Origin of the sequence: Pseudomonas sp. NPDC087814 (assembly GCF_044742865.1) — a bacterium.
In the GTDB taxonomy this organism is placed as follows: domain Bacteria; phylum Pseudomonadota; class Gammaproteobacteria; order Pseudomonadales; family Pseudomonadaceae; genus Aquipseudomonas.
Genome location: NZ_JBIUVK010000041.1, coordinates 1 through 51,925, shown reverse-complemented (window position 1 = coordinate 51,925; position 51,925 = coordinate 1). Strand labels below are relative to the sequence as shown.

44 protein-coding genes are annotated in these 51,925 nt (G+C 62.2%); 29 read left to right on the top strand and 15 right to left on the bottom strand.

Going from position 1 to position 51,925, the window contains the following annotated elements; genetic code table 11:
• Positions 1-122 precede the first annotated feature (122 nt).
• The gene (locus ACIOMR_RS23745) at positions 123-959 is read right to left on the bottom strand and encodes a 23S rRNA (adenine(2030)-N(6))-methyltransferase RlmJ (RefSeq protein WP_003209435.1); all 837 of its coding nucleotides are present in this window, start codon (positions 957-959) and stop codon (positions 123-125) included.
• Positions 960-1,133: 174 nt separating this feature from the next.
• On the opposite strand from ACIOMR_RS23745, the gene ACIOMR_RS23740 reads away from it, so the two are divergent.
• Positions 1,134-2,411, top strand: a complete 1,278-nt coding sequence (locus tag ACIOMR_RS23740; protein ID WP_008439168.1) for an O-acetylhomoserine aminocarboxypropyltransferase/cysteine synthase family protein — start codon at positions 1,134-1,136, stop codon at positions 2,409-2,411.
• Here the strand turns inward: ACIOMR_RS23740 and ACIOMR_RS23735 are convergent.
• On the bottom strand, positions 2,397-3,110 hold the full coding sequence (locus tag ACIOMR_RS23735; protein ID WP_401196698.1) for a DUF4123 domain-containing protein: 714 nt from the start codon (positions 3,108-3,110) through the stop codon (positions 2,397-2,399). The genes ACIOMR_RS23740 and ACIOMR_RS23735 overlap by 15 nt on opposite strands.
• Positions 3,107-5,140, bottom strand: coding sequence for a type VI secretion system tip protein VgrG (locus ACIOMR_RS23730; protein WP_401196695.1), 2,034 nt, complete (start codon positions 5,138-5,140; stop codon positions 3,107-3,109). The genes ACIOMR_RS23735 and ACIOMR_RS23730 overlap by 4 nt, the downstream gene beginning before the upstream one ends.
• Before the next feature lie 188 nt (positions 5,141-5,328).
• Here ACIOMR_RS23730 and ACIOMR_RS23725 point away from each other — a divergent pair, with 188 nt between their 5' ends.
• A complete protein-coding gene (locus ACIOMR_RS23725; protein WP_177080409.1) occupies positions 5,329-5,823 on the top strand; it encodes a DUF2165 family protein in 495 nt (164 codons plus the stop codon).
• A gap of 268 nt (positions 5,824-6,091) precedes the next feature.
• Here ACIOMR_RS23725 and putP read toward each other — a convergent pair whose 3' ends face one another.
• Together putP and ACIOMR_RS23715 are read right to left on the bottom strand one after the other, a co-directional pair.
• Positions 6,092-7,576, bottom strand: coding sequence for a sodium/proline symporter PutP (putP, locus tag ACIOMR_RS23720; protein ID WP_003209422.1), 1,485 nt, complete (start codon positions 7,574-7,576; stop codon positions 6,092-6,094).
• 138 nt (positions 7,577-7,714) lie between these two features.
• Positions 7,715-8,005 carry a hypothetical protein gene (locus ACIOMR_RS23715; protein ID WP_401196691.1) on the bottom strand — a complete coding sequence of 97 codons (291 nt, stop codon included), beginning with the start codon at positions 8,003-8,005 and terminating at the stop codon, positions 7,715-7,717.
• A 29-nt stretch (positions 8,006-8,034) separates the two neighbouring features.
• On the opposite strand from ACIOMR_RS23715, the gene putA reads away from it, so the two are divergent.
• Together putA and ACIOMR_RS23705 are read left to right on the top strand one after the other, a co-directional pair.
• Positions 8,035-11,988: a trifunctional transcriptional regulator/proline dehydrogenase/L-glutamate gamma-semialdehyde dehydrogenase gene (gene putA, locus ACIOMR_RS23710; RefSeq protein WP_401196689.1), complete on the top strand. Its 3,954-nt coding sequence runs from the start codon at positions 8,035-8,037 to the stop codon at positions 11,986-11,988.
• Between the two features lie 229 nt (positions 11,989-12,217).
• On the top strand, positions 12,218-14,020 hold the full coding sequence (locus ACIOMR_RS23705; protein ID WP_401196686.1) for an acyl-CoA dehydrogenase: 1,803 nt from the start codon (positions 12,218-12,220) through the stop codon (positions 14,018-14,020).
• Here ACIOMR_RS23705 and ACIOMR_RS23700 read toward each other — a convergent pair.
• Both ACIOMR_RS23700 and ACIOMR_RS23695 read right to left on the bottom strand, forming a co-directional pair.
• Entirely contained in the window at positions 14,017-14,310 is a 294-nt protein-coding gene (locus tag ACIOMR_RS23700) for a cell division protein ZapA (RefSeq protein WP_003209415.1), read from the bottom strand. The two genes, ACIOMR_RS23705 and ACIOMR_RS23700, sit on opposite strands and share 4 nt — an antisense overlap.
• Positions 14,307-14,537 (bottom strand): hypothetical protein, encoded by a 231-nt coding sequence (locus ACIOMR_RS23695; protein ID WP_003209413.1) that lies wholly within the window; start codon positions 14,535-14,537, stop codon positions 14,307-14,309. Before ACIOMR_RS23695 ends, ACIOMR_RS23700 begins: the two co-directional genes overlap by 4 nt.
• Before the next feature lie 277 nt (positions 14,538-14,814).
• On the opposite strand from ACIOMR_RS23695, the gene ACIOMR_RS23690 reads away from it, so the two are divergent.
• From ACIOMR_RS23690 to selO, 4 genes are all read left to right on the top strand, one after another.
• Entirely contained in the window at positions 14,815-16,440 is a 1,626-nt protein-coding gene (locus ACIOMR_RS23690) for a methyl-accepting chemotaxis protein (RefSeq protein ID WP_177028666.1), read from the top strand.
• Positions 16,441-16,674: 234 nt separating this feature from the next.
• Positions 16,675-18,417 carry a potassium/proton antiporter gene (locus tag ACIOMR_RS23685; protein WP_003209410.1) on the top strand — a complete coding sequence of 581 codons (1,743 nt, stop codon included), beginning with the start codon at positions 16,675-16,677 and terminating at the stop codon, positions 18,415-18,417.
• Positions 18,418-18,487: 70 nt separating this feature from the next.
• Entirely contained in the window at positions 18,488-21,838 is a 3,351-nt protein-coding gene (gene mscK, locus ACIOMR_RS23680; protein ID WP_401196681.1) for a mechanosensitive channel MscK, read from the top strand.
• Between the two features lie 50 nt (positions 21,839-21,888).
• Complete coding sequence (gene selO / locus ACIOMR_RS23675; protein ID WP_134325621.1) at positions 21,889-23,352, top strand: protein adenylyltransferase SelO; 1,464 nt, start codon at positions 21,889-21,891, stop codon at positions 23,350-23,352.
• A gap of 6 nt (positions 23,353-23,358) precedes the next feature.
• Here selO and ACIOMR_RS23670 read toward each other — a convergent pair whose 3' ends face one another.
• On the bottom strand, positions 23,359-23,760 hold the full coding sequence (locus tag ACIOMR_RS23670) for a type II toxin-antitoxin system HigA family antitoxin (protein ID WP_008439186.1): 402 nt from the start codon (positions 23,758-23,760) through the stop codon (positions 23,359-23,361).
• Positions 23,757-24,053 (bottom strand): type II toxin-antitoxin system HigB family toxin, encoded by a 297-nt coding sequence (locus ACIOMR_RS23665; RefSeq protein WP_093202502.1) that lies wholly within the window; start codon positions 24,051-24,053, stop codon positions 23,757-23,759. The genes ACIOMR_RS23670 and ACIOMR_RS23665 overlap by 4 nt, the downstream gene beginning before the upstream one ends.
• 235 nt (positions 24,054-24,288) lie before the next feature.
• Here ACIOMR_RS23665 and trxC point away from each other — a divergent pair, with 235 nt between their 5' ends.
• Entirely contained in the window at positions 24,289-24,723 is a 435-nt protein-coding gene (trxC, locus tag ACIOMR_RS23660; protein ID WP_401196676.1) for a thioredoxin TrxC, read from the top strand.
• On the opposite strand, the gene ACIOMR_RS23655 is transcribed toward trxC, so the two are convergent.
• Positions 24,711-24,959: a DUF6124 family protein gene (locus tag ACIOMR_RS23655; protein WP_003209399.1), complete on the bottom strand. Its 249-nt coding sequence runs from the start codon at positions 24,957-24,959 to the stop codon at positions 24,711-24,713. The two genes, trxC and ACIOMR_RS23655, sit on opposite strands and share 13 nt — an antisense overlap.
• 441 nt (positions 24,960-25,400) lie before the next feature.
• Positions 25,401-26,171, bottom strand: coding sequence for a ParA family protein (locus ACIOMR_RS23650; protein ID WP_003209397.1), 771 nt, complete (start codon positions 26,169-26,171; stop codon positions 25,401-25,403).
• A gap of 348 nt (positions 26,172-26,519) precedes the next feature.
• Between ACIOMR_RS23650 and ACIOMR_RS23645 the strand changes: the two genes are divergently transcribed.
• The 19 genes from ACIOMR_RS23645 (at position 26,520) to ACIOMR_RS23555 (ending at position 42,806) form a co-directional block, all read left to right on the top strand.
• Entirely contained in the window at positions 26,520-27,242 is a 723-nt protein-coding gene (locus ACIOMR_RS23645) for a beta-ketoacyl synthase chain length factor (RefSeq protein WP_177049099.1), read from the top strand.
• Positions 27,218-28,030, top strand: coding sequence for a 1-acyl-sn-glycerol-3-phosphate acyltransferase (locus ACIOMR_RS23640; protein ID WP_008439194.1), 813 nt, complete (start codon positions 27,218-27,220; stop codon positions 28,028-28,030). Before ACIOMR_RS23645 ends, ACIOMR_RS23640 begins: the two co-directional genes overlap by 25 nt.
• On the top strand, positions 28,008-28,277 hold the full coding sequence (locus ACIOMR_RS23635) for a phosphopantetheine-binding protein (protein ID WP_008439197.1): 270 nt from the start codon (positions 28,008-28,010) through the stop codon (positions 28,275-28,277). Before ACIOMR_RS23640 ends, ACIOMR_RS23635 begins: the two co-directional genes overlap by 23 nt.
• Before the next feature lie 9 nt (positions 28,278-28,286).
• Positions 28,287-28,541, top strand: a complete 255-nt coding sequence (locus ACIOMR_RS23630; RefSeq protein WP_003209389.1) for an acyl carrier protein — start codon at positions 28,287-28,289, stop codon at positions 28,539-28,541.
• Entirely contained in the window at positions 28,538-29,083 is a 546-nt protein-coding gene (locus ACIOMR_RS23625) for a membrane protein (RefSeq protein ID WP_008439202.1), read from the top strand. The genes ACIOMR_RS23630 and ACIOMR_RS23625 overlap by 4 nt, the downstream gene beginning before the upstream one ends.
• The gene (locus ACIOMR_RS23620) at positions 29,080-30,750 is read left to right on the top strand and encodes an acyl-CoA synthetase family protein (RefSeq protein WP_301049692.1); all 1,671 of its coding nucleotides are present in this window, start codon (positions 29,080-29,082) and stop codon (positions 30,748-30,750) included. The genes ACIOMR_RS23625 and ACIOMR_RS23620 overlap by 4 nt, the downstream gene beginning before the upstream one ends.
• 167 nt (positions 30,751-30,917) lie before the next feature.
• The gene (locus ACIOMR_RS23615; RefSeq protein ID WP_401196669.1) at positions 30,918-31,652 is read left to right on the top strand and encodes a glycosyltransferase family 2 protein; all 735 of its coding nucleotides are present in this window, start codon (positions 30,918-30,920) and stop codon (positions 31,650-31,652) included.
• On the top strand, positions 31,649-32,584 hold the full coding sequence (locus ACIOMR_RS23610; protein ID WP_003209381.1) for a glycosyl transferase: 936 nt from the start codon (positions 31,649-31,651) through the stop codon (positions 32,582-32,584). The genes ACIOMR_RS23615 and ACIOMR_RS23610 overlap by 4 nt, the downstream gene beginning before the upstream one ends.
• Positions 32,568-34,109 (top strand): histidine ammonia-lyase, encoded by a 1,542-nt coding sequence (hutH, locus tag ACIOMR_RS23605; RefSeq protein WP_401196666.1) that lies wholly within the window; start codon positions 32,568-32,570, stop codon positions 34,107-34,109. Before ACIOMR_RS23610 ends, hutH begins: the two co-directional genes overlap by 17 nt.
• The gene (locus ACIOMR_RS23600; protein ID WP_102367948.1) at positions 34,102-34,527 is read left to right on the top strand and encodes a thioesterase family protein; all 426 of its coding nucleotides are present in this window, start codon (positions 34,102-34,104) and stop codon (positions 34,525-34,527) included. The genes hutH and ACIOMR_RS23600 overlap by 8 nt, the downstream gene beginning before the upstream one ends.
• On the top strand, positions 34,524-35,249 hold the full coding sequence (locus ACIOMR_RS23595) for an outer membrane lipoprotein carrier protein LolA (RefSeq protein WP_401196663.1): 726 nt from the start codon (positions 34,524-34,526) through the stop codon (positions 35,247-35,249). Before ACIOMR_RS23600 ends, ACIOMR_RS23595 begins: the two co-directional genes overlap by 4 nt.
• Positions 35,239-37,557: an MMPL family transporter gene (locus tag ACIOMR_RS23590; RefSeq protein WP_401196661.1), complete on the top strand. Its 2,319-nt coding sequence runs from the start codon at positions 35,239-35,241 to the stop codon at positions 37,555-37,557. The genes ACIOMR_RS23595 and ACIOMR_RS23590 overlap by 11 nt, the downstream gene beginning before the upstream one ends.
• Positions 37,554-38,288, top strand: a complete 735-nt coding sequence (locus ACIOMR_RS23585) for a class I SAM-dependent methyltransferase (RefSeq protein ID WP_003209370.1) — start codon at positions 37,554-37,556, stop codon at positions 38,286-38,288. Before ACIOMR_RS23590 ends, ACIOMR_RS23585 begins: the two co-directional genes overlap by 4 nt.
• A complete protein-coding gene (locus ACIOMR_RS23580; RefSeq protein WP_177069103.1) occupies positions 38,285-38,767 on the top strand; it encodes a hypothetical protein in 483 nt (160 codons plus the stop codon). Before ACIOMR_RS23585 ends, ACIOMR_RS23580 begins: the two co-directional genes overlap by 4 nt.
• Positions 38,764-39,930 carry a beta-ketoacyl-[acyl-carrier-protein] synthase family protein gene (locus ACIOMR_RS23575; protein WP_401196657.1) on the top strand — a complete coding sequence of 389 codons (1,167 nt, stop codon included), beginning with the start codon at positions 38,764-38,766 and terminating at the stop codon, positions 39,928-39,930. Before ACIOMR_RS23580 ends, ACIOMR_RS23575 begins: the two co-directional genes overlap by 4 nt.
• The gene (locus ACIOMR_RS23570; protein WP_177047534.1) at positions 39,927-40,388 is read left to right on the top strand and encodes a hotdog family protein; all 462 of its coding nucleotides are present in this window, start codon (positions 39,927-39,929) and stop codon (positions 40,386-40,388) included. The genes ACIOMR_RS23575 and ACIOMR_RS23570 overlap by 4 nt, the downstream gene beginning before the upstream one ends.
• Positions 40,385-41,113, top strand: a complete 729-nt coding sequence (fabG, locus tag ACIOMR_RS23565; RefSeq protein WP_087692521.1) for a 3-oxoacyl-ACP reductase FabG — start codon at positions 40,385-40,387, stop codon at positions 41,111-41,113. Before ACIOMR_RS23570 ends, fabG begins: the two co-directional genes overlap by 4 nt.
• Positions 41,113-42,339: a beta-ketoacyl-ACP synthase gene (locus tag ACIOMR_RS23560; RefSeq protein WP_008439241.1), complete on the top strand. Its 1,227-nt coding sequence runs from the start codon at positions 41,113-41,115 to the stop codon at positions 42,337-42,339. The genes fabG and ACIOMR_RS23560 overlap by 1 nt, the downstream gene beginning before the upstream one ends.
• Positions 42,340-42,365: 26 nt before the next feature.
• Positions 42,366-42,806 carry a hypothetical protein gene (locus ACIOMR_RS23555; RefSeq protein ID WP_003209360.1) on the top strand — a complete coding sequence of 147 codons (441 nt, stop codon included), beginning with the start codon at positions 42,366-42,368 and terminating at the stop codon, positions 42,804-42,806.
• Positions 42,807-42,967: 161 nt separating this feature from the next.
• Here the strand turns inward: ACIOMR_RS23555 and ACIOMR_RS23550 are convergent, their stop codons facing one another.
• Positions 42,968-43,861 (bottom strand): LysR family transcriptional regulator, encoded by an 894-nt coding sequence (locus ACIOMR_RS23550; protein ID WP_003209358.1) that lies wholly within the window; start codon positions 43,859-43,861, stop codon positions 42,968-42,970.
• Between the two features lie 181 nt (positions 43,862-44,042).
• Between ACIOMR_RS23550 and ACIOMR_RS23545 the strand changes: the two genes are divergently transcribed.
• Positions 44,043-45,260: an MFS transporter gene (locus ACIOMR_RS23545; protein ID WP_371132458.1), complete on the top strand. Its 1,218-nt coding sequence runs from the start codon at positions 44,043-44,045 to the stop codon at positions 45,258-45,260.
• A gap of 53 nt (positions 45,261-45,313) precedes the next feature.
• On the opposite strand, the gene hemE is transcribed toward ACIOMR_RS23545, so the two are convergent.
• The 3 genes from hemE to gltB all read right to left on the bottom strand — a co-directional run.
• Positions 45,314-46,381: a uroporphyrinogen decarboxylase gene (hemE, locus tag ACIOMR_RS23540; RefSeq protein WP_087692524.1), complete on the bottom strand. Its 1,068-nt coding sequence runs from the start codon at positions 46,379-46,381 to the stop codon at positions 45,314-45,316.
• Between the two features lie 242 nt (positions 46,382-46,623).
• Entirely contained in the window at positions 46,624-48,042 is a 1,419-nt protein-coding gene (locus tag ACIOMR_RS23535) for an FAD-dependent oxidoreductase (protein ID WP_003209353.1), read from the bottom strand.
• A gap of 32 nt (positions 48,043-48,074) precedes the next feature.
• Positions 48,075-51,925 (bottom strand): glutamate synthase large subunit (gltB, locus tag ACIOMR_RS23530; RefSeq protein ID WP_401196650.1); only part of this gene is annotated, 3,851 nt, incomplete at its 5' end.

Here is a 51,925-nt window from a genome sequence, read left to right as displayed (position 1 = left end):
TAAAAATGTGGGAGCGGGCTTGCTCGCGAAAGCGGAGTGTCAGTCACTGAATGTGTTTCTGATACACCGCATTCGCGAGCAAGCCCGCTCCCACATTGGGTCTTCAATACCTTGAGATTGGCTTACTCGGCGATAAGCCAATCCATCTGCCAGCCACCCTGGGTTTGCCCAAGCTGCTTGGACAACCACGGCAGCAGCTCACGCAACTCCTCCTCCAGCCCCCACGGCGGATTGGCAATCGCCAGACCCGAACCGGTCAGGGTGTTGGGCGTGTCCAGCGGATGCACCAGCAATTCCACCCGCAGCAACTTCGGCGCACCGGTACCGGCCAGGTCCTGGTAGAAGCGGCGCAGCATGCGCTGGTCCTTCACCGGGTACCAGATCGCAGCCACTGTCTGGCGCATCCGGCTCACGGCTTCCTTGAGGGACGCGGCGCAGCGCTGCATCTCGTCGAGCTTCTCGAACGGCGGGTCTATCAACATCAACGCACGCTTTTCCGGCACCGGCAGCAATGCCCGTGGCACGTGCCAACCTTCGCCAAGGTGGACTTTCACCCGACGATCACCCTTCATGTTGTCCTTGAGCAGCAGGCCGTCTTCCGGGTGCTTTTCGTTGAGCAGCACGCGGTCCTGAGGACGAGTCAGGCGTCGCGCCAGCTCCGGCGAACCCGGGTAGTAGCGCAATTCGCCATCCGGGTTCATCTCGTGCAGCACACGCATGTAATCGGCGGTCAGCGGCGGCAGGTCGGCCTGGCCCCACAGGCGGGCGATGCCTTCCAGGTATTCACCGGTACGGTTCGCCTGGTCGCCCTGCAGGTCGTACAGACCAATGCCGGCGTGGGTGTCGAGATAGGCAAACGGCTGCTCCTTGCGCGACATCAGGGCGATGAGGCGGGTCAAGGTCAGGTGTTTGAAGACATCGGCGTGGTTGCCGGCGTGATAGGCGTGACGATAATTCATGGTTGCTCCTGCGCAGGGGGCGAAGTTTACCTTTTACGCAGGCAAAGGTGCAGGGCTGCGCGTCAGGTGGCGCTTATGCCGCAAACACAGGGGCGCTGCCGAAAATAGTCTAATTGGCGGTGCGAAAGCGGATTTATTGTGGCGAGCAATTATCCATGGAGGTCATAACAACTCATGAAAGACGCCACCATCGCTTTGCACCATGGCTTCAAGTCGGACCCGACTACCAAGGCCGTCGCCGTGCCGATCTACCAGAACGTCGCTTTCGAATTCGATAACGCCCAGCACGGCGCCGACCTGTTCAACCTCGACGTGCCCGGCAATATCTACACGCGCATCATGAACCCCACCAACGACGTGCTGGAGCAACGCATCGCAGCACTCGAAGGCGGCATCGCGGCCCTGGCGGTGTCGGCCGGCAGCGCGGCGATCCACTACGCGATCCAGACCCTGACCCGTGCCGGTGACAACATCGTCACCACCCCGCAGCTGTACGGTGGCACCTACACCCTGTTCGCCCACTTGCTGCCGAGCTTCGGCGTTGACGTGCGCTTCGCCCGTGACGACTGCGCCGAAGCCATCGCCGAGCTGATCGATGACAACACCAAACTGGTGTACTGCGAGAGCATCGGCAACCCGGCAGGCAATATCATCGATATCGAAGCCCTGGCCAACGTCGCCCACGCCCGTGGCGTGCCGCTGATGGTGGACAACACCGTGGCCACGCCAATCCTGTGCAAGCCGATCCAGTTCGGCGCGGACATCGTCGTGCATTCGGTGACCAAATACGTGGGCGGCCACGGCAACTCGCTGGGTGGCGTGATCGTCGACAGCGGCACCTTTCCCTGGACCCAGTACCCGGAGAAATTCCCCGGACTCAACCAGCCGGAGCCGGCCTATCACGGTGTGGTCTACACCGAAAAATTCGGCCCGGCGGCGTTCATTGCCCGCGCCCGTACCGTGCCGCTGCGCAACACCGGCGCGGCCCTGGCGCCGATGAATGCATTCCTGCTGCTGCAAGGCCTGGAAACCCTGGCCCTGCGCATGGAGCGCCACACCGAAAACGCCTTGAAGATTGCCCACTTTCTGCAAGACCACGCACTGGTGGAGTGGGTCAGCTACGCCGGCCTGCCGGATCACCCCCACCATCACCTGGCGCAAAAATACATGCAGGGCAAACCGTCGGCGATTCTGTCCTTCGGCCTGAAGGGTGGTTATGAGGCGGGCGTGCGTTTCTACGATTCGCTGCAGATCTTCAAGCGCCTGGTGAACATCGGCGATGCCAAGTCCCTGGCCTGCCACCCGGCGTCCACCACCCATCGCCAGATGAATGAACAGGAGCAGGCGAAGGCCGGGGTGAAGCCGGAGATGATTCGCCTGTCGGTGGGCATCGAGGCCATTGAAGACCTGATCGAGGACCTGCAGCAGTCGCTGGCCTCAACCCAGCTCTGAGGCCAGCCAGGCGGCCAGCGCCTGATGGCTGACATCCGGCCGGCGCACGAAGTAGGCGACCTTGTGCTTCAAGGTCGCCGGCACAAAGGCGCTGTACAGGTCCGGGCGCTGTTCTTCCAGCCACTGCAACAGGTTGTCCACCTGCGTAACGCTCGTTTGCTCACCCAGGCGCTGGAGAACATGCGGCGGCACTTGCCACCATGGGCCGGGCTTTGCCGCTCCCGCTGCCGTAACCGCTACCTCATGCTGGCGACCATTGATCCAGTAGCGACTGAACACCGGGAGCAACTCCTTTGCCTGTGGCCCCAGCGCCTGCAACACAGGCAGGACATAAGCACCGTCCCAGAAGCGAAAGAACACCGCCGGCCCTTCCGGCAACAGTACCTTGGTCAGGCTGCGCAGATGCTCGACGACGGTGTGCAAGGAACAGGACGACACCGCCAGCCAACCCCAGTCGATACCTTCGCATTCGGCGGCCCATTTCAGAAAAGCGCTGTCCACGGCGACCACCGCGACGTAGGGCATGACCTCCTCCCACGCTGCATACTCGCTGCCCGCCCAGATGGGGCTAAGTGCACGCCCGTCGGTACGCCGCCACGCATCGAGCGGTTTGCAGTCGCTGGCATTGCCCATCACCGCAAACAACTGCTCGCCCGCCTGCAACGGCGCAGCCTCAAGCCACTGCCCGGGAGAAATCATGGCGCACCCGCGGGCAGTGATGTATTGCGATGCAGGGGCGTATTGCACACGCCATTCCTGCAGCGCTCGCACTCTTCGCAAAAGGGTGCGCTGCGCTTCAGGCTTAACACCTGGACGGCACTCAACGGTGCAGGTATTACCGCCAGCAACTTTTCCTGCAGCCCCGGCGTCAGCGGCGCTCCCGCCGGTGCCGGGGCGCCGCCAAGCTGGATTTGCGTGCTGCTGAAAATCCCGCCCGCCGAAACGTTGATCCACTGCCCACCGGCCTGGAGGGTCACGCTGGCACCCGCATCAATAACGACGTTTTGCCCGGCACCGATGTGAATGGTCAACCCGGCACGTACCTGCTGGGAGCCCGCGACCATCAGGTGATCGTCCTGCTTGAGTTCGGTCAGGCGGTTGCCGTGGGTGGTGCGCTGTTCTTCGCCCTGAAGCTCGTGACGATCAAGGCCTTTGACGATCACATCGCGCTGGTTGTCGACCTGCACGTGCTGGTCGTGCAGTACATGCTGGGTCCAGTTGCGCTGGGCGCGCAGGTAGATTTCCTCGGCACCCTTGCGGTCCTCGATGCGCAGCTCGTTGTAGCCACCGCCGCCGGGGCTGGTCTGGCTACGGAAGATGCTGCGGGTCTTGTCGGCTGGCAGGTCCAGCGGCACCGGCGTGGCGGCATTGGCCAGGCAACCGACCACCAGCGGCGTGTCGGCGTCGCCGTCGACGAAACCCACCAGCACCTCCATGCCCACCCGCGGGATCAACACCGAGCCGTAGTGCTCATGGGCCCAGCCACTGGCCACCCGCAGCCAGCAACTGGAATGTTCGTCGTGCTCCCCGGCGCGATCCCAGGCCATCTGCACCTTGACCCGGCCATACTCGTCACAATGGATCTCGCTGCCTGCCGGCCCTGTAACCACGGCGTTTTGATAGCCAGACACCGGCGGTCGCGATACCAGCAGCGGTGTTCGAAACGGCACCTCCCATGGCGTTACGACAAAGTGATTGCTGTAGCCCTGAGCCGATTCATCACCTGAGGCGTCGATGGTCGACTCCTCCAGCACCTGAGGCTGGCGCCCTGCATGCGTCACCTGGGTGACCAGCCACAAATCATTCCATTCCTGGCGAGGATGCCCTTCCATCCTCAGGAACTGCCCGCTGACCAGGGACGGCTGGTCGCTATGGCCACTGGCCTGGCGAAAGTCACCGCGATGGCGCTCCAACCTTCGTTGCGCCAGGTATTTACCATGAGCGCGATCCGTAAAATTCCCGGGATAACACTGTTCCTCCAGCATGGGACGCTGGCCGCCGGACGCCGTGCTTTCCAAGCTCAGGCGTGGCTTTCTGAAGTCGTAGTCCCGCAGATTCACATCGGTGGTACGGGTCTGCAACCGCAGGGTAAAACGCTTGATCACCGGCGTGTCGGCAACCATCCCCGAACCCGCCGCGTATTGAGTGGCTTGCTCAGGCTGGGCGAACACGCTCTGGTCATCGCCGAACACCAAAAGGTGGCGCTCGGGGTGGTGCTGGAAGTGGTAGTGAATGCCCGACTCGGCGCACAAGCGCTGGATGAACGCCAGATCGGTTTCGCCAAACTGAACGCAGTACTCACGCTCGGGGTACACCCCGCTCAGTTGAAACGAGAAGGCATCCGCCTGGATACCCTGCCCTTCCAGCACCAATGCAATGATCTGCGGCACCGTCCGGTTCTGGAAAATCCGCTGGTGAGCGCTGTGCTCAAGATAAGCCAACTGCGGAACCAGCGTGATCTGATAACGCGTCAGGCGCTTGCCCGAGTCGCCTTGCGCCACCCGATAGACCTGGCCATGAATACCATGGCCATGCGCATCAAACCCCAGGAACGCCTGGCGATGCATCAAGCTTTCCAGGTCAAGGTCGGGTTGCTCGCTGACCAGTTCAAGGTCAAAACGATAGGGCAGGCTGACGAATTCATCGCCCGTGAACTCACGTACCTTGAGATCACTGGGCACACCGTCGAGGGTCAGGCTAAAGGCACTTTGATTGGCAGGAGCGAACATCCGGTGTTTCTCTGCGAGTAGTGGGTGGCCGATTCTGCACCAGCTGTTTGCCGAGCTGAGTGCGCTGCAGGCAAATCAGTAAATCCCTACATCGCAGGCGCTTTAATCTTCATGTATCAGGCATCGAAGCCCTACCACCAGCGTGCTAGCGTATTCGTCCCCCGTCGCCCCATGACAATGGAAAAAACATGGCCAACCGCTACGCAAAAATCGTCCTGACCCTTGCCCTGGCAGCCTTCGCCACACTCGTGGCCTTCAGCAACATCACCGACTACGGCTCCAACTTTGCCTTCGTCAAACATGTGCTGAGCATGGACACCACCTTCCCCGGCAACGCCGCGATGTATCGCGCCATCACCACCCCATGGCTGTGGCACGGTGCATATTGGCTGATCATCGCCGGTGAAGCCCTGACGGCCGTGCTGCTGGCGCGTGGAGCACTGGCCTTGTGGCGGGCTCGTCGTGCCACAGGTATCGACTTCAATCGCGCCAAGAAAAGCGCAATCGTCGGGCTGACCCTGGGTTTCGTGGTGTGGTTCTTCGGCTTTATGGTGATCGGCGGCGAGTGGTTCCTGATGTGGCAATCCCATCAGTGGAACGGCCAGGAAGCGGCGTTCAAGTTCTATATGGCGATCCTGGGTGTGCTGATTTTTCTCAACCAGCCGGACACTGACCACGACTGAAAAACCACGAATTCAAAATCGGTGGATGCCCTTTCGCAAACTACTGTCAGATAGCTGACGGTAGTTTGTAGCCCTTTTCCCAAAGTATAAAAACCGCCTCACATTCAACGCTCACAGCCACCAGGCGAGCCCTTAAATTGGCCGTTTACTTCAGTGATCATCTGAATCTGTGAAAACAACACTGCGAGATCTGGAAGGCAAAAAAACGGCCCGTCATCCAAAAGATGCGGGCCGTTTTCACTTCAGCGGGCATTCAAGCCCCCGCCGATTACTTGTTGAGGTTGTAATCCGCCTCGGCTGCGTCAAACCGCTGAAGCATGCCAGCCGTCGGAGCGCCCAGCTTGCTCACGAAGTAGATCGCCAGGCTGGCGAAGATGAAGCCCGGGATGATTTCGTACAGGCCAAACAGGCTGAAGTGCTTCCACACGATCACGGTGATCGCACCCACCAGGATGCCGGCCAATGCGCCATTACGCGTCATGCCTTTCCACAGTACGGAGATCAGTACCACAGGACCGAACGCAGCACCGAAACCGGCCCAGGCGTAGCTCACCAGGCCCAGTACGCGGTTTTCCGGGTTGGCGGCCATGGCGATGGCAATCAGCGCCACCAACAGCACCATGGCGCGACCGACCCATACCAGCTCGACCTGGGAGGCGTTTTTACGCAGGAAGGTTTTGTAGAAGTCTTCGGTGAGGGCACTGGAGCACACCAGCAACTGGCAGCTCAGGGTGCTCATTACCGCCGCCAGGATGGCCGACAGCAGCACACCGGCAATCCATGGGTTGAAGAGCAGCTTGGCCAGCTCGATGAACACACGCTCGTGGTTCTCGGTCACGGGACCGGCGACTTCCGGGTGCGCCGAGAAGTAGGCGATACCGAAGAAGCCCACCGCCACGGTGCCGCCCAGGCACAGGATCATCCAGGTCATGGAGATACGACGGGCATTGGCAATCGATTTCACCGAATCCGCCGCCATGAAACGCGCGAGGATGTGCGGCTGGCCGAAGTAACCCAGGCCCCAGCCCATCAGCGAAATGATGCCGATGAAGGTGGTGTTTTTCAGCATGTTGAAGTTGTCAGGGTTCTGCGCTTCGATCGCCAGGAAGGTGGTGTCGACGCCACCGGTGGCCAGCAGCACGATGATCGGGGTCAGCAACAAGGCGAAGATCATCAGCGTGGCTTGCACGGTGTCGGTCCAGCTCACGGCCAGGAAACCACCGACGAAGGTGTAGGCAATGGTTGCGGCAGCACCGGCCCACAGCGCGGTCTCGTAGGACATGCCGAAGGTGCTTTCAAACAGACGGGCGCCAGCCACGATGCCGGAAGCGCAGTAGATGGTGAAGAACACCAGGATCACCACCGCAGAGATGATTCGCAGCAGGCCGCTTTTATCTTCGAAACGGCTGGAGAAGTAATCCGGCAGGGTCAGGGCGTCGCCGTTGTGCTCGGTCTGCACCCGCAGGCGGCCGGCTACAAACAGCCAGTTCAGGTAGGCACCGACGATCAGGCCGATGGCGATCCAGCTTTCCGACAGGCCAGACATGTAGATCGCGCCGGGCAAGCCCATCAGCAACCAGCCGCTCATGTCCGAGGCACCGGCCGAAAGCGCGGTAACCACGCTGCCGAGGCTGCGACCGCCGAGGATGTAGTCGGAAAGGTTGTTGGTGGAGCGATAGGCCATGAAGCCGATCAGCACCATGGCAGCGATATAGATCACAAATGTGATCAGGGTAGGATTACTTACGCTCATTGAGTTACGCCCTGGCTTTGTTTTTATGTAGCGGCGGTCTGTCCGGACGGCCATCCACTTTGCTAGTGGATAGACGAAGCCTGGCGCCGCGCATTTATGACTGACGTTTCCCCAGGAAAGCCATCAGCCGATGAACCGTCAGTAAGAGGTTGCACCTTGGGCGCGAATGCTATTCAACAAAGCAAATAAGGTGCAACCAGTTTCTTGAGAATAAGTTGCACCTCGATGTTTTTTGTGGAAAACACCGTGTTTTTGCTCCTTTTCGGAGCAAGAGCAGCCAAAGTCAGAAGCAAATGCATCAAGGCGCAGCCGATTCGGCTGTGACGATAATTTTTCCCGATCAGCATCAAAAAATTCATGGATAAAAAGGGTTGCACCCGGTTGCACCTCTCTCGGCGCAAAGCTAATCTTGCCGCCAGCTGATGCCACGCAGTAGTGGCACCCATGAGGATAAAAAGATGGCTACGACCACCCTTGGGGTCAAACTTGACGACCCGACCCGCGAGCGCCTGAAGGCGGCCGCGACCTCCATTGATCGCACGCCGCACTGGCTGATCAAGCAGGCGATTTTCAATTACCTGGAGAAACTCGAGGGTGGTGCAACCCTGGCCGAGCTCAACGGCCTGGGCAGCAAGGACGCGGAAGAGGCCGGCGAGGTCCAGACCGACCACGCCCACCAGTGCTTCCTGGAATTTGCCGAAAGCATCCTGCCGCAATCCGTACTGCGCGCCTCGATCACCGCCGCTTACCGTCGCCCGGAGCCGGAAGTGGTGCCGATGCTGATCGAGCAGGCTCGCCTGCCCGCGGCAATGGCCGAGGCCACCAACAAGCTCGCCTCTTCGATCGCCGAGAAACTGCGCAATCAGAAAAGCGCCGGCGGCCGTGCAGGCATCGTCCAGGGCCTGCTGCAGGAATTCTCCCTGTCGTCCCAGGAAGGCGTAGCGCTGATGTGCCTCGCCGAAGCGCTGCTGCGCATCCCCGACAAGGGCACCCGCGACGCACTGATCCGCGACAAGATCAGCACCGGCAACTGGCACCCGCACCTGGGCAACAGCCCGTCGCTGTTCGTCAACGCCGCCACCTGGGGCCTGTTGCTGACCGGCAAACTGGTCGCCACCCACAACGAAGCCGGCCTGACCTCGTCCCTGAGCCGCATCATCGGCAAGAGCGGCGAGCCGATGATCCGCAAGGGCGTCGACATGGCCATGCGCCTGATGGGCGAGCAGTTCGTCACCGGTGAAACCATCGCCGAAGCCCTGGCCAATGCGAGCAAGTTCGAAGCCAAGGGCTTCCGCTATTCCTACGACATGCTCGGTGAAGCCGCACTTACCGAACATGACGCCCAGAAATACCTGGCCTCGTACGAACAAGCCATCCACTCGATCGGCAAGGCGTCCCACGGTCGCGGGATTTATGAAGGCCCGGGCATTTCCATCAAGCTCTCGGCCCTGCACCCGCGTTACAGCCGTGCGCAGTACGAGCGCGTGATGGACGAGTTGTACCCGCGCCTGCTGTCGCTGACCCTGCTGGCCAAGCAGTACGACATCGGCCTGAACATCGACGCCGAAGAAGCCGATCGCCTGGAGCTGTCCCTCGACCTGCTGGAACGACTGTGCTTCGAGCCGCAACTGACGGGCTGGAACGGTATCGGTTTTGTGATCCAGGCTTACCAGAAGCGTTGCCCGTATGTGATCGACTACGTGATCGACCTGGCACGCCGCAGCCGCCACCGCCTGATGATCCGCCTGGTAAAAGGCGCGTACTGGGACAGCGAAATCAAGCGCGCCCAGGTCGAAGGCCTGGAAGGCTATCCGGTGTACACCCGCAAGGTGTACACCGACGTTTCCTACATTGCCTGCGCACGCAAACTGCTTTCGGTACCGGAAGTTATCTACCCGCAGTTCGCCACCCACAACGCTCACACCTTGTCGGCGATTTACCATATTGCCGGTCAGAACTATTACCCCGGCCAGTACGAGTTCCAATGCCTGCACGGCATGGGCGAGCCTCTGTACGAGCAGGTTGTAGGCAAGGTCTCCGAAGGCAAGCTGAACCGTCCGTGCCGCGTGTACGCACCCGTCGGCACCCACGAAACACTGCTGGCTTACCTGGTGCGTCGCTTGCTGGAAAACGGCGCCAACACCTCGTTCGTCAACCGTATTGCCGACCAATCCATCTCGATCCAGGAGCTGGTGGCCGATCCAGTGGCCAGCATCGAGCAGATGGCGACGCTGGAAGGCGGCTTCGGCCTGCCGCACCCGCGTATCCCGCTGCCGCGTGACCTGTATGGTGCCGAGCGCGCCAACTCTGCCGGTATCGACCTGGCCAACGAACACCGCCTGGCGTCGCTGTCCTGCGCCTTGCTGGCTACCGCGCATAACAACTGGAAAGCCGCGCCGATGCTCGGTTGCGCTTCCAGCAATGAAGCGGCTGCACCGGTGTTGAACCCGTCGGATCTGCGTGATGTGGTTGGCCACGTACAGGAAGCAACTGTCGAAGACGTCGACAACGCCATCCAGTGCGCCCTGAACGCTGCGCCAATCTGGCAGGCCACCCCGCCCGCCGAACGCGCCGCGATCCTGGAACGTGCCGCCGATTTGATGGAAGGCGAGATCCAGCCGCTGATGGGCCTGCTGGCCCGCGAAGCCGGCAAGACCTTCGCCAACGCCATCGCCGAAGTGCGTGAAGCCGTGGACTTCCTGCGTTACTACGCGGTGCAGGCTCGCAACGATTTCACCAACGACGCTCACCGCCCGCTGGGTCCGGTGGTGTGCATCAGCCCGTGGAACTTCCCGCTGGCGATCTTCAGTGGCCAGGTCGCCGCTGCACTGGCCGCCGGCAACCCGGTACTGGCCAAGCCTGCCGAGCAAACACCGCTGGTGGCCGCACAAGCCGTGCGCCTGCTGCTGGAAGCCGGGATTCCGGAAGGCGTGCTGCAACTGCTGCCGGGCCAGGGCGAAACCGTCGGTGCGCGCCTGGTGGGTGATGATCGCGTCAAGGGCGTGATGTTCACCGGTTCCACCGAGGTTGCGCGCTTGCTGCAACGCAGTGTCGCCGGCCGTCTGGATGCACAGGGTCGTCCGATTCCGCTGATCGCCGAAACCGGTGGCCAGAACGCAATGATCGTCGACTCCTCGGCGCTCACCGAACAAGTGGTGATCGACGTAGTGTCCTCGGCCTTCGACAGTGCCGGCCAACGTTGCTCGGCCCTGCGCGTACTGTGCTTGCAGGAAGATTCCGCTGACCGCGTCATCGAAATGCTTAAAGGTGCCATGGCTGAATGCCGCCTCGGCAACCCGGAGCGCCTGTCGGTGGATATCGGCCCGGTGATCGACGCCGAAGCCAAGGCTGGCATCGAGAAACATATCCAGGCCATGCGCGACAAAGGCCGCAACGTTTACCAGGTCGCCATTGCCGATAGCGAAGAGATCAAGCGCGGCACCTTCGTGATGCCAACCCTGATCGAACTGGAAAGCTTCGACGAACTGCAACGGGAGATCTTCGGCCCGGTGCTGCACGTGGTGCGCTACAAGCGCAAAGAGATCGACCAGCTTATCGGCCAGATCAATGCCTCCGGCTATGGCCTGACCCTGGGCGTGCACACCCGCATCGACGAGACCATCGCCAAGGTGATCGACAACGTCCATGCCGGTAACGTCTACGTTAACCGCAACATCGTGGGCGCCGTGGTCGGTGTGCAGCCGTTCGGTGGCGAAGGCTTGTCGGGCACTGGCCCGAAAGCTGGCGGCCCGCTGTATCTGTACCGTTTGCTGTCGACCCGTCCTACGGACGCCATCGAGCAATCCTTCGTCCGTGGTGATGCACTGGCCGCACCGGATGTTCGCCTGCGGGATGCCATGAGCAAGCCGCTGACCGCCCTGAAAGCCTGGGCCGACAGCAACAAGCTGAGCGACTTGAGCGCCCTGTGCGTGCAGTTCGCCGTGCAATCCCAAAGCGGTATCACCCGCCAACTGGCCGGCCCGACCGGCGAGCGCAACAGCTACGCCATCCTGCCCCGCGAGCACGTGTTGTGCCTGGCGGAAGTGGAAGGCGACCTGCTGACGCAACTGGCGGCCGTGCTGGCAGTCGGCGGCTCGGCGGTATGGCCGGAAACTGAGTTGACCAAGGCCGTGTTCGCACGCTTGCCGAAGGATATTCAGGCGAAGATCACGCGGGTGGCTGACTGGACCAAGGATGAAACCGTGTTTGATGCCGTGCTGCATCACGGTGATTCCGACCAACTGCGCGGGGTTTGCCAGCAAGTGGCCAAGCGTGGCGGGGCGATTGTCGGGGTTCACGGTTTGTCTTCGGGCGAAACCGGGATCGCCCTGGAGCGCCTGGTGATCGAACGGGCGTTGAGCGTCAACACTGCTGCTGCGGGTGGTAATGCCAGCCTGATGACCATCGGCTAACTGACGAAACGCGGTCAAAATGTGGGAGCGGGCTTGCTCGCGAATGCGCAGTGTCAGTCGCCAGATGTACTGACTGATCCACCGCATTCGCGAGCAAGCCCGCTCCCACACTGACCGTGTTTGCAACTCACCGCTGTTGTTTTGCCCCTCCATCACCCAGATCAATCTTGCTATCCAGCCTCTATTTGCGCACTTAGACTCAGGCCCATTCCCACACAGGTAAGCCGCCATGTCCGAGACGCTGCTCAGTTCCCGCAATCTGGCTTTCGAGCTGTACGAAGTCCTCGATGCCGAGGGCCTGACCCAGCGCGAGCGGTTTGCCGAACACAACCGTGAAACCTTCGACGCCGCCATCGGCACCGCCCGCAGCATTGCCGAGAAGTTCTTCGCCCCGCATAACCGCAAGGGCGACGAGAACGAGCCACGCTACGAAAACGGTCAGGCGATTCTGATTCCCGAGGTGAAACCGGCAGTAGATGCCTTCCTCGAAGCCGGTTTTCTCAACGCCGCCCGCAGCTTCGAAGCCGGTGGCATGCAACTGCCCACCCTGCTCTCCCAGGCGTGTTTCGCCCACTTCCAGTCGGCCAACGCCGCATCCACGTCCTACCCGTTCCTGACCATGGGCGCCGCCAACCTGATCGAGAGCTTCGGCACCGAGGAGCAGAAACAACGCTTCCTGCAACCGATGATCGAAGGCCGCTTCTTTGGCACCATGGCGCTGACCGAGCCCCATGCGGGCTCATCGCTGTCGGATATTCGTACCCGCGCAGAGCCGGCGGCTGACGGCAGCTATCGCCTCAAGGGCAACAAGATCTTCATCTCCGGCGGCGATCACCCGCTGTCGGAGAACATCGTGCACATGGTGCTGGCCAAGCTGCCGGACGCACCTGCCGGGGTGAAGGGCATTTCGCTGTTTATCGTGCCCAAGTTCCTGGTCAACGACGACGGCAGCCTGGGCAAGCGCAACGATGTGCTGCTGGCCGGGCTGTTTCACAAGATGGGCTGGCGTGGCACCACCTCGACCGCGTTGAATTTCGGCGATAACGGCGAGTGCGTCGGCTACCTGGTGGGCCAGCCGCATCAGGGCCTGAGTTGCATGTTCCAGATGATGAACGAAGCGCGGATCGGCGTGGGCATGGGCGCGGTGATGCTGGGTTACGCCGGCTACCTGTACTCCCTGGAATATGCCCGTGAACGTCCCCAAGGCCGCCTGCCCGACAGCAAGGATCCCAACACCGCGCCGGTGTCGATCATCCAGCACGCCGATATCAAACGCATGCTGTTGACCCAAAAAGCCTACGTGGAAGGCGCCTTCGACCTTGGCTTGTACGCCGCACGGTTGTTCGATGACACCACTACTCTGCCTAACGAAGCCGAGCGCAAACAGGCCCACGAACTGCTGGACCTGCTGACGCCGATCGTCAAATCCTGGCCATCGGAGTTTTGCCTGAAGGCCAACGAACTGGCGATCCAGATCCTCGGCGGCCACGGCTACACCCGCGAATACCCGGTGGAACAGTACTACCGCGACAACCGCCTGAACCCGATCCATGAAGGCACCCACGGCATTCAGTCGCTGGACTTGCTCGGGCGCAAGCTGGCGCAGAACGGCGGTGCGGGCTTGAAGCAACTGATCCGCCTGATCGCCGAGACCGGCGCACGGGCACAGGAGTATCCGTCGCTGAATGCCTTGCGGGAACCGCTGGAACAACTGGTGGCGCGCCTGCAAGCGGTCACCCTCGGCCTGCTGACGGATCTCGCCCAGGGCAAGGTCAACAGCAGCCTGGCGAATTCGGCGCTGTACCTGAAGGTGTTCGGGCATACGGTGATTGGCTGGCGCTGGCTGGAACAGGCAATTCGCGCCGAGGAAGGGCTGGCCAGGGGCAATGCTGCCGATGTCGCCTTCTATAAGGGCAAGCTCCAGGCCGCCCGGTACTTCCTGACGTGGGAAATACCGGGCTGCCATCATGAACTGGCGATTCTCGAGGCACGCGATGACACGTGCCTGGGGATGCAGGATGAGTGGTTCTAAGGCGTTCCGATTGCCTTGGAAATCACCTCGACCGTGGCGCTGACTTGCTCTTGGTAACGGTCGAGTTCCTGCTGGTGGTGCTTTTGCATTTCGATCTGCTCGGCGCACAGGTTCAGCGCCGCCAGCACCAATAGCTTGTCACCGATCAGCGTCGGGTACTTTTTCTTGGTGGTGGCCAGGGATGCCTTGAGCATCGTCACGGCGCTCATCAGGGTGTTGTCTTCCCCTTCCGGTGCCTTGATCGAGTAATCCTCACCGAGAATCGAAACGACCTTTATCCCTTCATTCATGCGCTGACAGGACCTGCGCTCACACGCTCAACCAACGCCTGGATACGGGCAGCGGTGGCGCCCTGCTTTTCTTCCTGTTCCATCAGGTTCAGCTGCAAGCTGTCGTTTTCATCCTTGGCGCGAGCCAGTTCGGCCTTGAGGGATTCGTTGGTGCCCAGTAGATCCTGGTTCTGCTGTACCAGGTCGCTGACCAGTTGTTCCAATTGGCTGAGGGATGCTTCTAACATTTTGATTTCTCGGGCTTTTTCAAAGGGCGGTGACGATAAAGAAAATTCACCTCGGATGCCAGGGTTATCCCTGGCGCGGGGCCTTGATTTTACAGGGCAGGCCACGCTTTCGAGCCTTAGTGACTGCATTTATGGCATCTGGTTCCTGAATCCCGTCGGCCCGCCCCGATCTGCGACAAAAGCGCGCACCCCCTCAAGACTTTAGTCGTATGACCGATAGGTCATGGACACCCCGCTCAAACCCCGCATGGATCGCGCTTCTCCCCAGGATCACAACATGTCTCTTCGTAATATGAATATCGCGCCGCGGGCCTTTCTCGGCTTCGCGTTGATTGGCGCGCTGATGTTGTTTCTCGGTGTGTTCGCCCTGAACCAGATGAGCAAGATCCGTGCGGCGACGGAAGACATCACCCTTAGCAGCGTACCGAGCATTCGCGCCCTGGACGAGTTCACTCAACTGACCCTGCGCCTGCGGGTGCTGTCGTATCGCCTGCTGACCAACCGCGAGCCTGACGTCCAGCAAAAGACCCTTGAGTCTTTTGACGTGCGCAATCAGCAGATTCGTACGGCCCAGGCGGTCTACGAGAAGTTGATCGACAGCAGCGAAGAACGTGCTGCCTACGATGAATACGTGCGTCTGCTGGCCCAGTACCATCAGATTGAAGAGCGCATGAAGAGCCTGTCACGGGCCAATCAGGTGGAAGAGCTGCGCACGCTGCTGAATACCGAGCTGCTGAACAACTCGGATCAGGTCAACGCCGTACTGAACCGCCTGCTGGACATCAACAACAAGATGGCGCTGGCCACCAACCAGCAAGCTGCCGACCAGTACGACATGGCGTTTGAGCTGGTGGTGATCCTGCTGATCCTCGCCACTGCATTGACCATGCTGTTCGCCTGGCTGCTGACCCGCAGCATTACCCAGCCAATCGCCCAGGCCCTGGATGCCGCCGAGGAAATCGCCGAAGGCAACCTGACGCGCCCGATCAAGGTGGAAGGCAACGACGAAGCCGGCCGACTACTGTTGGCAATGGCCAAGATGCAGGACAAATTGAAGGACACCTTGCAGCGCATTTCCGGCTCGGCCACCCAATTGGCCTCCGCCGCGGAAGAGCTGAATGCCGTGACCGACGAAAGCGCCCGTGGCCTGACCCAGCAAAACAACGAAATCGAACAGGCCGCCACGGCGGTGAACGAGATGACCAGCGCGGTTGAAGAAGTGGCCCGCAACGCGGTCAGCACTTCCGAAGCCTCGAAGAACGCCACGTCGTCTGCGGGCGATGGACGTGATTTGGTGCAGGAAACCGTCAGCGCCATTGAACGCATGAGCAGCGACGTGCAAGCCACTGCCACCTTGATCGGCAACCTGGCGGAAGAGTCCCGGGACATCGGCAAGGTGCTGGACGTGATTCGTGGTTTGGCTGACCAGACCAACCTGCTGGCCCTGAACGCCGCGATTGAAGCGGCGCGTGCCGGTGAAGCCGGGCGTGGTTTTGCGGTGGTGGCGGATGAGGTGCGGGCCCTGGCCCACCGCACCCAACAGTCCACCAGCGAAATCGAGCGGATGATCGGCAGCATTCAGGCCGGTACCGAGCATGCAGTGGATTCGATGCGCAACAGCACCGAGCGGGCGGAATCGACGTTGAACATCGCCAAGGGTGCGGGGATGTCGCTGGACACCATCAACACTGCCATCGTTGAAATCAACGAGCGCAACCTGGTGATCGCCAGTGCCGCCGAAGAGCAGGCGCAGGTGGCGCGGGAAGTGGATCGCAACCTGGTGAATATTCGTGACTTGTCGGTGCAGTCGGCAACCGGCGCCAGCCAGACCAGTGCGGCGAGCAGTGAGCTGTCGCGGTTGGCGGTGGATTTGAACGGGATGGTGGGGCGGTTCAGGCTTTAACGGATACCGCAGGGCTAAAAATGTGGGAGCGGGCTTGCTCGCGAATGCGGTGGATCAGCTACGCATAACGCGACTGACACACCGCTTTCGCGAGCAAGCCCGCTCCCACATTGAATATGCGCCAGCCATTCAAAACCTTTTTGACAGCACAGCAATTCAACAGGTTAGAATCGCTGGCACGCAGACTGCATGGTCAGTTTGCGCCTCGTCTTTCCTGCTCATGGAGTACTGCCTTTGAATGCGACGACCATCAACAGCCTGTTCTTGATCGGCGCGTTGCTGGTAGGTGCGAGCATTCTGGTGAGTTCTCTTTCGTCCCGCCTGGGGATTCCGATCCTGGTAATCATCCTGGCCGTGGGCATGATCGCCGGCGTCGACGGCGGCGGCATCATCTTCGATAACTACCCGACTGCCTACCTCGTGGGCAACCTCGCCCTGGCCGTGATCCTGCTCGACGGCGGACTGCGAACGCGGGTAGCCAGTTTCCGTGTAGCCCTCTGGCCTGCGTTGTCCCTGGCGACGGTCGGGGTGCTGATCACCACCGGCCTCACCGGCATGGCAGCCGCCTGGCTGTTCAACCTCAACATCATTCAAGGCCTGCTGATCGGCGCCATCGTCGGCTCCACGGACGCCGCAGCGGTGTTCTCGCTGCTGGGCGGCAAAGGCCTGAACGAACGGGTCACCGCCAGCCTGGAAATCGAATCCGGCAGCAACGACCCGATGGCGGTGTTCCTCACCGTCACCCTGATCGACATGCTCGCCAGCGGCCAGACCGGCCTGCACTGGAGCCTGCTGGGCCACCTGATCCGCGAGTTCGGCATCGGCGGCATCATCGGCCTGGGCGGCGGCTGGTTGATGCTGCAGATGGTCAACCGGATCAACCTGGCCAACGGCCTGTACCCGATCCTGGTGATTTCCGGCGGCCTTTTCGTGTTCGCCCTGACCAACGCCCTGCACGGCAGCGGCTTCCTCGCCGTTTACCTGTGCGGCCTGGTGATCGGCAACCGCCCGGTGCGCAGCCGGCACGGCATTTTGCATATGCTCGACGGCATGGCCTGGCTGGCACAGATCGGCATGTTCCTGGTGCTGGGCCTGCTGGTCACGCCCCATGATTTGCTGCCCATCGCGCTGCCGGCTCTGGGCCTGGCGCTGTGGATGATTCTCTTCGCACGGCCGCTGTCGGTGATCGTCGGCCTGTTGCCGTTCAAGGCCTTCCATGGCCGAGAGAAAGCCTTTATCGCCTGGGTCGGCCTGCGCGGTGCGGTACCGATCATTCTGGCGGTGTTCCCGCTGATGGCCGGCCTGCCCCACGCGCAGCTTTACTTCAACCTGGCGTTCTTTATCGTGCTGGTGTCGTTGCTGGTGCAGGGTACGAGCCTGCCGTGGGTCGCCAAACTGTTGAAAGTGACGGTACCGCCAGAGCCGGCGCCGATTTCCCGGGCGGCCCTGGAAGTGCACGTCACCAGCGAGTGGGAGCTGTTCGTCTACCGCCTGGGCGCCGAGAAATGGTGCATCGGCGCCGCCCTGCGGGAGCTGAAAATGCCCGAAGGCACGCGGATCGCCGCGCTGTTTCGTGGCCAGCAACTGCTCCATCCGTCGGGTAGTACAGTGCTCGAAGTCGACGATCTGCTGTGCGTAATCGGCCATGAACACAACTTGCCGGCCCTCGGCAAACTGTTCAGCCAGGCACCACAACGGGGCCTCGACCTGCGCTTCTTCGGTGACTTCGTCCTGGAAGGCGACGCCCAGCTGGGCGCGGTTTCGGCCCTGTACGGGCTCAAGCTCGAGGGCATCGACCCGGACATGCCACTGAGTCGTTTCATCACCCAGAAAGTCGGCGGTGCGCCGGTCGTCGGCGACCAGGTGGAATGGAACAACACCATTTGGACCGTCGCGGTCATGGACGGGAACAAGATCGGCAAAGTCGGCGTCAGATTCCCCGAAGGAAGTCGCCCGGGCCCCGGACTCTTCCTCTAAACTGCGGGGCGACGGCGCGCCAGTCGATGTCGGGACGCCCCCTATTTTTCACCTTGCTCGACCGGTCTCTATGACAACCCTGCGCACTTTTCTCGCCACTGCCCTGCTGGGCCTGACTCTCTGCGTCGGCACCGTACACGCGGCCGACCCGCCCAGCATCGATTCCGTCCAGCAAACCCTGGACAAGCTGCCGGACCGCAAACTGCCCGACGCCGACATGAAGGCGCTGCAAAGCATCCTGCAGCAAACGCTCACCTTCCTGGGCAACCAGCAGGACTACCAGCAGCGCCTGGTGGACCTCAAGCGCCAGCTCGAAGACGCGCCGCGCGAGACCGTCGACAACCAGCGCGAACTGACTCGCCTCAAGGCCACCAAGGTGATTCCGGTCGCCCAGCGCTACGCCACCTTGCCGGTGCCGCAACTTGAACAACTGCTGGTGCAGCGCACCACCCAGCAAGGCGACCTGCAAAAGGAACTGGCCGACGCCAACAGCCTGACCATCGCGGCCCAGACCCGTCCCGAGCGCGCCCAGACCGAAATCAGCAGCAGCCAGACACGTATCCAGCAGATCAACGCGACTCTCAAGGCAGGCAAGGACAACGGCAAGACCCTCAGCGGCGACCAGCGCAACCAGCTGAATGCCGAGTTGGCCGCCCTCAACGCCCTGATTCCCCTGCGCCGCCAGGAACTGGCCGGCAACAGCCAACTGCAAGACCTGGGCAACAGCCAGCACGACCTGGTGCTGGAAAAGACCGCGCGCCTGGAGCAGGAAATCCAGGACCTGCAAACCCTGATCAACCAGAAACGCCTGGCCCAGTCCCAGGAAACCGTGACCCAGCAGTCCATCGAAGCCCAGAAGGCCGGTGGCAGCAGCCTGCTCGCCACGGAAAGCGCGGCCAACCTGAAACTGTCCGACTACCTGCTCAAAAGCACTGACCGGCTCAACGAGCTGACCCAGAAAAACCTGCAAACCAAGCAGCAACTGGACAGCGTGACCCAAAGCGACTCGGCGCTGGACGAGCAGATCAACGTGCTCAAGGGCAGCCTGCTACTGTCCAAGATCCTCTACAAACAGAAGCAGGCCCTCCCGCGCCTGACCGTGGACCGCGACCTGGCGGATGACATCGCCAACATTCGCCTGTACCAGTTCGAGGTCAACCAGCAGCGCGAACTGATCAGCACCCCGAGCACCTACGTCGACAGCTTGCTGGCCAACCAGCCGGCCGACCAGGTGACGCCACAACTGCGGCGCACCCTGCTGGAACTGGCGATCACCCGCAGCGACCTGCTGGAACGCTTGAGCCGGGAACTGAGCGCACTGCTCAACGAATCCATCACCCTGCAACTGAACCAGAAACAACTGCTGAGCACTGCCACCACCTTGCGGGCGACCCTCGACGAACAGATGTTCTGGATTCCCAGCAACAAGCCGCTGGATACCGAATGGCTGGAAACCGTACCGGCGCACTTGAGCAAACAGGTCAATACCCTGCCGTGGGCCTCCAGCGTCAGCGAGCTGTATGACGGCCTGACCCAGCGCCCGCTGCTGTTCCTGCCCCTGCTGTTGTTGATCGGCGCGCTGCTGTGGCGTCGCAGCTACCTGTATGCCCGGCTGAAAAAAATCCATATGGACATCGGCCACTTCAAACGCGACAGCCAGTGGCACACGCCGGTGGCGATCCTGGTGAATATCGCGCTGGCGATGCCGGTGGCCCTGGGCCTGGCACTCTGCGGCTATGCGCTGCAGATCGACGCCCGCGGGCAAAACGCCAACCTCGGCGCCGCCCTGCTGCAGATCGCCCAGGCGTGGCTGGTGTTCTACACCGCGTATCGGATCCTCGCGCCCGGCGGCGTCGCCGAGTTGCACTTCCGCTGGGAAAAACCCCAGGTCGAATTCCTCCAGGGCTGGGTACGCAAGCTCGGGCTCGTGGTACTGGCGTTGGTGGCCGTGGTGGCCATCGCCGAGCATCAGCCGGCAGCGCTGGCCGACGATGTGCTGGGCATCGGCGTGGTACTGACCTGCTACGCACTGATGGCGTGGCTGCTCGGGCGCCTGCTGCTCAACAGCCCGACTCATGAAAAAGCCTCGCTGTTTCGCAAGGCCGTGGGCCTGGTGTTTACGGCACTGCCGGTGGCGCTGTTTATCGCCGTATGCTTTGGCTACTACTACACCGCCCTCAAGCTCAGCGACCGGCTGATCAACACCTTGTACCTGCTGATGTTCTGGCTGGTGATCGAAGCCACCTTCGTACGTGGCCTGGGCGTTGCGGCACGGCGCCTGGCCTATGCGCGGGCCCTGGCCAAACGCCAGGCCGCCAAGGAAGCCGGTGAGGGTGAAGCAGTGATCGAAGAGCCGACCCTGGACATCGAACAGGTCAACGAACAGTCGATGCGCCTGATTCGCCTGGCGCTGCTGGGCGGCTTTATCGCTGCGTTGTACTGGGTGTGGTCCGACTTGATCTCGGTGTTTTCCTACCTGGACAACGTCACCCTCTACGAATACACCAGCGGCACCGGCGCCAATATCAGCATGGTGCCCATCAGCATCGGCGACTTGCTCGGCGCCCTGATCATCATCGGCATCACCTTCGCCCTGGCGCGCAACCTGCCCGGCCTGCTGGAAGTGTTGGTGCTGTCCAAGCTCGACCTAGCCCAGGGCAGCGCCTACGCCACCACCACCTTGCTGTCCTATGTGATTGCCGGCGTCGGGTTTGTCTCCACCCTGTCGACCCTCGGCGTGAGCTGGGACAAGTTGCAATGGCTGGTGGCCGCGCTGTCGGTGGGGTTGGGTTTCGGGATGCAGGAAATCTTCGCCAACTTCATCTCCGGCATCATGATCCTGTTCGAGCGCCCGGTACGGATCGGCGACACCATCACCATCGGCAACCTGTCGGGCACGGTGAGCAAGATCCGCATCCGTGCCACCACCATCACCGACTTCGACCGCAAGGACATCATTGTCCCGAACAAGACGTTCATCACCGGGCAACTGATCAACTGGTCGCTGACCGACACCATCACCCGGGTTACCCTGAAACTGGGCGTGGACTACGGCTCGGACCTGGACCTGGTGAAGGAATTGCTGCTCAGGGCCGCCGCAGAAAACCCTCGCGTGCTGAAAGACCCGGCACCCCACGTGTACTTCCTCAACTTCGGTGAAAGCACCCTCGATCACGAACTGCGCATGCATGTGCGGGATCTGGGCGATCGCAACCCGGTGATCGATGAGGTCAACCGCTTCATCAACCGCGAGTTCAAGAACCACCACATCAACATCTCGTTCCGGCAGATGGAGGTTTACCTGAAGAACCTGCATGGCCAGGAATACAAGCTGGTGCCGGTGGAAGAAGAAAACCGGACCATCCTGCCGCCCGCCCAGGACCAGGACCTGCCCGAGCCGCCGCCCGCCAAACTCGACTAAACGCGCTCTCCCCAGCAGAATGGTCGGACATTCTGCTCAGGAGATGGCCGTTGAAAGCCCTCGACGAACTGACCTTCGACAACCGCTTCGCCCGCCTGGGCGACGGTTTCTCAACCCATGTGCTGCCCGAGCCCATCGACGAACCGCGTTTAGTGGTGGCGAGCGAGGCAGCCATGGCGCTGCTGGATCTCGACCCCGCCGTGGCCGAAACGCCGGTGTTTGCCGAGCTGTTCGGCGGGCACAAGCTGTGGGCCGAGGCCGAGCCGCGGGCGATGATCTATTCCGGGCATCAGTTTGGCTCGTACAACCCGCAACTGGGGGATGGCCGCGGATTGTTGCTGGGCGAGGTGTACAACCAGGCCGGCGAGCATTGGGACCTGCACCTCAAGGGTGCCGGGCAAACTCCGTACTCGCGCATGGGCGATGGTCGTGCGGTGTTGCGCTCGTCGATTCGCGAGTTTCTGGCGTCGGAAGCACTGCATGCGCTGGGCATTCCCAGCAGTCGTGCGCTGTGTGTGATCGGTTCCACCACGCCGGTGTGGCGCGAGAAACAGGAGCGCGCCGCCATGGTGCTGCGCCTGGCCCACAGCCACGTGCGCTTTGGGCATTTCGAATATTTCTACTACACCAAGAAGCCTGAATTGCAGAAGCAATTGGCGGAGCACGTGCTGTCCCTGCACTTCCCGGAATGCATGGAACAGCCCGAGCCGTACCTGGCGATGTTCCGCGAAATCGTCGAGCGTAATGCCGAGTTGATCGCCAAGTGGCAGGCCTATGGGTTCTGCCATGGAGTGATGAACACCGACAACATGTCGATCCTCGGCATCACCTTCGACTTCGGGCCGTTTGCGTTCCTGGACGATTTCGACGCGCAGTTCGTCTGCAACCACTCCGACCATGAAGGGCGTTATTCCTTCAGCAACCAGGTGCCGATCGGGCAGTGGAACCTGAGCGCACTGGCCCAGGCGTTGACGCCGTTTATCAGCGTCGAGGCGCTGCGGGAAACGCTGGGGCTGTATCTGCCGTTGTTCCAGGCCCACTACCTGGACCTGATGCGCCGCCGACTGGGCCTCACCACCGCCGAAGATGACGACCAGAAACTGGTGGAGCGCCTGCTGCAACTGATGCAGAACAGCGGCGTCGACTACACCCTGTTCTTCCGCCGGCTGGGGGATGAATCCGCCGCATTGGCCGTGGCGCGGTTGCGCGACGATTTTGTCGACCTCAAGGGATTTGATGAGTGGGCGGACCTGTACAAAGCCCGTGTGGAACGCGACGCCGGCGGCACAGAAGAACAGCGACGTGAGCGGATGCATGGGGTGAATCCGCTTTATATCCTGCGCAACTACCTGGCGCAGAACGCCATCCAGGCGGCGGAGCTTGGGGATTACAGCGAAGTGCGCCGGCTGCATGAAGTGCTGAGCAAACCGTTTGAAGAGCAGCCGGGGATGGAGCAATACGCTCAGCGGCCGCCGGATTGGGGGAAGCATTTGGAGATTAGTTGTTCTTCATAGCGCGACCTAGATAAAGGTCTCCACTGAAACCCCAAAGCGCTCCGCCAGCCAACGAATCTGCCGCAGGTTGAGCTGGCGTTTGCCACTAAGTACTTCAGAGACAACCGACTGCGCACCAACGCCCGGGAGATCACTTTGGGTCAAGCCATGCTCTCGCATCATTGAACGTAGCACTTCAACGCCACTGGCAACGGGCATCGGCCGGTGCTCGAGATCGTAGGCCTCGATCCAGTCACTGAGGATATCCACCAGGCTCATGAGCGGGCTGGATTCATCTTCGCCTATCAGGTCCAGCAATTCGTCGAGGGCGCTGACCAAGGTATCGTAGTCCGCCTCGTTTCTTGGCTTGCGCAGCAATGGCGAAACAAATTGCCAGTGTTCGGCAGCCTGCCTGATGAGTGCGCTCATCTGATTTTCTCCTTCCATTTACCTTGCTCATATTCACGGTGATCGAACAGGTACTTGATATAAATTCGTTGTACTTGGTAATGCACGAAGGCAATCAACCTCAGCTTATTGCCCCCGATGTCAAACACATGGAACTGCCCGACTTTGTCTGTTGCAGGGAACATTCCTTTCATCGACGCAAAGTCGGCGGGACTGTTGCGTTTCATTCTGCGATACCACTCATCCAGTGCCGTGGCTGAATGCGGCCATCTTTCTTTCGCTTCCCATATCCTTTTTTCGCTGATCACTCGCATGCAACATCCTTATCGCATCTTGCTATGAAGGTTAGTCTTGCCGAAAAAATATCGCAATCTGCGATATTCCTTGGCGGACCAGTGGCGCAATTCCAAGCACCCTTCAACAGCCTAGATACGCCGCGATAGAAGTCACCACCAAAAATGTGAACGCGTACGTCACTAGCGTCGAACCTTGATAAACACCCTTCCCGGCTCCAAATAGAACCCATTGGCCACTTTCACGGAGCCCAGCATGTCCGACTCTCTAGTAATCCCCTGCCCCCACTGCAACGGTCTTAACCGCATCCCCAATGAACGCCTGGGCGATGCGCCTAAATGCGGGCGCTGCAAGCAACCGGTGCTGTTAAGCAAACCCTTTGAGCTGAAACAGGGCGATTACGCCAGCCAGATCAAGGGCGACCTGCCGTTGCTGGTGGATGTGTGGGCCGAATGGTGCGGGCCGTGCAAGTCGTTTGCGCCGGTGTTTGAGCAGGCCGCCGGGCAGTTGGCCGGGAAGTGTCGATTGGCCAAGCTCGATAGCGAGGCCAATCAGCAGTTATCCGCTCAGTTGGGGATTCGCTCGATTCCCAGCCTGATCCTGTTCAAGAATGGCCGGGAAGTGGCGCGTCAGAGCGGTGCGTTTCCGTTACCGCAGTTGATGAGCTGGCTGCGCAGTCACGGCGTTTGAGGTAGCGGGACGCCCCGGTCCATCACCTGCCCCATCAGCAATACGCCCAATTCGCTCAATTGATGAATGGCCAACGCGACATCGCGCTGCTTGCCGGTGAGGTCGTCGGAAAGGTCGAGCAAGAGGGTGGTGACTGAGGAGAAGGTTTCGTAGGTATTGAGGATCAGGGTTTCGGTGGCTTGGCCGGGGCTGACTGTAAAAAGGTACGACGGGGGATTTGGAGTAGCTTTAAACATGGTCGACATTCCTGATTGGAGCCGCCATCTGATCGCTACTAAACGAATTAGGGTGGCAGCTGTACGCAGGTTAGTAGACCGGGAAATGTCGAAGCCGGCGCGCCCGAAGACGCCCTACGCACAGCTACCATCAAGCACAGACTCAGCGCCTGAAAGATGAAGCTTATGCACTTAACGACAAACACTCGGGCTACTAAACCCGATCACTGAGAATTCAGCGACCGAGCAACCTTAGAGACGCCCATCCAGACGCACAAGCCGGCGGATTCTGGCGTAACTGTAGGCAACGGCGCAAGACGACGATTTCCCTGTAGAAACAAAGACCAAATGTGGGAGCGGGCTTGCTCGCGAATGCGGTGAGTCAGTCAATAGAGAATTCGACTGATCCACCGCATTCGCGAGCAAGCCCGCTCCCACATGGGTGATGTGTTGCCTGCTAAATCACGCGTTTTCCAGCAAGTTATGCAACTCCACAAACTGCTGTGTCAGCTTGTGCCGTGGGTCCAGGTGGATCAGCGGCATGTTCGCCTGGTGCGATTCACGCATGCGCACCGAACTGGTGAGGTACACCGGCAGTACCGGCAAACCTTCGGCAATCAATTCATCCAGCATCTGCTGCGGCAGGCTCGCCCGGGCCTGGAACTGGTTGACCACGATGCCTTCCACTTCCAGCCCTTCGTTGTGGTCTTCCTTCAATTCTTCAATCTCTGCCAGCAGGCCATACAGCGCCTGGCGGGAGAAGCTGTCGCAATCGAAGGGGATCAGCACGCGATCAGCGGCAATCAGCGCTGAAACGGCATAAAAGTTCAGCGCCGGCGGCGTATCCAGGTAGATCCGGTCGTAGTCCTCGCTCAATTCATCCAGCAGCTTTCGCAGCTTGTTGATCTTGTGCTTGGCCTCGAGCTTGGGCTGCAAGTCGGCCAGTTCCGCGGTGGCGGTGATGACGTGCAGGTTGTCGAACGGGGTTTCGTAGATATCCACCTGGTTCTTCTTCGAAAACGGCCCGGAAGACAGGGTTTGCTTGAAGAAGTCGGCGATTCCCATGGGGATATCGTCGCCGGTCAGCCCGGTGAGGTACTGGGTAGAGTTAGCCTGGGCATCGAGGTCCACCAACAGGGTTCGATAGCCTTCGCTGGCGCTGACCGCCGCCAGGTTGCAGGCAATGCTGGACTTGCCAACACCGCCTTTTTGGTTGAACACCACGCGCCGCATGGAAAAACCTCCGTGTATCAATGAATGACCCGAGTGTAGAGGGCAAAAGCGCCCGTTAGCTACCTCGTTTGTTCCTGTACTACAGCATCAGAGGCTCTATCTCGCATAACAATTTCCCGTCTGTCCGACAAAGCAGGAATTGCCTGACACCTGCCGCCCTACCTGCATGATGGACAATCGGTAATTCTTTCCAGCGAATTTGTAATCATCCGTGAACAATTCTTTACCAAAGTTTGCTAGAACCCCGCAGCACCGGGATAATGCGCGCCATTCGGCGATTGCACCCTGTCCCGGTATTCGGGGCCAATGGCCGCACAAGGAAGCCCGCAGGGGCGGGATAACTTCTCAGTGATCAATTTCAACATCGCCCAATGGCGCGCCTGGGCTCCCGGGCTCGAAAGCGCGGACGACTGGCGCACCTGGTGCCGGCAGCCGACATTGCTCGCCCGCAGCGACGCGGCACCCGATGTGTCCTTCCTGCCGGCCATGCAGCGCCGGCGCCTGAGCCGCCTGGCGCGCATGGCCTTCAGTGTGGGCTGGCCCCTGGCCGAAGGCTTGCAACAGTTGCCATTGGTGTTTGTTTCCCGTCACGGCGAAACCCCACGCACCCTCGATATTCTCAGCGACCTGGCCAACGACGAGCCCCTGTCGCCGACCCAGTTCAGCCTGTCGGTGCATAACGCGGTGATTGGCCTGTGGTCGATCCTGCGCAATGAAACCAGTGAAATGACCGCCCTCGCCGCCGCCGGCGATGGCCTGGAGCACGGCATGCTCGAAGCCGCTGCCCTGCTCAATGAAGGCGCACCGGCTGTATTGCTGATCATTACCGAGGAACAGCCCCCCGAAGCCTATGCGCGCTGGATCGAGGACGTGCCCTTCCCCTACGCCCTCGGCCTGCTGCTGACACCGGGCGACGAGTGGCAGCTGGAACTGAATACAGCCGCTGTCCAACCCACCACCAAAGCCCAGTGGCCCCACGCCCTGAACCTGCTGCGCACCCTGCTGAACGAAGAGGGCGCCTGCCAACATGCCTGGAAGAACCGAGTATGGAACTGGCAACGCAAGTCCTGACCGAAAAGCCTCGGAAGGCCTACTACTGGCGCCTGTTCGCCACTGCCACCGCCTTCGCCCTGTTTGGCCTCGGCGGCCTGTGCCTGCGTGTCCTGGTGTTTCCGCTGCTCAGTTGCCTGCCGGGTGATGCCAAACAGCATCAGCGACGCGCCCGCCACACCATCAGCTGCCTGTTCTGGTTGTTTATCCGCATGATGATGCGCCTGGGCATCCTGACCTACAGCGTCGAAGGCGCGGAAAAGCTCGGCCGCCCGGGCCAGATGATCATCGCCAACCACCCATCGCTGGTGGATGTGGTGTTCCTGATCGCCCAGATGCGCCAGACCAACTGCGTGGTCAAGCAGAGCCTGTGGCAGAACCCCTTCACCCGGGGCCCGGTGCGCGACGCCGGCTACATCAGCAACGACGGCAGCGCCGACATGCTCGACGCCGCCGCCGATGCTCTGCGGGACGGCCAGACCCTGATCATTTTCCCGGAAGGCACCCGCACCTCACCGGGCCAGGCGCCGACCTTTCATCGCGGCGCCGCCGCCATTGCCCTGCGCGGTGCGAGCATCATCACTCCGGTAGTGATCAAGGTCAGCCCCACCACCCTGACCAAGGCCGAACCCTGGTATCGCATCCCGAATCGCCGCTTTCACTTCAGTTTGCGCGTGGGTGCCGATATAGAACCACAGGCGTTTGCCGCACAAGGGCCCGCGCCCCAGGCATCACGCAAGCTCAACGATTACCTGCACCAGTATTTTATTAAGGAGCTCGCCGAAGATGAGCGACCAACACCGCCTTGAGCACGACATAAAAACGCTGATCATCGAGGCCCTGGGCCTAGAAGACATCAGCGAGAGCGACATCGGCAACGAGCAAACCCTGTTCGGCGAAGGCCTTGGCCTGGATTCAGTCGACGCCCTGGAATTGGGCCTGGCGATCCAGAAAAAGTACGGCATCAAGATCGATGCCGACGCCAAGGACACCCGCAATCACTTCACCAACGTGGCCAGCCTCGCGGCGTTCGTCACGGCCCGACAGGCAGCTTGAGACCGTACCATGCAAACTCGTGACGATATTTTCAACACCTTGCGCGACGCCCTGGTGGAACTGTTTGAACTGGAACCGGAACGCGTCACGCTCGACGCCAACCTGTACCAGGACCTGGAAATCGACAGCATTGATGCAGTGGACCTGATCGACCACATCAAGCGCCAGACCGGCAAGAAAATCGCCGCCGAAGAGTTCAAGGCCGTGCGTACCGTGAATGACGTGGTCGAGGCGGTCTACCGTCTGGTTCAACCGGCCGCATGAGCCGGCTGATCGGCCTTGGCCTGTTGCTGGCGGGGCTGCTGTACCCTTTTGCGGTGTATTACGGCACTGAGCATTTTGCCCCGTGGCAATTTGGCCTGCTGCTGGGCAGCCTGTGGCTGTTGCGCGCCCTGACCGGCGCCAGGCGCCCGGGCAGCCGCTGGATGGCGGCGGCGATCATCGTCTTTTGCCTGTTGCTCGCCTGGTTCGACAACCCGCAGATGCTGCGCTGGTACCCGAGCCTGGTCAGCGCCTTCATGCTGGCACTGTTCGGCCTGAGCCTGAAATACGGGCCGCCGATGGTCGAGCGCCTGGCGCGCATGAGCGAGCCGCAACTGCCCGAAGAAGCGATTGTGTATACCCGCCAGGTCACCGTGGTGTGGAGTGTATTTTTCCTGTGTAACGGCCTGCTCGCCGCCGCGCTCACCCTGTGGGCGCCGCTGAGCTGGTGGACGTTGTACAACGGCATGATCGCCTACGGGCTGATGGGGCTGTTGTTTGCCGTGGAATGGCTGGTACGACAAAGGGTTCGAGGCCGCGTATGAATTGGTTGAATCTTGAGCACTTGCTGCTTGAGCCTGTGGAGCAGCGTTTGGTGACCACCGAACCTGCCCTGGATCACCCACACCTGTGGGAGAAGTCCCTGAGCCTGGCCGCCGGGTTGCAAGCCCGGGGCATCCAGCGCCTGGCGGTGTACCTGGAAGATGCCGGCTTGCTGGCGATCGCGCTGCTGGGTGCATGGCGTGCAGGCGTCAGCGTGTTGTTGCCCGCTGACCTGCAACCGCAAACGCGCCAACGCTGGGATGATGTCGTCGATGCCTGGCTGACCAAAGCTGGCGACCTGGATGCGCTGTATCAAGCGCCATTAAGCGCCGCGGCCCTGGACCTGGACGCCTGCTGCCTGAGCCTGTGCACCTCCGGCTCCAGCGGCGAACCCAAGCGCATCGACAAAACCCTGCGGCAGATGGCCAATGAAGTCCAGGCGCTGGAAACCTTGTGGGGCGCCGACCTGGGCGAGGCGTGCATCATCGGCAGCGTCGCCACCCAGCATATCTATGGCTTGCTGTTTCGGGTGCTGTGGCCGTTGTGTGCCGGGCGCACCTTTGTGCGCCAACAGTTGGCATTTCCCGAGGACTTGCAGCGCGCCAGCCGCGAGCATGCGCAATTTGCCTGGGTCGCCAGCCCGGCGCTCCTCAAGCGCATGGGTGACAACCTCGACTGGCCAGCGCTTACACCGGTCAAACGGGTGTTTTCCTCCGGCGGCGCCTTGCCCCTTGAGGCCGCCGGCAGCCTGCATCAGCGCCTGCAGCAATGGCCGACGGAAATCCTCGGCAGCTCGGAAACCGGTGGTATCGCCTGGCGCCAGGGCGAACAACCGTGGCAGCCGTTTGCCGACGTGCAACTGAGCCAGGACGCCGACGGCGCCTTGCGCATCGCCTCGCCATACCTGCCCGCCGGCCATGTCGAACAGACCGCCGACGCCGCCACCATCCACGCCGACGGCCGCTTCGAATTGCTCGGCCGCCTGGACCGCATCGTCAAGCTGGAGGAAAAACGCATCTCCCTGCCGATGCTCGAACAAGCGCTGATGGACCATGCCTGGGTCGCCGAAACGCGCCTGGGCGTGGTGCAGGAAAACCGCGCCTCACTCGGCGCCCTCGTGGTGCTCAGCGCAGACGGCTTGCATGCCCTGCGTAACCAGGGCCGACGCACCGTCACCCAAACCCTGCGCCAGCACTTGAGCCAACACTGCGAAGCCCTGGCCCTGCCCCGCCGCTGGCGCCTGTTGCGCCAATTGCCGCTGAACACCCAAGGCAAGCTGCCCCAGGCCGACGTCGAAGCCCTGCTGCTGGCACCGCGCCCGAAAGCCCCGGAAGTACTGGAACAAGTCGAAGCCAACGGTGAATGGACCCTGCAACTGGCGATCCCGCCGGACCTCGCCTACTTCAGCGGCCACTTCCCGCAAACCCCGGTGCTACCGGGTGTGGTGCAAGTGGATTGGGCGCTGAGCCTGGGCCAGCAACTGCTCAAGCTGCCGGGGCCGTTCGCCGGGATGGAAGTGCTGAAGTTCCAGCAACTGGTACGCCCGGATGACCGGATCGAACTGCACCTGCGGTTCGACCAGGAGCGCGGCAAGTTGTACTTCGCCTACCGCAATGAGGCGGCCGCCTGCTCCAGTGGGCGGATCGTGCTGGGGAGGGTCAGTGATTAAGCTTTTGTGGCGAGGGAGCTTGCTCCCGCTGGAGTGCGCAGCACTCCCAACCCAGGCACTGTGGTTTATCAGGCAGGTCTCGGTCGCCTGTGTTGGGGCTGCTTCGCAGCCCAGCGGGAGCAAGCTCCCTCGCCACACGAAGTGCTTGTGCCAATGGGGTACCTGTTATGCATAAGCCCTGCGCCTTGATCCCGGTCTATAACCACGAAGCCGCCGTGCCCGCCGTGGTGCGCACCGTGCTGTCCAGCGGCCTGCCATGCCTGCTGGTAGACGATGGCAGCAGCGCCACCTGCGCCGCCGTGCTGGCGCAACTGGCAACCCTCGACAACGTGTCCCTGCTGACCCTGCCCGCCAACCAGGGCAAAGGCGCCGCCGTCATGGCCGGCTTTCGCGAAGCCGCACGCCTGGGCTTCACCCACGCCCTGCAAGTGGACGCCGACGGCCAGCACGACCTGCGGGAAGTCGGTACCTTCCTCGACGCCTCCCGCGCCCACCCGAATGCGGTGATCTGCGGCTACCCGGAATACGACGACAGCGTGCCCAAGGGCCGCCTTTACGCGCGCTACCTGACCCACGTTTGGGTGTGGATCAACACCTTGTCGCTGCAGATCCGCGATTCCATGTGCGGCTTTCGCGTGTACCCACTGCCACCGACCCTGGCCTTGATGGACTCGGCCAACATCGGCAAACGCATGGATTTCGACTCCGACATCCTGGTGCGCCTCGCCTGGCGCAACCAGCCGATGCGCTGGCTGCCGACCAAGGTGCACTACCCCGCCGACGGCCTGTCGCACTTTCGCCTGTTCCATGACAACGCGCTGATTTCCTCGATGCACACCCGGCTGTTCTTCGGCATGTTGGTGCGCGCGCCGATGATCCTCTGGCGCCGGTGGCAGGCATGAGCCAGGACACCAAGCACTGGGCCGACCGCGAGGAGCGCGGCAGCTTCTGGCTGATGAAATTCACCGCCTTCGCCGCCAAGGTCCTCGGGCGCCGGCTGCTGAGCCCGCTGCTCTACGGCATCGTTTTCTACTTCTTTCTGTTCGGCCGCACGGCCCGCCAAAGCGCCTGGCAATACCAGCAGCGCCTGGCCGACTGGAGCCGGCGCGACGACCTGCGCCCTACCCACAGAAGCGTCTTCGGCCAGTTCATGGCGTTCGCCGACGCCCTGCTGGACAAGCTCGACGTATGGAACGGCAAGCTGCGCCTGGAGCAGATCGAAATCATCGACCCGGCCCAACTGCGCGGCCAACTGCGTAGCGAACGCGGGCAGATGCTGGTGGGCGCGCACCTGGGCAATCTTGAGGTGTGCCGCGCCCTCGCCGAGCTTGGCGAAAAGGTCACCATGAACGTGCTGGTGCACACCAAGCACGCTGAACGTTTCAACCGGATTCTGGGCGAAGCCGGGGCGACCAATCTGCGCCTGATCCAGGTCAGCGAACTTGATCCGGCAGTGATGATGCTGCTCAGCCAGCGCCTCGACGACGGCGAGTGGCTGGCGATTGCCGGCGACCGCGTACCGCTGCATGGCGGGCGCACGGTACGCGTGGATTTCCTCGGCCATGACGCCGCCTTCCCCCAAGGCCCGTGGCTGTTGGCCGGTTTGCTGAAATGCCCGGTCAACCTGCTGATGTGCTTGAAGCATCAAGGCCGTTATCGCCTGATCATCGAGCCGTTCGCCCGGTTGATCGAATGGAAACGCAGCGACCGCCAGCAGGTGATTGCACAATGGACCGCCCGCTACGCCGAGCGCCTGGGCCAGTTCTGCCTGGAAGCGCCCCAACAATGGTTCAACTTTTACCCTTTCTGGAAGACCGATGACGACGCATCTTGAGCCGGTAACCTTCGGCGAAATTCCCCTGCGCATCGAAGACGTGCTGGCCCTGGCCAACCGTCAGGCGCCGACTCAACTGCAAGCTGATGCCAAGTACCGCCAGCGCATCGCCAAGGGCGCGCAGTTCCTGGATTCGTTGCTGGACAAGGAAGGCGTTATCTACGGCGTGACCACCGGCTACGGCGACTCGTGCGTGGTGGCCGTGCCGTTGCAGCACGTCGAAGCACTGCCCCGCCACCTCTATACGTTCCACGGCTGCGGCCTGGGCAAGTTGCTGGATGCGCAAGCCACCCGCGCGGTGCTGGCGGCGCGGTTGCAGTCGCTGTGCCATGGCGTGTCGGGCGTGCGCGTGGAGTTGCTGGAGCGCCTGCACGCGTTCCTGGAATTTGACGTGCTGCCGCTGATTCCGGAAGAAGGCTCGGTGGGCGCCAGCGGTGATTTGACGCCGCTGTCCTACGTGGCCGCGACCTTGTCAGGCGAGCGCGAAGTGCTGTTCCGTGGCGAACGCCGCCAGGCGGCGGAGGTGCACCGCGAGCTGGGCTGGGACCCGCTGGTACTGCGCCCGAAAGAGGCCCTGGCACTGATGAACGGCACCGCCGTGATGACCGGCCTCGCCTGCCTGGCCTTCGCCCGCGCCGACTACCTGCTGCAACTGGCCACGCGCATCACCGCGCTGAACGTGGTGGCGCTGCAAGGCAACCCGGAGCATTTCGACGAGCGCCTGTTTGCCGCCAAGCCGCACCCGGGGCAGATGCAAGTCGCCGCCTGGCTGCGCAAGGATCTGGCCATCGACGCGCCGACCGCGCCGCTGCATCGCCTGCAAGACCGTTACTCCCTGCGCTGCGCCCCCCACGTCCTGGGCGTGCTGGCCGACAGCCTGAACTGGTTGCGCTCGTTCATCGAGATCGAACTCAACAGCGCCAACGACAACCCGATCATCGACGCCGAAGAAGAACGCGTGCTGCACGGCGGCCACTTCTACGGCGGCCACATCGCCTTCGCCATGGACAGCCTCAAGACCCTGGTGGCCAACGTCGCCGACCTGCTGGACCGCCAGCTCGCGCTGCTGGTGGACGTGCGTTACAACCACGGCTTGCCGAGCAATTTGTCCGGTGCGCCAGCCGAGCGGGCGATGATCAACCACGGCTTCAAGGCTGTGCAGATCGGCACCAGCGCCTGGACCGCCGAAGCGCTGAAAAACACCATGCCGGCCAGCGTGTTCTCGCGCTCCACCGAGTGCCACAACCAGGACAAGGTGAGCATGGGCACCATCGCCGCCCGCGATGCGATTCGTGTGCTGGAACTGACCGAACAAGTCGCCGCCGCCACCTTGCTCGCCGCCAACCAGGGCGTATGGCTGCGGGCCCAGGCTGAAGACGCACGCCCGCTGCCGCCGGCGCTGGCCGCCATGCAAATCGAGCTGGCCAAGGACTTCCCGCCGGTCATCGAAGACCGCGCCCTGGAAGGCGAACTGCGCCTGTGCCTGAAACGCATCGCCGAGCAACACTGGAGGCTGCATGCGTAGCCCCGGCGTGTTGCACTGCGACACTGAAATCCTCGTGCCGTTTTTCGACATCGACACCATGAACGTGGTGTGGCACGGGCACTACGTAAAGTACCTGGAAGTCGCCCGCTGCGCCTTGCTGGACAAGATCGGCCACAACTACACAGCGATGCTGCAAGCGGGCTACGCCTGGCCGGTGATCGACATGCAGCTGCGCTATGTGCGCGGCGCGACCTTCGGCCAAACCATCAACGTGCGCGCCAGCCTGGTGGAGTGGGAGAACCGCTTGAAGGTCAATTACCTGATCAGCGACAAGGCCACCGGTGAACGCCTGACCCGCGCCAGCACCGTGCAAGTGGCGGTGGAAATTGCCAGCCGCGAAATGCAGTTGGCGTCGCCAAAAATATTCACTGACGCCATAGAGAGAGCCTTGAAATGAGATTCCCTGTGGGAGCGGCGGTGCGACGATTCGACTTGCTCGCGAAAATCGTCAACGATAACGCAGGCCGCCTGACACCCCGTGGCGCCCTCAGGTTCTTCGCGAGCAAGTCGAATCGTCGCACCGCCGCTCCCACAGGAATCGCCTTCATTCTGTTGTTGGGCATTCCAGGCCTGGCCCATGCTTTCGACCTGCAACAACTCAGCGATCAGCTTGCAAAACCGTCGGTGATCCACGGCAACTTCACCCAGGAAAAACACCTGCGCGCGCTGCCGCAGCCGCTGACCAGCAAGGGCACCTTCGTCCTGGCCAAGGACCACGGCCTGCTGTGGCTGCTGAAAACCCCGCTGCAACAGGACTACCGCATCAGCGCCAACGGCATCGCCCGGCGTGACGCCAACGGCTGGCAATTGCTGCCGAACAAGAGCGCCGGCGCCGAGCAGAACCGTTTGTTCCTCGCGGTGTTGCAGGGCGACAGCAGCGGCTTGCAGCGTGACTTCGAGCTGCAACTGCAAGGCGAAGCCCAGCAGTGGAAACTCACGTTGATCCCGCGCTCGCTGCTGCTCAAGCAGGTGTTCACCCAAATCAATATCGACGGCGGCGAACTGGTGCAGAAGATCGAGCTGCTGGAAACCCAGGGCGACAGCACCGTACTGCGCATGCAGGACAGCACCAGCAGCCAGCCCTTGAGCGACGCGGAGCAACACGACTTTGCCGAGTGAACGCTGGTTGCCGCGCCTGTTCCTGATCCTGCTGGTGGCCGTGTTGGCCCTGGCGGGTTGGCAATGGCGCCATGGCGCACCGCTGTCGGCGAACCTGATGGAACTGGTGCCCGGCACCGCGCCGGATGCGCTGGAGCTGCGCGCCGAACAGCGCATGCAGGAACCGCTGAACCGCGAAATGCTGGTGCTGGTGGGGCATGCCGACCGGCAAAAAGCCGTGACCATTGCGACGCAATTGGGCGAAGCCTGGCAAGCCAGCGGCCTGTTTGAAAAGGTCCAGTGGAACCTCCAAGCCGACCTGCCGGCCCTGCGTCGGCAGTTGCTGCAAGGCCGGCTGGCGATGCTCTCGGCCAAGGATCGCGAGCAACTGATCGACGAGCCCCAGGCGTTTATTCAGCAGCGGGTTCAGGCGCTGTTCGACCCGTTCACCGGCTTCAGCCTGGTGCCCAGCCAGGACGATTGGCTGGGCCTCACCGGGCGCATCCAGAACAGCCAGCCGCAACACGGTTCGGTGCAGCTGGATATCGGCAGCGGCGCGCTGATCGCCGATGCCGACGGCAAAAGCTGGGTACTGCTGCGGGCCCGCACCACCGGCAATGCCTTCGACATGAAACTGCCGCTGCAAGTGGCTGACCTGCTCAAGGCCAGCCGCGAGCAGGCCGACCAGCAAGGCGCGCAATTGCTCGCCGCAAGCGGCCTGCTGTATGCAGCCAATGGTCAGCAGCAGGCCACCCGGGAAATCACTTGGGTCGGCGGCGGCGCGACGGTAGGCATCCTGTTATTGCTGCTGCTTGCGTTCCGCCGCTGGCGGGTGTTGCTGGCGTTCGTGCCGGTGCTGGTGGGCATGCTGTTTGGTGCGGTGGCCTGTGTGGCGCTGTTCGGGCATATGCATGTGATCACGCTGGTGCTGGGCTCGAGCCTGATCGGCGTGGCGGTGGATTACCCGCTGCATTACCTGTCCAAGAGCTGGAGCATGAGCCCTTGGCGCAGTTGGCCGGCCTTGCGCCTGACCTTGCCGGGCCTGAGCCTGAGCCTGGCCACCAGTTGCATCGGTTACCTGGCCCTGGCGTGGACGCCGTTCCCGGCGCTGACGCAAATCGCGGTGTTCTCCGCTGCCGGTCTGGTGGGCGCTTACCTGTCGGCCGTGTGCCTGTTGCCGGCCTTGCTCAAAGGCGTCGAGCTGCGCCCGGCGCAATGGCCCCTGCGCATTGCCGAGTTCCTGCTGAGCGTGCGCGAGTCGCTGCTCAAGCGCCTGCCAAGCCCGGTGTTGCTGGTACTGGTGTTGGTGTTTTGCGCCGGTGGGCTGTGGCACCTGAACAGCAAAAACGATATCCGCCAGTGGATCGGTGCGCCGCCGCAGTTGCTGCAGGAAGCCCAGGCCGTTGCGCGGATTACCGGGTTCCAGCCCACCAGCCAGTTCTTCCTCGTGCGGGCGGACAACCAGCAGCAGTTGCTGGAACGCCAGGCCGCGCTGAGCCAGCGCCTGGATCAGTTGGTGAACATGGACAAGCTCCAGGGTTACCTGACGCTCAACCAGTTGGTCAGCGCGCCGGCGGAGCAACAGCAACTGCGCGAGGCCCTGAAACAGCTGCCGCAGTACTGGCAGCCATTGCTGGACCTCGGTGTGCCCGCCAGCGCGCTGCAAGCCGAGCTGGCCCAGTTGCAGGCCTTGCCCACCGAAGACATCGACGCAGCACTGGTCGGCCCGCTGGCCGAGCCGTGGCGCACGCTGTGGCTGGGGAATGTCGACGGTGGCGTGGCGGCGATGGTGAGCCTGCAAGGGTTGAACAACCCAGCCTTGCTGCGGGTGCAGGCCCTGGATCTGCCCGGCGTGCAGTTGGTGGATCGCCTCGGCGACTTGAACCAGGTGTTCGCCGCCACACAGATCAGCGCGGCGGAATTGAAATTGATGTCCTGCGTGTTGATCGTACTGCTGCTGATCCTGCCGTTCGGCTTCGGCGGCGCCTTGCGCATCGTCGCCCTGCCGTTGCTGGCGGCGCTGTGCAGCCTGGCCAGCCTGGGTTGGCTGGGGCAGCCGTTGACGTTGTTCAGCCTGTTCGGCCTGCTGCTGGTGACCGCCATCAGCGTCGACTACGCGATCCTGATGCGTGAACAAATTGGCGGCGCCGCCGTGAGCCTGTTGGGCACACTGTTGGCGGCCGTGACTACTTGGCTATCGTTCGGCCTGCTGGCTATTTCCAGCACACCGGCGGTGAGTAATTTTGGGCTGTCGGTGAGCCTGGGGCTGGCGTTCAGCTTCATGCTGGCGCCGTGGGCCAGCCCGTCCGGGACAAGGAAGATGAGATGAGCAGCCAATACCTGAGTAAAAACTACGTCGAAGAAACCAAATTCGGCTTCTGGTTCCTGCGCAGCCACACCTGGCAGCACCATGTGCTGCGCGTGGCCATCAACGACCTGCGCAGCTTGTTCAGCGACCCGCTGCCGGTTGCTCCGGTGCTGCTGGACGCCGGCTGCGGCCAGGGCAAGTCGTTCCAGTACCTGCAGCAGGTGTTCGCCCCCGAACGCCTGATCGGCCTCGACGCCGACCCCCACAGCCTCGACCTGAGCCGCGCCGAAGCCGCGCGCCAGGGCATCGCCATCGAGTTGATCGGCAGCGACTGCGCGACCCTCGACGTGGCCGACGCCAGTGTCGACGTACTGTTCTGTCACCAGACCTTCCATCATCTGGTGGAACAGCATCGCGCCCTGAAAGAGTTCTATCGGGTGCTCAAGCCGGGCGGCTACCTGCTGTTTGCCGAATCCACCGAGGCCTATATCGACACTTGGGTAATCCGCTGGCTGTTTCGTCACCCGATGCATGTGCAGAAAAGCGCCGAGGAGTACCTTGAGATGATTCGCGAGCAGGGCTTTGAGTTCGGCCCGCAGAACGTCTCGTACCCGTACCTGTGGTGGAGCCGCGCCACCGACTTCGGCCTGCTTGAGCGCTGGGGCCTGCGCCAGCCAAAACCGGCCGGCCAGCGCGAAGAAACCCTGGTCAACGTGGTCGCCCGCAAACCTCTGGCGAGCGCTGAAACATGATCCGAATGCTGTTGATCGGCTGTCTATTGCTGCTGGGCGCGTGCGCCAGCCAGCCGCCGTTGCCGACGAAAAACCCGGTACTGAGCCTGCCACTGCAACTGCACGTACAGCGCGAACAGGGTGGCCAGCGCCAGGACTGGTTGCTGGTGATGCAGCGCGAAGGCGGCGGGATCCGCTGGTCGATGATGGACCCGCTGGGCATTCCCCAGGCTCGGCAGATGCTGATCAATGGCGCCTGGCAGGCCGACGGTCTGCTGCCGCCCAATCCCCAGGCGCGTGAATTGTTTGCCGCGCTGTTGTTCGCCCTGACCTCGGCGGATGAAGTTTCCAGGCTGTACCCCGGCACCCAGGAAATGGACCTGATCCGCACCCTGCCGTCCCACTGGAAGATCACCTATCACTCCTCCCTGGTGTTTCGCGTGGACGTGATCGGGCAACACCTGACCTACCACATCTCGCCGCTAGGGGCTGCCCGATGAGCGCCTACCTCAATGCCCTCGGCGTGATCTGCGCCCTGGGCCGCGACAAGCGCGAAGTCAGCCGCAGCCTGTTTGCCGGCGACTGCTCCGGCATGCGCGCCGAAAGCGGCTGGGTGCCGGAGCGTGTGTTGCCGGTGGCCGCTGTGCACGGTGAACTGGCGGCGATACCGCCCGGGCTGGAATCCCATCGCAGCCGCAATAACCAGTTGCTGCTGGAAGCCGCGTTGCAGATTGACGACGAGATCCGGCAAGCGATCCAGACGTTCGGCGCGTCGCGCATTGGCATCGTGCTCGGCACCAGCACCTCGGGCATCGATGAAGCCAGCCGTGGCATCGCCCACTATCTGCGGGAAAACCAGTTCCCCGCCGACTACGACTATCAGCAACAGGCGCTTGGCGCCCCGGCCGATTTCCTCGCCGACTGGCTGCAACTGAGCGGCCCGGCCTACGTGATTTCCACCGCCTGCACCTCCAGCGCACGGGCGCTGATGAGTGCCCAACGCCTGTTGGACCTGGGTGTGTGCGATGCGGTGATCTGCGGTGGCGTCGACACGCTGTGCAAGCTGACCCTCAATGGTTTTTCGTCGCTGGAAGCGGTTTCGGCAGAGCGTTGCAATGCGTTTTCGCTGAACCGCAACGGCATCAATATCGGCGAAGCCGCCGTGCTGTTCCTGATGAGCAAAACCCCGGCGCCGGTCGCACTGCTGGGCAGTGGCGCCAGTTGCGACGCCCACCATATTTCCGCCCCCGAGCCTACCGGCAAGGGTGCGTTGCAAGCGATGCGCAAGGCCCTGGCCAGCGCACAACTGGCGCCCGGACAAATCGGTTACCTGAACCTGCACGGCACCGCTACCCAACATAACGATGCCATGGAAAGCCTGGCGGTCGCGGCCCTGTTCCCGGACGGCGTAGCCTGCTCCTCGACCAAACCCATGACCGGCCACACCCTGGGCGCCGCCGGCGCGCTGGAAGCGGCGTTCTGCTGGCTGAGCCTGGCAGAAGGCGTAGTGCCGCCGCATGTCTGGGATGGCCAGGCGGACCCCGACCTGCCCGTACTGAAGTGGGCGTCGCCCGGCGACGCCCTGGAAAAACGCTGCCTGATGAGCAACTCGTTTGCCTTCGGTGGCAACAACGTCAGCCTGATTATCGGAGACGCCCCATGACTGATTGGCCGCTCGCCGAACTGCTGCCCCACGCCGGTGACATGATCCTGATCGACCAGGTCCTGAGCTTTGATGAAGAACAGATCCAGACCCGCCTGACGGTCAAGCCCGGCGGTCTTTTCAACCGCGCCGACGGCAGCCTGCCTGCGTGGGTCGGCGTTGAGTTGATGGCGCAAAGCGTCGCGGCCTACGCCGGTTGCCGTGCGCGCCAGAAAGGTGAAGCCGTGGAGTTGGGCTTCCTGCTGGGCACGCGCAAGTTTGAGTGCAACGTCGAGCACTTTCCCGCCGGCACCGAGCTGACCATCCACGGCCTGCGCTCCCTGGAAGACGACAACGGCATGGGTGTGTTCGAATGCCACCTCACCGGCGACGGCATCCAGGCCAGCGCGCGCTTGAACGTATTTCGACCGCCCCAGGCGGCCAACTATTTAGATGAATCGAAGGACACCACGCCATGACTGAATCCGTATTGGTGACCGGCTCCAGCCGTGGCATCGGCCGCGCTATCGCTGTGCGCCTGGCCCAGGCCGGGCACGACATCGTGCTGCACTGCCGCAGCGGGCGTGCCGAGGCGGATGCTGTGCAGGTCGAAATCGAAGCGCTGGGGCGCAAGGCCCGGGTGTTGCAATTCGATGTGGCGGACCGCGCCAGCTGCAAGGAGATCCTTGAAGCCGACGTGGAAGCCCATGGCGCGTATTACGGCGTGGTGCTCAATGCGGGCCTGACGCGCGATGGCGCGTTTCCAGCGCTGTCGGAAGACGATTGGGACGTGGTGATGCGCACCAACCTCGACGGTTTCTACAACGTGCTGCACCCGGTGATGATGCCGATGATTCGTCGTCGCGCCGCCGGGCGGATCGTGTGCATCACCTCGGTATCCGGGCTGATCGGCAACCGCGGCCAGGTCAACTACAGCGCGTCCAAGGCCGGCCTGATCGGCGCCGCCAAGGCCCTGGCCATCGAGCTGGGCAAGCGCAAGATCACCGTCAACTGCGTGGCCCCCGGGCTGATCGACACCGCGATGCTCGATGAAAACGTACCGGTGGAAGAGCTGATGAAAATGATCCCGGCCCAGCGCATGGGCACGCCGGAAGAAGTCGCCGGGGCGGTGAACTTCCTGATGTCGGCAGAAGCCGGCTACATCACCCGCCAAGTGCTGGCCGTGAATGGAGGCCTGTGCTGATGAAACGCGTGGTGGTCACCGGCATGGCCGGCGTTACGTCCCTGGGCAGCGATTGGGCAACCATCGCCGCCAACTTCCGCGCCAACCGCAGCGGCATCCGGCGCATGGACGAGTGGGACCGTTTCACCGAACTGAACACACGGCTGGCCGGGCCGATCGATGATTTCGTGGTGCCCGCCCACTGGACCCGCAAGCAACTGCGCAGCATGGGCCGGGTTTCCCGGCTGGCGGTATGGGCAGCGGAGCAGGCGCTGAAAGATGCCGGCTTGCTGGGCGACGAGTCGATCAAGGACGGGCGCATGGGCGTGGCCTGTGGCTCGTCCACCGGCAGCACCGACGAGATCAAGGCCTTCGGCAATATGCTGCTGAACTCGGTGGCCGAGGGGCTGAACGCCAACTCCTACGTGCGGATGATGCCCCACACCACGGCGGCGAATATCAGCATTTTCTTCGGCCTCACCGGCCGGCTGATCCCCACGTCCAGCGCGTGCACCAGCGGCAGCCAGGGCATCGGCTACGCCTATGAGGCCATCAAGTTCGGCCGCCTGCCGCTGATGTTGGCAGGTGGCGCCGAAGAGCTGTGCCCTACCGAAGCCATGGTGTTCGATGCGCTGTACGCCACCAGCCTGAAAAACGATGCACCACAAACCAGCCCGCGTCCCTACGACAGTGGCCGCGACGGCCTGGTGATCGGCGAAGGCGGCGGCATCCTGGTACTCGAAGAGCTGGAACATGCACTGGCCCGTGGCGCGCATATCCACGCCGAAATCGTCGGCTTCGGCAGCAACGCCGACGGCCAGCACACCACCCGCCCGGAACAGGCCACCATGCGCCGCGCCATGGAACTGGCATTGGAAGATGCGGGGCTTGCGCCCGACGCGATCGGCTATGTGAACGGCCATGGCACCGCCACCGACCAGGGCGACATCGCCGAAACCCTGGCCACCAGCAGCCTGTTCGGCAGCCGCATGCCCATCAGTTCGCAGAAGAGTTTCCTCGGCCACACCCTGGGTGCATGCGGCGCGCTGGAGTCGTGGTTCAGCATCGAGATGATGAACCGCAACCAATACGTGCACACCTTCAACCTCGACGAAGTCGACCCGCGCTGCGGCGAGCTGGACTACCTGCAAGGTGAGTTCCGCGAGCTGCACAGCGACTACGTGATGAACAACAATTTTGCCTTTGGCGGCGTCAACACTTCGCTGATCTTCCGCCGCTGGGTCTAAGTTTTTTTACTGACTGGAGAAATGGAATGTCTTCCCTGCTACGCGCAACACTGGTCGCTTTGGCCCTGCTCACCACCGCTGGCTGCACCAACAAACCGGTGCTCAACACCCAGCACGACTTGCCGGCGAACCCGCAGGTCAACGAAGAAAAAATGAAGCAGACCATTATCGCGGCCTTGAACAAACGCCAATGGGTGGTGCAGCGCCTGAGCCCGCAACTGGTGCAGGCCGAGATCAACGTGCGCAACCAGTTCCACGCTGAAATCGACATCCGCTACACCGCCACCAGCTACGCCATCACCTACCGCGACAGCCGCGACCTGGGCTACAAGGACGGCAAGATTCACCGCAACTACAACCGCTGGGTGAGCATGCTGGACCGTGACATCCTGGCGGCGTTGCGCACCAATGGTGTGAGTGACACGGCGCAGTTGCTCCAGCAGACCGGGACGTCGAAGCAGAACTGAAACACCCGCTTCCCTGTGGCGAGGGAGCTTGCTCCCGTTGGGGCGCGAAGCGCCCCTGAAACCTGCGATTGAGGGTTGCCTGGTAAAACTCAGTCGTCGGGTTTCGGGGCTGCTGCGCAGCCCAGCGGGAGCAAGCTCCCTCGCCACAGGTTATACGTCGGTCATACCAATGCCTTGCGGGTCAGCAGCTCGACAAACGCCTTGGCCATCGGCGTCTGCTGACCCTTGCGCTGCACCAGCCACACCGCCGTCACCGCCTCCTGATCCAGCAACGTGCGATACACCACGCCATCAATGCGGATCCGCTGATACGACGCCGGCAGCACCGAGACACCCAACCCCGCCGCCACCAGGCCAATGATGGTCATTGCCTCCCCGGCCTCCTGGGCGAAATGCGGGCTGAAGCCGGCATCACGCGCCAGGCTCATCAATTGGGCATACAACCCGCTGCCGTAAGTCCGCGGGAAAAACACAAACGGTTCTTCGGCCAATTGCGCCAGGTGCAAACCCCGCTCGCTCCCCTCCACCAGCGGATGCCCGGCGTTCAGCACGGCCACCAAGGGCTCGCGCATCAGTTCCACGACGCTCAGGGAATCGGGCAACGGCAACGGTCGCATCAACCCCACCTGAATCGACTCATCCACCAGCGACTCGGCCACCTCCGTGCTGCTCATCTCCTGCAGATTCAAATGCACCGCCGGGAATGCCTGGCGAAACGCGAAGATCGCCTGTGGGATGCTGGAGTTGAACGGCGCAGAAGAGGTGAAGCCAATCTTCAACTCCCCCAGTTCCCCCAACTGCGCCCGACGTGCCACGTCCGCCGCTTTATCCACCTGCGCCAGCACCAACCGCGCCTCTTGCAGGAACAACCTGCCGGCCTCGCTCAGCTCGACCCGACGATTGGTACGCTCAAACAACCGCGCACCTATCTCCTGCTCCAGCGCCTGGATCTGCTGGCTCAGGGGCGGCTGGGAGATCCCCAGCACCTGCGCGGCGCGGCCAAAATGCAGCTCTTCAGCCACGGCGATGAAGTAACGCAGGTGGCGCAGTTCCATGAAAACCTCATTAGGTCGTAAAAGCTCTTAAACAGGTCGAACAATATATTGGAAAGAATCAATAGGGAGCTATATTCTTTTTTGCATTGCCAGCCCTGGCAGCCTTTCCTCCCCGAGGTCCCGCGTGAAATCTGCTGTCGCTCCGCTTGCTCAAGAAGTACCGCCCACCGCCCTCGATGAAGTGGTGGCACAGCTCAACGAGCAGTACATCGAAAAAGGCACCCCGATGTTCATGCGCACGGTGCTGGCGCTGTTCTCCGGCGGTTTCGCCACTTTCGCCCTGCTCTACTGCGTACAGCCGATGATGCCGGCGCTGTCCCACGAATTTTCCATCAATGCCGCGCAAAGCAGCCTGATTCTCTCGGTGGCCACCGGCATGCTCGCCATTGGCCTGCTGATCACCGGGCCGATTTCCGACACCCTGGGGCGCAAGCCGGTGATGGTTGCCGCGCTGTTCTGCGCCGCACTGTGCACCATCGCCAGCGGCCTGATGCCAAGCTGGGAAGGCATCCTGCTGATGCGCGCACTGGTGGGCCTGTCCCTCAGCGGCCTTGCAGCGGTGGCCATGACCTACCTGAGTGAAGAGATCCACCCGCAACACATCGGCCTGGCCATGGGTTTGTACATCGGTGGTAACGCCATTGGCGGCATGAGCGGGCGCTTGATCATCGGTGTGCTGATCGACTTCGTCAGTTGGCACACGGCGATGCTGATCATTGGCGCCCTGGCGCTGATCGCAGCCACGGTGTTCTGGAAGATCCTCCCCGAGTCGCGCAACTTCCGCGCCAGCACCCTGCACCCGCGCAGCCTGGTGGACGGCTTCACCATGCACTTCAAGGACGCCGGCCTGCCGTGGCTGTTCCTCGAGGCCTTCGTGCTGATGGGCGCCTTTGTGACGATGTTCAACTACATCGGCTACCGCTTGCTGGCGGACCCGTACGATTTGAGCCAGGCCGTGGTAGGCCTGCTGTCGCTGGTCTACCTCTCGGGTATCTACAGCTCGGCGAAAATCGGCTCCCTGGCCGACCGCCTGGGCCGTCGCCGTGTGCTCTGGGGCACCATCGTGCTGATGCTCGGCGGTATCGCCCTGACGCTGTTTACCCCGCTGTGGCTGGTAGTGCCCGGCATGCTGATCTTCACCTTCGGCTTCTTCGGCGCCCACTCAGTGGCCAGCAGCTGGATCGGCCGCCGCGCGCTGAAAGCCAAGGGCCAGGCGTCGTCGCTGTACCTGTTCAGTTACTACGTGGGGTCGAGTATTGCGGGGACGGCGGGCGGGTTTTTCTGGCACTACGCCGGGTGGAACGGGATTGGCGGGTTTATCGTCGCGCTGTTGATCGTCGCGTTGCTGGTGGCGTTGAAGCTGGCGAAGTTACCGCCGTTGCAGGAAGCCAAGGCTTAACCAGCGCTTACAAAAAAGCCCGGCATCTGCCGGGCTTTTTCATTGCCGCGCGATCACTCGTGATACTGCGCCGACAACTCGTGCACCGCCCGCAGGAACGCGCCTGCGTGCTCCGGATCAACTTCCGGAGTAATGCCGTGGCCAAGGTTGAACACGTGACCACTGCCTTTGCCGTAGCTGGCGAGGATGCGGCCCACTTCAGTACGGATGGCTTCCGGCTTGGCGTACAGCACGGTCGGGTCCATGTTGCCTTGCAGCGCAACCTTGTTGCCCACGCGGCGACGGGCTTCGCCGAGGTCGCAGGTCCAGTCCAGGCCCAGCGCGTCGGCGCCGGCGTCGGCGATGCTTTCCAGCCACAGGCCGCCGCCCTTGGTGAACATGATCACCGGCACCTTGCGGCCTTCGTGTTCGCGGATCAAGCCGCTGACGATCTTGCGCATGTAGGCCAGGGAGAACTCCTGGTACGCCGCCGCCGACAGGTTGCCACCCCAGGTGTCGAAGATCTGCACCGCCTGGGCGCCGGCCATGATCTGGCCGTTGAGGTAGGAGGTGACCGACTGCGCCAGCTTGTCCAGCAGCAGGTGCATGGCTTGCGGGTTGTCGTACAGCATGGCCTTGGTCTTGCGGAAGTCTTTCGACGAGCCGCCTTCGACCATGTAGGTGGCCAGGGTCCACGGGCTGCCGGAGAAGCCGATCAGCGGCACGCGGCCGTTCAGCTCGCGGCGGATGGTGCTGACCGCATCCATGACGTAGCCCAGGTCCTTGTGGGGATCGGGGATCGGCAGGGCTTCGATATCGGCCAGGGTGCTGACGACTTTCTTGAAACGCGGGCCTTCGCCGGTTTCGAAGTACAGGCCCTGGCCCATGGCGTCAGGGATGGTCAGGATATCGGAGAACAGGATGGCCGCATCCAGCTGTGGATAGCGGTCCAGCGGTTGCATGGTGACTTCGCAGGCGAACTCCGGGTTCATGCACAGGCTCATGAAGTCGCCGGCGTGGGCGCGACTGGCGCGGTATTCCGGCAGGTAGCGACCGGCCTGGCGCATCATCCACACAGGGGTGACGTCCACGGGTTGCTTGAGCAGGGCACGAAGGAAACGGTCGTTCTTGAGGGCAGTCATGTCGGCATCCGCAAAAAAAGTGCGGGCATTTTCTCAGAGCGCGACGCAAAAGGCACGGCAAGAGCCGTGCCTTTTGTCTATCGGGTCAATTTGTCGCGGATATGAAAGCGCCACAAAACAAATGTGGGAGCGGGCTTGCTCGCGAAAGCGGTGGGTCAGCCAACACATCTGGTGACTGATATACCGCATTCGCGAGCAAGCCCGCTCCCACATTTTGATCCCATTTCAATCCGGGATCGGGGTCAGACCTGCAGGTAATCCAGGATACCTTCGGCGGCGTTGCGGCCTTCGAAGATGGCCGTCACTACCAGGTCAGAACCGCGCACCATGTCGCCACCGGCGAAGATTTTCGGGTTGCTGGTCTGGTGTTTGTACTGGCCTTGTTCCGGGGCTACAACGCGGCCCTGGCTGTCGGTCTGGATTTCGAACTGCTCGAACCACGGCGCCGGGCTTGGGCGGAAACCGAAGGCGATGACCACGGCGTCTGCCGGGATGATCTCTTCGGAACCCGGGATCGGCTCGGGGCTGCGACGGCCACGGGCATCCGGTTCGCCGAGACGGGTCTCGACCACTTTCACGCCTTCGACACGGTCTTCACCGACGATAGCGATCGGCTGGCGGTTGTAGAGGAATTTCACGCCTTCTTCCTTGGCGTTCTTCACCTCTTTGCGCGAACCCGGCATGTTGGCTTCGTCACGACGGTAGGCACAGGTCACCGACTTGGCGCCCTGGCGAATCGAAGTGCGGTTGCAGTCCATCGCGGTATCACCACCGCCCAGCACCACGACCTTCTTGCCTTTCATGTCGACGAAATCTTCCGGCGACTTTTCAAAGCCCAGGTTGCGGTTGACGTTGGCGATCAGGAAGTCCAGAGCGTCGTACACGCCCGGCAGGTCTTCACCGGCGAAGCCACCCTTCATGTAGGTGTAGGTGCCCATGCCCATGAACACGGCATCGTATTCTTCGAGCAGTTGCTCCATGGTCACGTCCTTGCCGATTTCGGTATTGAGGCGGAACTCGATACCCATGCCGGTGAAGACTTCGCGACGATGGCTCAGTACGGTTTTTTCCAGCTTGAACTCGGGGATGCCGAAGGTCAGCAGGCCACCGATTTCCGGGTTCTTGTCGAACACCACCGGGGTCACGCCGCCACGCACCAGCACGTCGGCACAGCCCAGGCCCGCCGGGCCCGCGCCGATGATCGCGACGCGCTTGCCGGTCGGCTTGACCTTGGACATGTCCGGGCGCCAGCCCATGGCGAACGCGGTGTCGGTGATGTACTTCTCCACCGAACCGATGGTCACCGCGCCGAAGCCGTCGTTGAGGGTGCACGCACCCTCGCACAGACGGTCCTGCGGGCACACCCGGCCGCACACTTCCGGCAGGGTGTTGGTCTGGTGCGACAACTCGGCGGCGGCGAGGATGTTGCCCTCGGCCACCAGCTTCAGCCAGTTCGGAATGAAGTTGTGCACCGGGCACTTCCATTCGCAATACGGGTTACCGCAACCCAGGCAGCGGTGGGCCTGGTCGGCCGAGTGCTGGGGTTTGAAGGGCTCGTAGATTTCCACGAACTCTTTCTTGCGTTGACGCAACAGTTTCTTCTTCGGATCTTTGCGCCCGACATCGATGAACTGGAAGTCGTTATTCAGACGTTCAGCCATGTTAAAACCTCATCAAACTCTTCAGGCGCATATCACTGCGGGTTGGCACGGATGCTGGAAAGCAACGATTTCAGGTTGGCAGCCTTGGGCTTGACCAGCCAGAAACGACGCAGGTAGTCATCGAGGTTTTCAGCGAGGTTGCGACCCCATTCGCTGTTGGTTTCCTCGACATATTCGTCCAGCACATGCTGCAAGTGGTTGCGATAGGATTCCATCGCTTCGCCGCTGATCCGCTGGATCTCCACCAACTCGTGGTTCACCTTGTCGACGAAGGTGTTGTCCTGGTCGAGCACGTAGGCGAAACCGCCGGTCATGCCCGAACCGAAGTTGTAGCCGGTCTTGCCCAGCACCGCGACAAAACCACCGGTCATGTACTCGCAGCAGTGATCGCCCGTGCCTTCAACCACGGTGTGGGCACCGGAGTTACGCACTGCGAAACGCTCACCGGCCGTGCCCGCGGCAAACAGCTTGCCGCCGGTTGCGCCGTACAGGCAGGTGTTGCCGATGATGGCACTGTCTTGAGTCTTGTAGACGCTGCCCACTGGCGGGACGATCACCAGCTTGCCGCCGGTCATGCCCTTGCCCACGTAGTCGTTGGCGTCGCCTTCGAGGTACATGTTCAAGCCACCGGCGTTCCATACGCCGAAGCTCTGGCCAGCGGTGCCCTTGAAGCGGAAGGTGATCGGCGCCTTGGCCATGCCCTGGTTGCCGTGCTTGCGCGCGATTTCGCCGGAGATGCGTGCGCCGATGGAACGGTCGCAGTTGCAGATATCCAGGGCGAATTCGCCGCCGCTTGCGTCGTTGATCGACGAAGTGGCCATCTCGACCATCTTCTCGGCCAGCAGGCCCTTGTCGAACGGCGGGTTGCGGTCAACCTGGCAGAACTGTGGCTTGTCGGCCGGGATGTGATCGCTGCCCAACAGCGGCGTCAGGTCCAGGTGTTGTTGCTTGGCGGTCTGGCCTTCGAGGATGTCCAGCAGGTCGGTACGGCCGATCAGCTCTTCCAGGGAACGCACGCCCAGCTTGGCCAGCCACTCACGGGTTTCCTCGGCGACGTAGGTGAAGAAATTCACCACCATGTCGACGGTCCCGATGTAGTGGTCCTTGCGCAGCTTCTCGTTCTGAGTGGCCACGCCGGTGGCGCAGTTGTTCAGGTGGCAGATGCGCAGGTATTTGCAGCCCAGGGCGATCATTGGCGCGGTGCCGAAGCCGAAGCTTTCGGCGCCGAGGATTGCAGCCTTGATCACGTCGAGGCCGGTTTTCAGGCCACCGTCGGTTTGCACCCGGACCTTGCCGCGCAGGTCGTTGCCGCGCAGGGTCTGGTGGGTTTCAGCCAGGCCCAGTTCCCACGGTGCGCCGGCGTACTTGATGGAGGTCAGCGGCGAAGCGCCGGTGCCGCCGTCGTAGCCGGAGATGGTGATCAGGTCGGCATAGGCCTTGGCCACACCGGCGGCGATGGTGCCCACGCCGGCTTCCGCTACCAGTTTCACCGAGACCAGGGCCTGCGGGTTGACTTGTTTCAGGTCGAAAATCAGCTGCGACAAATCCTCGATCGAGTAGATGTCGTGGTGCGGCGGCGGCGAAATCAATGTCACGCCCGGCACTGCATAACGCAGCTTGGCGATCAGGCCATTGACCTTGCCGCCTGGCAGTTGCCCGCCTTCGCCCGGCTTGGCGCCCTGGGCAACCTTGATCTGCAGCACTTCGGCGTTGACCAGGTATTCCGGGGTTACACCAAAACGGCCAGTGGCGACCTGCTTGATTTTCGAGCTCTTGATGGTGCCGTAGCGCGCCGGGTCTTCACCGCCTTCGCCGGAGTTGGAACGCGCACCCAGGCGGTTCATGGCTTCGGCCAGGGCTTCGTGAGCCTCAGGCGACAAGGCGCCCAGGGAAATACCGGCGGAGTCGAAACGCTTGAGGATCGATTCCAGTGGCTCGATCTCGCTGATGGCCAGCGGCGTGTCCAGGGTTTTCACCTTGAACAGGTCGCGGATCATCGACACCGGGCGGTTATCCACCAGCGCGGTGTATTCCTTGAACTTGGCGTAGTCGCCTTGCTGCACGGCGGCTTGCAGGGTGTTGACCACGTCCGGGTTGTAGGCGTGGTATTCGCCACCGTGCACGAACTTCAGCAGGCCACCTTGCTGGATCGGCTTGCGCGCGCTCCAGGCTTCGGCGGCCAGGGCTTTCTGCTCGGCTTCGATGTCGACGAAACGCGCACCCTTGATGCGGCTCGGCACGCCACGGAAGCTCATCTCGCAAACTTCTTCCGACAGGCCGATGGCTTCGAACAATTGCGCGCCGCGGTAGGACGTGACGGTGGAGATGCCCATCTTCGACAGGATCTTCAGCAGGCCCTTGGTGATGCCTTTACGGTAGTTCTTGAACACCTCGTAGAGGTCGCCCAGGACTTCGCCGGTACGGATCAGGTCGCCGAGTACTTCGTAAGCCAGGAACGGATACACCGCCGAGGCGCCGAAGCCGATCAACACCGCAAAGTGATGCGGGTCGCGGGCGGTGGCGGTTTCAACCAGGATGTTGGAATCGCAACGCAGGCCCTTTTCGGTCAGGCGGTGGTGTACCGCGCCGGTGGCCAGGGAAGCGTGGATCGGCAACTTGCCCGGGGCAATGTGGCGGTCGGTCAGCACAATCTGGGTACGGCCGGCGCGCACGGCTTCTTCAGCCTGATCGGCGACGTTGCGCACAGCGGCTTCCAGGCCGAGGCTCTCGTCGTAGTTCAGGTCGATGATCTGCCGGTCGAAGCCCGGGCGATCCAGGGTCATCAACGAGCGCCACTTGGCCGGGGAAATGACCGGCGAGCTGAGGATCACGCGGGAAGCGTGCTCAGGCGATTCCTGGAAGATGTTGCGCTCGGCACCGAGGCACACTTCCAGGGACATCACGATGGCTTCGCGCAGCGGATCGATCGGCGGGTTGGTCACCTGGGCGAACTGCTGGCGGAAATAGTCGTACGGCGTGCGCACGCGCTGGGACAGCACGGCCATTGGCGTGTCATCGCCCATGGAGCCGACGGCTTCGTAGCCCTGCTCGCCCAGTGGGCGCAGCACCTGGTCACGTTCTTCGAAGGTGACCTGGTACATCTTCATGTACTGCTTGAGCTGGTCGACGTCGTAGAAGGCAGAACCGTGGTCGTTGTCTTCCATGGTTGCCTGGATGCGCAGGGCATTCTTGCGCAGCCATTGCTTGTACGGATGACGGGACTTCAAGCGGTTGTCGATGGCATCGGTGTCAAGGATCTGACCGGTCTCGGTGTCCACGGCGAGGATCTGGCCCGGGCCAACGCGGCCCTTGGCGATCACGTCTTCCGGCTTGTAGTTCCACACGCCGATTTCCGACGCCAGGGTGATGAAGCCGTTGGTGGTGGTCACCCAACGCGCCGGGCGCAGGCCGTTACGGTCGAGCAGGCACACGGCGTAGCGACCGTCGGTCATTACCACGCCGGCCGGGCCGTCCCACGGTTCCATGTGCATCGAGTTGTACTCATAGAACGCCCGCAGGTCGGGGTCCATGGTCTCGACGTTCTGCCACGCTGGCGGAATGATCATGCGCACGCCACGGAACAGGTCGATGCCGCCGGTGACCATCAGTTCGAGCATGTTGTCCATGCTGGAGGAGTCGGAACCCACGCGGTTGACCAGCGGGCCGAGCTCTTCCAGGTCCATCAGGTCGTTGGCGAACTTGGTGCGACGGGCCACGGCCCAGTTGCGGTTGCCGGTGATGGTGTTGATCTCGCCGGTGTGGGCGAGGAAGCGGAATGGCTGGGCCAGCGGCCATTTCGGCGGGGTGTTGGTGGAGAAGCGCTGGTGGAACACGCAGATTGCGGTTTGCAGGCGCTCATCGCTCTGGTCTGGATTGAAGGCGG

What these genes read in the sequence shown, in the direction of transcription:
- ACIOMR_RS23665 (WP_093202502.1), bottom strand. Translation starts at nt 24,053, where the DNA reads ATGCGAGTGATCAGCGAAAAAAGGATATGGGAAGCGAAAGAAAGATGG.
- putA (WP_401196689.1), top strand. Translation starts at nt 8,035, where the DNA reads ATGGCTACGACCACCCTTGGGGTCAAACTTGACGACCCGACCCGCGAG.
- ACIOMR_RS23700 (WP_003209415.1), bottom strand. Translation starts at nt 14,310, where the DNA reads ATGAATGAAGGGATAAAGGTCGTTTCGATTCTCGGTGAGGATTACTCG.
- mscK (WP_401196681.1), top strand. Translation starts at nt 18,488, where the DNA reads ATGACAACCCTGCGCACTTTTCTCGCCACTGCCCTGCTGGGCCTGACT.
- hemE (WP_087692524.1), bottom strand. Translation starts at nt 46,381, where the DNA reads ATGACTGCCCTCAAGAACGACCGTTTCCTTCGTGCCCTGCTCAAGCAA.
- ACIOMR_RS23690 (WP_177028666.1), top strand. Translation starts at nt 14,815, where the DNA reads ATGTCTCTTCGTAATATGAATATCGCGCCGCGGGCCTTTCTCGGCTTC.
- ACIOMR_RS23725 (WP_177080409.1), top strand. Translation starts at nt 5,329, where the DNA reads ATGGCCAACCGCTACGCAAAAATCGTCCTGACCCTTGCCCTGGCAGCC.
- ACIOMR_RS23600 (WP_102367948.1), top strand. Translation starts at nt 34,102, where the DNA reads ATGCGTAGCCCCGGCGTGTTGCACTGCGACACTGAAATCCTCGTGCCG.
- ACIOMR_RS23670 (WP_008439186.1), bottom strand. Translation starts at nt 23,760, where the DNA reads ATGAGCGCACTCATCAGGCAGGCTGCCGAACACTGGCAATTTGTTTCG.
- ACIOMR_RS23575 (WP_401196657.1), top strand. Translation starts at nt 38,764, where the DNA reads ATGAGCGCCTACCTCAATGCCCTCGGCGTGATCTGCGCCCTGGGCCGC.
- ACIOMR_RS23640 (WP_008439194.1), top strand. Translation starts at nt 27,218, where the DNA reads ATGGAACTGGCAACGCAAGTCCTGACCGAAAAGCCTCGGAAGGCCTAC.
- ACIOMR_RS23625 (WP_008439202.1), top strand. Translation starts at nt 28,538, where the DNA reads ATGAGCCGGCTGATCGGCCTTGGCCTGTTGCTGGCGGGGCTGCTGTAC.
- ACIOMR_RS23595 (WP_401196663.1), top strand. Translation starts at nt 34,524, where the DNA reads ATGAGATTCCCTGTGGGAGCGGCGGTGCGACGATTCGACTTGCTCGCG.
- ACIOMR_RS23610 (WP_003209381.1), top strand. Translation starts at nt 31,649, where the DNA reads ATGAGCCAGGACACCAAGCACTGGGCCGACCGCGAGGAGCGCGGCAGC.
- ACIOMR_RS23635 (WP_008439197.1), top strand. Translation starts at nt 28,008, where the DNA reads ATGAGCGACCAACACCGCCTTGAGCACGACATAAAAACGCTGATCATC.
- hutH (WP_401196666.1), top strand. Translation starts at nt 32,568, where the DNA reads ATGACGACGCATCTTGAGCCGGTAACCTTCGGCGAAATTCCCCTGCGC.
- ACIOMR_RS23705 (WP_401196686.1), top strand. Translation starts at nt 12,218, where the DNA reads ATGTCCGAGACGCTGCTCAGTTCCCGCAATCTGGCTTTCGAGCTGTAC.
- ACIOMR_RS23630 (WP_003209389.1), top strand. Translation starts at nt 28,287, where the DNA reads ATGCAAACTCGTGACGATATTTTCAACACCTTGCGCGACGCCCTGGTG.
- ACIOMR_RS23550 (WP_003209358.1), bottom strand. Translation starts at nt 43,861, where the DNA reads ATGGAACTGCGCCACCTGCGTTACTTCATCGCCGTGGCTGAAGAGCTG.
- ACIOMR_RS23580 (WP_177069103.1), top strand. Translation starts at nt 38,285, where the DNA reads ATGATCCGAATGCTGTTGATCGGCTGTCTATTGCTGCTGGGCGCGTGC.
- ACIOMR_RS23730 (WP_401196695.1), bottom strand. Translation starts at nt 5,140, where the DNA reads ATGTTCGCTCCTGCCAATCAAAGTGCCTTTAGCCTGACCCTCGACGGT.
- ACIOMR_RS23560 (WP_008439241.1), top strand. Translation starts at nt 41,113, where the DNA reads ATGAAACGCGTGGTGGTCACCGGCATGGCCGGCGTTACGTCCCTGGGC.
- ACIOMR_RS23585 (WP_003209370.1), top strand. Translation starts at nt 37,554, where the DNA reads ATGAGCAGCCAATACCTGAGTAAAAACTACGTCGAAGAAACCAAATTC.
- ACIOMR_RS23555 (WP_003209360.1), top strand. Translation starts at nt 42,366, where the DNA reads ATGTCTTCCCTGCTACGCGCAACACTGGTCGCTTTGGCCCTGCTCACC.
- ACIOMR_RS23650 (WP_003209397.1), bottom strand. Translation starts at nt 26,171, where the DNA reads ATGCGGCGCGTGGTGTTCAACCAAAAAGGCGGTGTTGGCAAGTCCAGC.
- putP (WP_003209422.1), bottom strand. Translation starts at nt 7,576, where the DNA reads ATGAGCGTAAGTAATCCTACCCTGATCACATTTGTGATCTATATCGCT.
- ACIOMR_RS23745 (WP_003209435.1), bottom strand. Translation starts at nt 959, where the DNA reads ATGAATTATCGTCACGCCTATCACGCCGGCAACCACGCCGATGTCTTC.
- trxC (WP_401196676.1), top strand. Translation starts at nt 24,289, where the DNA reads ATGTCCGACTCTCTAGTAATCCCCTGCCCCCACTGCAACGGTCTTAAC.
- ACIOMR_RS23615 (WP_401196669.1), top strand. Translation starts at nt 30,918, where the DNA reads ATGCATAAGCCCTGCGCCTTGATCCCGGTCTATAACCACGAAGCCGCC.
- ACIOMR_RS23655 (WP_003209399.1), bottom strand. Translation starts at nt 24,959, where the DNA reads ATGTTTAAAGCTACTCCAAATCCCCCGTCGTACCTTTTTACAGTCAGC.
- ACIOMR_RS23735 (WP_401196698.1), bottom strand. Translation starts at nt 3,110, where the DNA reads ATGATTTCTCCCGGGCAGTGGCTTGAGGCTGCGCCGTTGCAGGCGGGC.
- ACIOMR_RS23570 (WP_177047534.1), top strand. Translation starts at nt 39,927, where the DNA reads ATGACTGATTGGCCGCTCGCCGAACTGCTGCCCCACGCCGGTGACATG.
- ACIOMR_RS23620 (WP_301049692.1), top strand. Translation starts at nt 29,080, where the DNA reads ATGAATTGGTTGAATCTTGAGCACTTGCTGCTTGAGCCTGTGGAGCAG.
- ACIOMR_RS23535 (WP_003209353.1), bottom strand. Translation starts at nt 48,042, where the DNA reads ATGGCTGAACGTCTGAATAACGACTTCCAGTTCATCGATGTCGGGCGC.
- ACIOMR_RS23740 (WP_008439168.1), top strand. Translation starts at nt 1,134, where the DNA reads ATGAAAGACGCCACCATCGCTTTGCACCATGGCTTCAAGTCGGACCCG.
- fabG (WP_087692521.1), top strand. Translation starts at nt 40,385, where the DNA reads ATGACTGAATCCGTATTGGTGACCGGCTCCAGCCGTGGCATCGGCCGC.
- ACIOMR_RS23695 (WP_003209413.1), bottom strand. Translation starts at nt 14,537, where the DNA reads ATGTTAGAAGCATCCCTCAGCCAATTGGAACAACTGGTCAGCGACCTG.